The sequence below is a fragment of the Nonomuraea sp. NPDC059007 genome, assembly GCF_042740555.1.
GTDB lineage: Bacteria > Actinomycetota > Actinomycetes > Streptosporangiales > Streptosporangiaceae > Nonomuraea.
Genome location: NZ_JBHYJD010000070.1, coordinates 1 through 44,665, shown reverse-complemented (window position 1 = coordinate 44,665; position 44,665 = coordinate 1). Strand labels below are relative to the sequence as shown.

Annotated in this window: 42 protein-coding genes; 26 read left to right on the top strand and 16 right to left on the bottom strand. The window is 70.4% G+C overall.

Going from position 1 to position 44,665, the window contains the following annotated elements; translation table 11 throughout:
- Positions 1-100: 100 nt before the first annotated feature.
- Both ACFWY5_RS53160 and ACFWY5_RS53155 read right to left on the bottom strand, forming a co-directional pair.
- Positions 101-706, bottom strand: a complete 606-nt coding sequence (locus ACFWY5_RS53160) for a DNA-binding response regulator (protein WP_379639633.1) — start codon at positions 704-706, stop codon at positions 101-103.
- Entirely contained in the window at positions 703-1,803 is a 1,101-nt protein-coding gene (locus ACFWY5_RS53155) for a sensor histidine kinase (protein ID WP_379612180.1), read from the bottom strand. The genes ACFWY5_RS53160 and ACFWY5_RS53155 overlap by 4 nt, the downstream gene beginning before the upstream one ends.
- Positions 1,804-1,918: 115 nt before the next feature.
- On the opposite strand from ACFWY5_RS53155, the gene ACFWY5_RS53150 reads away from it, so the two are divergent.
- From ACFWY5_RS53150 to ACFWY5_RS53130, 5 genes are all read left to right on the top strand, one after another.
- A complete protein-coding gene (locus tag ACFWY5_RS53150; protein WP_379612179.1) occupies positions 1,919-2,983 on the top strand; it encodes an MBL fold metallo-hydrolase in 1,065 nt (354 codons plus the stop codon).
- A 180-nt stretch (positions 2,984-3,163) separates the two neighbouring features.
- On the top strand, positions 3,164-3,847 hold the full coding sequence (locus ACFWY5_RS53145; RefSeq protein WP_379639632.1) for an ABC transporter ATP-binding protein: 684 nt from the start codon (positions 3,164-3,166) through the stop codon (positions 3,845-3,847).
- A gap of 144 nt (positions 3,848-3,991) precedes the next feature.
- Entirely contained in the window at positions 3,992-5,278 is a 1,287-nt protein-coding gene (locus ACFWY5_RS53140; RefSeq protein WP_379639634.1) for an LLM class flavin-dependent oxidoreductase, read from the top strand.
- Positions 5,275-5,892 carry an NADPH-dependent FMN reductase gene (locus ACFWY5_RS53135; protein ID WP_379639631.1) on the top strand — a complete coding sequence of 206 codons (618 nt, stop codon included), beginning with the start codon at positions 5,275-5,277 and terminating at the stop codon, positions 5,890-5,892. Before ACFWY5_RS53140 ends, ACFWY5_RS53135 begins: the two co-directional genes overlap by 4 nt.
- A complete protein-coding gene (locus tag ACFWY5_RS53130; protein ID WP_379639630.1) occupies positions 5,889-6,395 on the top strand; it encodes a flavin reductase family protein in 507 nt (168 codons plus the stop codon). Before ACFWY5_RS53135 ends, ACFWY5_RS53130 begins: the two co-directional genes overlap by 4 nt.
- Positions 6,396-6,834: 439 nt before the next feature.
- On the opposite strand, the gene ACFWY5_RS53125 is transcribed toward ACFWY5_RS53130, so the two are convergent.
- Complete coding sequence (locus ACFWY5_RS53125) at positions 6,835-7,884, bottom strand: dihydrodipicolinate reductase (protein ID WP_379612174.1); 1,050 nt, start codon at positions 7,882-7,884, stop codon at positions 6,835-6,837.
- A gap of 183 nt (positions 7,885-8,067) precedes the next feature.
- Between ACFWY5_RS53125 and ACFWY5_RS53120 the strand changes: the two genes are divergently transcribed.
- The 7 genes from ACFWY5_RS53120 (at position 8,068) to ACFWY5_RS53090 (ending at position 18,339) form a co-directional block, all read left to right on the top strand.
- Entirely contained in the window at positions 8,068-8,940 is an 873-nt protein-coding gene (locus tag ACFWY5_RS53120; RefSeq protein WP_379639629.1) for an SDR family oxidoreductase, read from the top strand.
- Positions 8,941-9,087: 147 nt separating this feature from the next.
- Positions 9,088-10,188, top strand: a complete 1,101-nt coding sequence (locus ACFWY5_RS53115; protein ID WP_379639628.1) for a sensor histidine kinase — start codon at positions 9,088-9,090, stop codon at positions 10,186-10,188.
- Positions 10,189-10,313: 125 nt separating this feature from the next.
- Entirely contained in the window at positions 10,314-12,800 is a 2,487-nt protein-coding gene (gene lanKC, locus ACFWY5_RS53110) for a class III lanthionine synthetase LanKC (RefSeq protein ID WP_379612171.1), read from the top strand.
- Between the two features lie 5 nt (positions 12,801-12,805).
- The gene (locus tag ACFWY5_RS53105) at positions 12,806-12,937 is read left to right on the top strand and encodes a SapB/AmfS family lanthipeptide (RefSeq protein ID WP_184972567.1); all 132 of its coding nucleotides are present in this window, start codon (positions 12,806-12,808) and stop codon (positions 12,935-12,937) included.
- Between the two features lie 70 nt (positions 12,938-13,007).
- The gene (locus ACFWY5_RS53100; protein ID WP_379612170.1) at positions 13,008-14,666 is read left to right on the top strand and encodes an ABC transporter transmembrane domain-containing protein; all 1,659 of its coding nucleotides are present in this window, start codon (positions 13,008-13,010) and stop codon (positions 14,664-14,666) included.
- On the top strand, positions 14,663-16,366 hold the full coding sequence (locus ACFWY5_RS53095; RefSeq protein WP_379639627.1) for an ATP-binding cassette domain-containing protein: 1,704 nt from the start codon (positions 14,663-14,665) through the stop codon (positions 16,364-16,366). Before ACFWY5_RS53100 ends, ACFWY5_RS53095 begins: the two co-directional genes overlap by 4 nt.
- Positions 16,363-18,339, top strand: coding sequence for a prolyl oligopeptidase family protein (locus tag ACFWY5_RS53090; protein WP_379639626.1), 1,977 nt, complete (start codon positions 16,363-16,365; stop codon positions 18,337-18,339). The genes ACFWY5_RS53095 and ACFWY5_RS53090 overlap by 4 nt, the downstream gene beginning before the upstream one ends.
- Here the strand turns inward: ACFWY5_RS53090 and ACFWY5_RS53085 are convergent.
- A complete protein-coding gene (locus tag ACFWY5_RS53085; RefSeq protein ID WP_379612165.1) occupies positions 18,325-18,936 on the bottom strand; it encodes a DNA-binding response regulator in 612 nt (203 codons plus the stop codon). The two genes, ACFWY5_RS53090 and ACFWY5_RS53085, sit on opposite strands and share 15 nt — an antisense overlap.
- A 355-nt stretch (positions 18,937-19,291) precedes the next feature.
- Between ACFWY5_RS53085 and ACFWY5_RS53080 the strand changes: the two genes are divergently transcribed.
- Genes ACFWY5_RS53080 through ACFWY5_RS53055 form a run of 6 tightly spaced genes read left to right on the top strand, consistent with a single transcriptional unit; the run spans position 19,292 to position 26,093 of the window.
- Complete coding sequence (locus ACFWY5_RS53080) at positions 19,292-20,449, top strand: ROK family protein (protein WP_379612164.1); 1,158 nt, start codon at positions 19,292-19,294, stop codon at positions 20,447-20,449.
- An 8-nt stretch (positions 20,450-20,457) separates the two neighbouring features.
- Positions 20,458-21,936, top strand: coding sequence for a sugar ABC transporter ATP-binding protein (locus tag ACFWY5_RS53075; protein WP_379612162.1), 1,479 nt, complete (start codon positions 20,458-20,460; stop codon positions 21,934-21,936).
- Positions 21,933-22,922 carry an ABC transporter permease gene (locus ACFWY5_RS53070; protein WP_379612161.1) on the top strand — a complete coding sequence of 330 codons (990 nt, stop codon included), beginning with the start codon at positions 21,933-21,935 and terminating at the stop codon, positions 22,920-22,922. The genes ACFWY5_RS53075 and ACFWY5_RS53070 overlap by 4 nt, the downstream gene beginning before the upstream one ends.
- The gene (locus tag ACFWY5_RS53065; protein ID WP_379612160.1) at positions 22,919-23,974 is read left to right on the top strand and encodes an ABC transporter substrate-binding protein; all 1,056 of its coding nucleotides are present in this window, start codon (positions 22,919-22,921) and stop codon (positions 23,972-23,974) included. Before ACFWY5_RS53070 ends, ACFWY5_RS53065 begins: the two co-directional genes overlap by 4 nt.
- A 14-nt stretch (positions 23,975-23,988) precedes the next feature.
- On the top strand, positions 23,989-25,089 hold the full coding sequence (locus tag ACFWY5_RS53060; protein ID WP_379639625.1) for a Gfo/Idh/MocA family protein: 1,101 nt from the start codon (positions 23,989-23,991) through the stop codon (positions 25,087-25,089).
- Positions 25,086-26,093 carry a sugar phosphate isomerase/epimerase family protein gene (locus ACFWY5_RS53055; protein ID WP_379639624.1) on the top strand — a complete coding sequence of 336 codons (1,008 nt, stop codon included), beginning with the start codon at positions 25,086-25,088 and terminating at the stop codon, positions 26,091-26,093. Before ACFWY5_RS53060 ends, ACFWY5_RS53055 begins: the two co-directional genes overlap by 4 nt.
- 33 nt (positions 26,094-26,126) lie before the next feature.
- Here ACFWY5_RS53055 and ACFWY5_RS53050 read toward each other — a convergent pair whose 3' ends face one another.
- Positions 26,127-26,681: a TetR/AcrR family transcriptional regulator gene (locus tag ACFWY5_RS53050; RefSeq protein WP_379612157.1), complete on the bottom strand. Its 555-nt coding sequence runs from the start codon at positions 26,679-26,681 to the stop codon at positions 26,127-26,129.
- Positions 26,682-26,767: 86 nt separating this feature from the next.
- Between ACFWY5_RS53050 and ACFWY5_RS53045 the strand changes: the two genes are divergently transcribed.
- Entirely contained in the window at positions 26,768-27,184 is a 417-nt protein-coding gene (locus tag ACFWY5_RS53045) for an organic hydroperoxide resistance protein (RefSeq protein ID WP_379612155.1), read from the top strand.
- A gap of 3 nt (positions 27,185-27,187) precedes the next feature.
- On the opposite strand, the gene ACFWY5_RS53040 is transcribed toward ACFWY5_RS53045, so the two are convergent.
- The 4 genes from ACFWY5_RS53040 to ACFWY5_RS53025 all read right to left on the bottom strand — a co-directional run bounded on the left by ACFWY5_RS53040 (position 27,188) and on the right by ACFWY5_RS53025 (position 29,627).
- Positions 27,188-27,784 (bottom strand): NAD(P)-dependent oxidoreductase, encoded by a 597-nt coding sequence (locus ACFWY5_RS53040; protein ID WP_379639623.1) that lies wholly within the window; start codon positions 27,782-27,784, stop codon positions 27,188-27,190.
- A 101-nt stretch (positions 27,785-27,885) separates the two neighbouring features.
- Positions 27,886-28,971: a Zn-dependent alcohol dehydrogenase gene (locus ACFWY5_RS53035; protein ID WP_379612153.1), complete on the bottom strand. Its 1,086-nt coding sequence runs from the start codon at positions 28,969-28,971 to the stop codon at positions 27,886-27,888.
- A gap of 15 nt (positions 28,972-28,986) precedes the next feature.
- Entirely contained in the window at positions 28,987-29,178 is a 192-nt protein-coding gene (locus ACFWY5_RS53030) for a ferredoxin (protein ID WP_184972597.1), read from the bottom strand.
- The gene (locus tag ACFWY5_RS53025) at positions 29,175-29,627 is read right to left on the bottom strand and encodes a pyridoxamine 5'-phosphate oxidase family protein (RefSeq protein ID WP_379612152.1); all 453 of its coding nucleotides are present in this window, start codon (positions 29,625-29,627) and stop codon (positions 29,175-29,177) included. Before ACFWY5_RS53025 ends, ACFWY5_RS53030 begins: the two co-directional genes overlap by 4 nt.
- Positions 29,628-29,712: 85 nt before the next feature.
- Between ACFWY5_RS53025 and ACFWY5_RS53020 the strand changes: the two genes are divergently transcribed.
- A complete protein-coding gene (locus ACFWY5_RS53020) occupies positions 29,713-30,342 on the top strand; it encodes a class I SAM-dependent methyltransferase (protein ID WP_379612257.1) in 630 nt (209 codons plus the stop codon).
- Positions 30,343-30,455: 113 nt separating this feature from the next.
- Here ACFWY5_RS53020 and ACFWY5_RS53015 read toward each other — a convergent pair whose 3' ends face one another.
- From ACFWY5_RS53015 to ACFWY5_RS52995, 5 genes are all read right to left on the bottom strand, one after another.
- Positions 30,456-31,928: a rhodanese-like domain-containing protein gene (locus ACFWY5_RS53015; protein ID WP_379639622.1), complete on the bottom strand. Its 1,473-nt coding sequence runs from the start codon at positions 31,926-31,928 to the stop codon at positions 30,456-30,458.
- 37 nt (positions 31,929-31,965) lie between these two features.
- Positions 31,966-32,964 (bottom strand): DUF1702 family protein, encoded by a 999-nt coding sequence (locus ACFWY5_RS53010; protein WP_379612149.1) that lies wholly within the window; start codon positions 32,962-32,964, stop codon positions 31,966-31,968.
- Positions 32,965-33,111: 147 nt separating this feature from the next.
- The gene (locus ACFWY5_RS53005) at positions 33,112-34,131 is read right to left on the bottom strand and encodes a prenyltransferase (protein ID WP_379612148.1); all 1,020 of its coding nucleotides are present in this window, start codon (positions 34,129-34,131) and stop codon (positions 33,112-33,114) included.
- Positions 34,132-34,133: 2 nt separating this feature from the next.
- Positions 34,134-34,844, bottom strand: a complete 711-nt coding sequence (locus ACFWY5_RS53000; RefSeq protein ID WP_379612147.1) for a class I SAM-dependent methyltransferase — start codon at positions 34,842-34,844, stop codon at positions 34,134-34,136.
- Position 34,845: 1 nt separating this feature from the next.
- Positions 34,846-36,090, bottom strand: coding sequence for a glycosyltransferase family 4 protein (locus ACFWY5_RS52995; RefSeq protein ID WP_379639621.1), 1,245 nt, complete (start codon positions 36,088-36,090; stop codon positions 34,846-34,848).
- 248 nt (positions 36,091-36,338) lie between these two features.
- Between ACFWY5_RS52995 and ACFWY5_RS52990 the strand changes: the two genes are divergently transcribed.
- Complete coding sequence (locus tag ACFWY5_RS52990) at positions 36,339-37,364, top strand: GDP-mannose 4,6-dehydratase (RefSeq protein WP_379612145.1); 1,026 nt, start codon at positions 36,339-36,341, stop codon at positions 37,362-37,364.
- A gap of 543 nt (positions 37,365-37,907) precedes the next feature.
- Here the strand turns inward: ACFWY5_RS52990 and ACFWY5_RS52985 are convergent.
- Positions 37,908-38,747 carry a DUF559 domain-containing protein gene (locus ACFWY5_RS52985; protein WP_379639620.1) on the bottom strand — a complete coding sequence of 280 codons (840 nt, stop codon included), beginning with the start codon at positions 38,745-38,747 and terminating at the stop codon, positions 37,908-37,910.
- A gap of 625 nt (positions 38,748-39,372) precedes the next feature.
- Between ACFWY5_RS52985 and ACFWY5_RS52980 the strand changes: the two genes are divergently transcribed.
- Positions 39,373-39,993, top strand: coding sequence for a recombinase family protein (locus tag ACFWY5_RS52980; protein ID WP_379639619.1), 621 nt, complete (start codon positions 39,373-39,375; stop codon positions 39,991-39,993).
- A gap of 285 nt (positions 39,994-40,278) precedes the next feature.
- A complete protein-coding gene (locus ACFWY5_RS52975; RefSeq protein ID WP_379639618.1) occupies positions 40,279-40,818 on the top strand; it encodes a S1 RNA-binding domain-containing protein in 540 nt (179 codons plus the stop codon).
- A 588-nt stretch (positions 40,819-41,406) separates the two neighbouring features.
- On the opposite strand, the gene ACFWY5_RS52970 is transcribed toward ACFWY5_RS52975, so the two are convergent.
- Positions 41,407-42,123, bottom strand: a complete 717-nt coding sequence (locus tag ACFWY5_RS52970; protein ID WP_379639617.1) for a helix-turn-helix domain-containing protein — start codon at positions 42,121-42,123, stop codon at positions 41,407-41,409.
- Between the two features lie 217 nt (positions 42,124-42,340).
- Here ACFWY5_RS52970 and ACFWY5_RS52965 point away from each other — a divergent pair, with 217 nt between their 5' ends.
- The 3 genes from ACFWY5_RS52965 (at position 42,341) to ACFWY5_RS52955 (ending at position 44,584) form a co-directional block, all read left to right on the top strand.
- Positions 42,341-42,691, top strand: a complete 351-nt coding sequence (locus ACFWY5_RS52965) for a hypothetical protein (protein ID WP_379639616.1) — start codon at positions 42,341-42,343, stop codon at positions 42,689-42,691.
- A gap of 28 nt (positions 42,692-42,719) precedes the next feature.
- Positions 42,720-43,544 carry an oxidoreductase gene (locus tag ACFWY5_RS52960; RefSeq protein ID WP_379639615.1) on the top strand — a complete coding sequence of 275 codons (825 nt, stop codon included), beginning with the start codon at positions 42,720-42,722 and terminating at the stop codon, positions 43,542-43,544.
- A 146-nt stretch (positions 43,545-43,690) separates the two neighbouring features.
- Positions 43,691-44,584 carry an ATP-binding cassette domain-containing protein gene (locus tag ACFWY5_RS52955; RefSeq protein WP_379639614.1) on the top strand — a complete coding sequence of 298 codons (894 nt, stop codon included), beginning with the start codon at positions 43,691-43,693 and terminating at the stop codon, positions 44,582-44,584.
- The last annotated feature ends 81 nt before the right edge of the window (positions 44,585-44,665 follow it).

Here is a 44,665-nt window from a genome sequence, read left to right as displayed (position 1 = left end):
CACCCGCACATCCCGATCTTGCCTCTCCAGGCTCAGCAGCGCGCTCAGCCCCTGGCGTAACGGGAGTGCCTACTCAGAAAGGTAGGGCGGCGTGAGCCGGTTACAGCCACCCGTGCCGCTTGGCCAGCTGGTAGGCCTCGGCGCGGGTGGCGGTGCCGAGCTTGGCGACGGCGGCGGCCAGGTAGTTGCGGACGGTGCCGTTCGACAGGTGCGTACGGCGGGCGATCACCGCGACCGGCGTGTCCAGTTCGGCCAGGCGCAGCACGTCCAGTTCGCGCGGGGTGAGCGGGCACTCCGGGGCGGTCAGGGCGTCGGCCGCCAGCTCGGGGTCCACGTAGCGGGCGCCGCCGTGGACGCGCCTGATGACGTCGGCCAGCGCGCCGCCGGGTGCGCCCTTGGGCAGGAAGCCGCTGGCTCCGGCGTCGAGGGCGCGCTTGAGGAGGGGCGGCCTGCCGTACCCGGTGAGGATGATCACGCGGCAGGACGGCAGCACGGCGGCCAGCTCGGCACTGACCTCCAGCCCGCCGAGGGCGGGCATCTCCAGGTCGACCACGGCCACGTCGGGGCGGTGGGACAGCGCGGCCTGGACGGCGGCGCGGCCGTCGGCGGCCTGCGCGACCACCTCCAGGTCGGGCTCCAGCCCCAGCAGCGCGGCCAGCGCCGTGCGGATGAGCTCCTCGTCGTCGGCGAGCAGGACCTTGATCACCTGAGGGTCGCCTCCAGGGTGAACACGCCGCCTTCGAGGCGGGTGCGGAGTGTGCCGCCGGACTCGGCCAGCCGGTCGGCCAGGCCCCGCAGACCGGACGAATGGGGGTCGGCCGGGCGCTCGGCGGCGCCGTCGTTGGCCACGGTGACGCCGTCGGGGCCGACCTCGATGGTGCACCAGGTGGCCTTGCTGTGGCGCAGCACGTTCGTGCCGGCCTCGCGCACGACGGGCGCGAGGCGGGCCGCGACGTCCTGCGGGAGGTCCTGTGCGGGCAGGGTCGCGGTGCAGCGCACGCCCGAGGAGCGCAGCACCTGCTCGATCGCGGTGATCTGCGCGCGCAGATCGACCTCCCGATACCCGTGTACGGCCCGCCGCAGGTCGCTCAGCGCCGCGGCGGCCAGCCTGCGCAGGTCGGCGGCCTCCTCGGCGGCGCGGCCCGGATCGCGCTCGGCCAGCTCCGCCTTGAGCGCGATGACCGACAGGTCGTGTCCCAGAAGGTCGTGCACGTCGCGGGCGAAGCGCAGGCGTTCCTCGGCGGCGGCCAGCTTGACCTGGGCCTTCCTGCCGTCGTCGGCCTCGACGAGCAGCGTCCAGAGCCACAGGTGCAGGCCGCTGACGGCCACGAGGCAGAGCCCGACCGCGACCGTGATCGTGAAGTAGCCGATGTCGCCGTGCCACCAGGCCAGCAGCGCGGCGGCGGCGAGCGTCGCGGCGACGGTGGTGACGACGACCGGCCGGCGGCCGAGCACCGGCGCGGTCGCCAGGATCGAGGCGCCGATCCAGGCCCACGACTCCCACCGGCCCGCTTCCTGCGCGGCGGCGAGCGGCCCGACCAGCGGGACGGAGGCCAGAGCGGTCACGCCGAAGGCCTGGGCGAGCCGGTGCTGGATGTTCCTGGAGATGTCGGGCGTGACGGTCGCGTACAGCAGAGCGGCCTGCGCGGCGGCGAAGAGCAGCGTGCCCGTGGCGCCGAGCACCGCGCGGACCGGATCGGGCTCTCTGAACACCCCGATGCCCGGCAGTATCAGGCTGGACATCACCGCCATGCTGAGCGTCGCCAGGGTGGCGAGTCGCGCGCGGCGCAGGCGTACGTGCACGGGCGTGATTCTAGGCGCGGTTGGCATGCTTCAACGGTCGGGCCGGGTGCGCACAAAGGGCAGATGCGGAGCGCATGATGCCGCCATTAGAATATGATTCTGTAACAATGGGTGAATGGCTAAGTTTGTGGTGACACCCGCCAGCGAGGAACAGCGTGCCGCCTGGCAGAGCAGAGTGGCGATGCCGGAGGTCGAGCGGGTCCGGCCGGGATTGTGGTCGATCCCGGTGCCGATCCCGATCAATCCCTTGCGGTACGTGCTGGTCTACGCGTTGGAGCTGCCCGGCGGGGTGGTGATCGTCGACGCGGGCTGGAACACCGACGAGGCCTACCAGGCGCTCTGCGACGGGCTGTCGGTGGCGGGCTACTCGATCACCGACGTCAAGGGCGTGCTGGTCACCCACATCCACCCCGACCACTACGGCCTGGCCGGCCGCGTGCGCGAGAGCAGCGGCGCCTGGATCGCCCTGCACCCGGCCGACGCGAACCTCCTGCACGACCGCTACGACGACGGCGCCATCGACGCGCTGGTGGAGAAGGAACGCCGCCTCCTCGTACGCTCCGGCGTGCCCCGGCTGACGCTCGACGAGCTGGCCGGAGCCTCGATGATGATCAGGCACATGGTCTCCATGGCCAAGCCCGACCGCCTGGTGGAGGACGGCGAGGCGCTCGGCCTGCCCGGCTGGGACCTGCGGGCGATCTGGACGCCCGGACACTCGCCCGGTCACCTGTGCTTCGTCTCGCCCGAACGCCGGATCCTGTTCTCCGGCGATCACGTGCTGGCCAAGATCACCCCGATCGTCGCCGTGCACCCGCAGTCGGGGCCGAACCCGCTGGCCGACTACCTCGACTCGCTGGCCGCCGTGCGCAAGTGGGACGTGGACGAGGTGCTGCCCGCCCACGAGTACCGCTTCCTCGAACTGGCCGAGCGCGTGGACCACGTCATGCTCCACCACGAGGAGCGGCTGGCCGAGATCGAGGCCGTGGCCGCCGACGTGGCCTCGGGGATCTCCTGCTGGGACATCGCCACGCGGCTCACGTGGTCGCGCCCGTGGGAGACGATCCCGCCGTTCATGCGCCGCTCGGCCAACAACGAGACGCTGGCGCACCTGGTGTGGCTGGAGGCGCGCGGGCGGCTGCGCCGTATCGCGGGTGACGTGGATCTCTGGGTGCCCGCCTGATATTTCATGTATATCAAGTAGGAAATGTTGACTACGCGGAATCTCCCGCGTAGCGTCGTGGACATGAGCCCGGATTTGACCCGGCGCGCGCATGTCGACTTCTGCCGCGTCGTCAGCGCCCAGTGTCAGTGATCACGATCTTTCGCTCCCTGACCCTCGATCGCCTCGGGAGGGCGCTCGATGAAGATCCAGATCAACCATGTGACCAAGCACTTCGGCTCTCTCACCGTCCTGTCGGACATCACCTTTGACGTACGGCAGGGCGAGTTCCTGACCATCGCCGGCCCCAGCGGATGCGGCAAGTCGACCCTCCTCGACCTGATCAGCGGCCTGCTCAAGCCGAGCGCCGGCGAGATCCTCCTCGACGGCGCGCCGGTGACCGGAAGCGGGTTCGACCGCGGCGTCGTGCTCCAGCAGCACGCGCTGTTCCCCTGGCGCACCGCGCTGGGCAACGTGGAGTTCGGGCTGGAGGCCACGGCCGTGCCGCGCGGCGAGCGGGCCGGTCTGGCGCGTCACTACCTCGGCCTGGTCGGGCTCGGCGCCCTCGACGACCGCTACCCGCACGAACTGACCGCCGGCACCCGCCGACGCGTGGCCATCGCCAGAAGCCTCGCCTACGACCCCGGCGTGCTGCTCATGGACGAGCCGTTCGCGGCGCTCGACACCCGGACTCGTTCCTCGCTGCGCGAGGATCTGCTGTCGGTCTGGGAGAAGACCGGCAAGACCATCGTCTTCGCCACCCGGTCGCTGGACGAGGCCGCCTACCTGGGCCGGCGGGTCGCCATCCTGACCTCCTCGCCGGGCCGCGTCCTGTCCCTTCACGACACGGAGCCCCTCCGCGAGGGGGCGGGCTCCCTTGCCTAGGCCGTCGCCGGTCGCCCCCGGCCTCGCCACCTCTGCTCTCGACGACGACGGCCCCATCGCGCCCGGCGTCCCCGCTTCCGCCGCGCTCGGGGCGGCGGAAGCGGCGAACGCCGGCGCGAGCACCACGTGGAGGACCCCTTGAGCATGCATCTGAACGCCTTTCTCATGGGCGTCGGCCATCACGAGGCCGCCTGGCGGCACCCGCTGACCGACCCCGGCCGCATCACCGACATCCGCCACTACGAGGAACTGGCCAGGATCGCCGAACGCGGCAAGCTCGACTCGCTGTTCCTGGCCGACGGGCTGGCGTTGTGGGGCGACGTGCGGCACAACGCGCTCGGCGGGCTGGAGCCGCTGACCCTGCTGTCCGCGCTGGCCACGGTGACCGAGCACATCGGGTTGATCGCGACCGTGTCCACGACGTACAACGAGCCGTTCCACGTGGCGCGCAAGTTCGCCTCGCTCGACCACATCAGCGGCGGCCGGGCCGGTTGGAACATCGTGACCTCCGCGGGGGAGGCCGAGGCCAGGAACTTCGGCGTCGAGCGGCCCGCGCACAGCGTGCGGTACCACCGGGCGGAGGAGTTCCTGGAGGTGGCCGACGCCCTGTGGAGCAGCTGGGCCGAGGGCGCCGTGATCAATGACCGGGTCAACGGGATTTACGCCGATAAATCAAGTATTGGGCCGATTAATCACGCTGGAACGCACTTCACCGTCCAAGGGCCGCTGAACGTCCAGCCCTCGCCCCAGGGACGGCCGCTGCTGGTGCAGGCGGGCTCGTCGGAGGACGGCAAGGAGTTCGCCGCCAGGTTCGCCGAAGCCGTCTTCACCGCCCAGCAGACCTTGGAGGACGCCCAGGAGTTCTACGCGGACCTGAAGGGGCGGCTGCCCGCCTACGGGCGCACGCCGTACCAGCTGAAGATCCTTCCCGGCATCTCGCCCGTCATCGGCTCGACCGAGCGCGAGGCGCTGCAGCGGGAGAAGGAGCTCGAAGACCTCATCACTCCCGCCTACGGCCTGCGCCAGCTCTCCAACATCTTCGGCGCCGACCTGACCGGCCACCCCCTCGACGGACCGCTGCCGGAACTGCCGCCCAACCCCGACGGCCAGCAGAGCCGCATCAAGCTCGTGCGCGACCTCGCCGACCGGGAGGGGCTCACCCTGCGCGGCATCATCAGCCGCCTGGCCGGAGGACGCGGTCACCGGGTCGTCGTCGGCACCCCCGAGCAGATCGCCGACCAGCTCCAGGAGTGGTACCAGAACGGCGCCGCCGACGGCTTCAACATCATGCCCCCTTACCTGCCCGCCGGGCTGGCCGACTTCGTCGACCTGGTCGTGCCCGAGTTGCAGGTGCGCGGGTTGTTCCGTACCGAATACGACGGGCGCACGCTGCGCGAGCGCTACGGCCTGTCCCTGGCGGAGGTCTCATGAGCATCGTGACGGTCGTCGGCAACCCAAGGGCCGGTTCCAGGACGTACGGCGCGGCGGTGGCGGCCGCCACCGCGATCGCGGACCGGCTGCGCGGGCACACCGGATTCGGCGACGAGACTCCGGGTTTCCCCGGCGGTGCTTCGGAGTTCGGCGGTGCTTCGGGGTTTGGCGGTGGAGCTTCGGGGTTTGGCGGTGGGGGCGGGCACCAGGCTGAGGTGGTGGACCTTTCGGCGCTGGCGCCCGTGATCCTGGACCCGGGCCCGCACGCGGCGCTGGAGGTCGCGCTCGAACTCGTGGCCTCCGCCTCCGTCGTCGTCTTCGCCAGCCCGACCTACAAGGCCACCTACACCGGACTGCTCAAGGCGTTCGTCGACCGGTTCCCGCCGGACGCGCTGGCCGGCAAGACCGCGCTGCCCGTCCTCGTCATGGGCGACCCGCGGCACGCGCTGGCGGTCGAGACCCACTTCCGGCCGCTCCTGGTCGAACTGGGCGCGCACGTGCCCACCCCCGGGCTCGCCCTCCTGGAGTCCGAACTGCCCGGCGAGGACGTCATCGCGCGCTGGGCCGGCCGGGTGGGCCCGCAGATCGTGACGAGGGAAGAGGCGCTCAGATGACGGCCCACGCCTATGAGCACGGTTATGGCGTGGACGCCGACGGGTTCCGCACCGCGCTGGCCCAGCACGCGGCGGGCGTCGTGATCGTCACTGCCCGCCCGGAGGGCGTCCCTGTCGGCCTGACCGCGACGTCGTTCTCCTCCGTCAGCCTCGAACCGCCGCTGGTCTCCTTCTACGTCGACCGTTCCTCCACCACCTGGCCGTGGCTACGGCTGGCCGACCACTTCGCCGTCAACGTCCTGGCCGGCAACCAGCACGACCTGGCCACCCGCTTCGCCCGCCGCGGCATCGACCGCTTCGCCGGGCCGACCCGCTGGCACCCCGGGCCCTTCGAGACGCCGCTGCTGGACGACGTGGCCGCCCACCTGATCTGCGTGCCGCACACGACCGTGGACATCGGCGACCACACGCTGGTGGTGGGGTTGGTGGTGGAGTGTGCGGTCGGGGGCAACCGGCCCCTCCTGTACCACCGCGGCCGCTACGGCCGTTTCCTCCCGCACTGAGGGACTCCGCCCGAGGGCCGGGCGGGCTGAGGGGGCCGGACGAAGGCTGGCGGCCCGGCCCCCTCAGCACTTCACCACCTCAGGCCCGGGGCTGTCCGGGCTCGGAAGGCCTTTCGGACCCGGCCGCCCCGGGCCCCGGACAGCGCCGGGCCTGAGGAACCCCGAGCCGGGGGGCGAGAGGGCGGCGCAGACCTGGGTCTGGGAGGCACCCAGGTCTGGGCCGCCCGGGGATGGGTTGCCCAGGGATGGGTCGCACGGGGGGATGGGTCGCCCGGACCAGGCAACCTCGGGACCCGGGCGGCCCGATCCCGAACGGCCCGAGGCCTCGGGTGGGCCAGAGCGTCGGGGGGTTGAGCGGCTCATGGGACCAGGTGGGGCCGGAGGTCCGGGTGGGTCAGAGGTCCGGGGTGGGGTGGGGAGACGGGTGGGGGAGGGAAGGTCAGGCGAGGCGGGCGAGGCCGCGGGCGGTGGGGAGGGGGAGGTCGAGGAGGGTGCGGATGCCGGGCTCGGCGGACACCACGGCGGGGATGGAGTTGACGGCGTGGGAGGCGGCAGCGGCCAGGCCGTGGGAGACCTCCTCCACCGACACCGTCATCTGCGGCACCCCCTCGATGTGGATCGAGAACCCGGGATCGGGCCAGCGGCGTACCTTGGCGGCGTCGGCCTTGTAGACCACTTCGATGGTCATGAAGGGCCGCCCGCGTACCAGACCGCTGAAGACCCAGCGCGAGGCGCAGACGGTGCCCTCGCGCACCAGCCCGGCGGCGATCTCGAACTCCTCCGTCGCCAGCTCGAACTCGTCGCTCTCCTCCACCTCGTCCAGCTGGACCCCGAGCGCGTCGGCCACGAGCTGGGCGCTCTCGGCGAACAGCGAACGCTGGAAGGCCCGGTACGGCCGGACCGCCGCGATGTAGTCCTTGGCCGATCGCGTGAACCCGACCAGGTCGACGACGATCTGCCGGGACGGGTGACCGCGGAAGTCGGACGACTCGCGCACGTAGATGTGGTCGACCCTGGAGGAGAGGCCGCTCAGCGCCAGGGGCAGGAAGTCGCTCATGAAGCCCGGGTTCACGCCGGTGCCGTGGAGCGAGGTGCCGCCTTCGGCGCAGGCGCTCTCGATGCGCTGGACGACGCCGGGGCCGTAGGACTTGGGGTAGACGAAGCCGGTCGTGGTGATGACGTTCTTGCCGGAGGCCAGCAGGGCGCAGATCGTCTCCAGGTCGGCGGCCTGGTCGGCGCCGAAGTACGAGGCGGGCAGCGGCATGTGCAGGACGCAGTCGGCGTCGGTGGCCAGGATGCGTTCGATGTCGTCGGTGCAGGTGACGCCGGTGCGGGGGAGCGCGACCAGGTCTCCGGCATCCTTGCCGGTTTTGTCGGGGTCGTAGACGAGCACACCCGCCAGCTCTAACTCTGGTCTGCTGAGCACGCTGCGCAGCGCGTAGCGACCAACAGCGCCGGTGGCCCATTGGACCACGCGGATTGCGGGCATGGAGAGCCTCCAAGCCGGATTGGAGGGTGGGCGCAGAGCCCAGAACTCTAGCAGAAAAAGACCTGTCTGATCACTATCCGCGACGATCAGCCCTTCGTGATCACCAACACCTCTTCTCCGGAAGGAGGGGGCGGGTACTAGAATGTTGTTCTCTTTAACCGAGGTCGACGAGGTGGAGGTTCGATGCTTCGGTTCGATGACAGGGTCGCGATCATCACGGGGGCCGGACACGGTCTGGGCAGGTCACACGCGCTGCTGCTGGCGGAGCGGGGCGCGAAGGTGGTGGTCAACGACCTCGGCGGGGCACTGGACGGCACCGGGGCCTCGACCGGGCCCGCCGTGGACGTGGTCGAGCTCATCCAGAAGAACGGCGGGCAGGCCGTCGCCAGCACCGACAACGTGGCCACGCCGGAGGGCGCCCAGGCGATCGTGCGCACGGCGGTCGAGGCGTTCGGCGGCGTGGACGTCGTCATCAACAACGCGGGCATCCTGCGCGACAAGTCGTTCGGGAAGATGACGGTGGAGGAGTTCGACGGTGTGCTGGCCGTGCACGTACGCGGCTCCTACCTGGTCAGCCAGGCGGCGTACCCCCATATGAAGGAGGCCGGATACGGCCGGATCGTCAACACCTCCTCGCCCGCCGGGCTGTTCGGCAACTTCGGGCAGGCCAACTACTCCACCGCGAAGATGGGCCTGGTCGGCCTGACCAAGACGCTCGGGATCGAGGGCGCGCGCAACGGCATCAAGGCCAACGCCATCGCCCCGATCGCCTGGACCCGGATGACCGAGGCGCTGCTGCCGGCCGAGTTCGAGGCGAAGTTCACGCCGGAGCGGGTGAGCGCGCTGGTGGCCTACCTGGCGCACGACTCGTGTGAGGCGTCGGGCGAGGTGTTCAGCGTGGGCGGCGGCCGGGTGGCGCGCGTGTTCGTGGCCGAGGGGCCCGGCTGGAAGTCCGACGACCTCTCGCCGGAGGCGATCGCCGACAACTGGGCGGCGGTGATGACGGAGCAGCCGTACGTGCTGACGGCGGGCGACTCCATGAAGGCCATGCTCTGAGGAGCGAAGATCCGCAGCGGGCCTCCCCGGCGGGGGCCCGCTTTCCATGTCCCGGGGCGGAAGGATGTTCCGTTAGAAGCCGGTGATTCGAGGAAGAAATAATCGCGGCAGCTACGGTCACGACTCGCCTGCTTGCGAAGGGTACCCATGGAGCCTCCCTCCCGGCTGCGCTCGTTAGGGATCGCCGCCTTGTCGCCGCTGGTGCTGTGCGGCTTCGCGCTGGCGCCGGGGATCGTGGGGATGGTCGTCGTCGGCGTGCTCAGGGTGCTGCCGTCGGGCTCCGACATGCTGGCGGTGTGGCTGGGCTGCCTGGTGGCCGTGATCGGGCTGCACGCCTGGGCGGTGCTGGCGACGTTGCGCCGGCGCAGGACGCCCTGGCTGCCGCTGGCCGGGCAGGTGGCGCTGACGGTGGCTCCGCTTCTCTACTGGACGGGGTGGGCGCCGGTCACCGTACTGCTGACCGGGACGTTGCTGGTGGTGGCCGAGCGGAAACGGTCCTGGACGCTGGTGGTCGTGGCGCTGGGGTGCGGGCCGGTGATGCTGAGCGTGGTCGACCAGCCGTGGCTGCTCGCGGCGCCGGTGGTGGGGTTCGCCGAGTACGCGGTGGTCAGCCTGACCGTGCGGGCGCACTCGCTGCGGGCCGTGCTGACCGACCAGGTCTGCCGCGCGGTCGAGGACGAGCGGCACCGGCTCACCCGTGACCTGCACGACCTCGTGGGCCACCGGCTGACGCTGCTGATCCTGCGGATCGAGCTGGCGCAGCGGCAACTGGAGAAGAACAGCGAGCGGGGCCGCGAGGAGCTGGACGAGGCGCTGGAGCTCGTGCGCGGCGTGACCGAGGACGTGCGCTCGGTGGCGCACCTGGGCCGCAGCTACTCCCTGGAGACCGAGCTGAGCTCGGCCCGCTCGGTGCTGGAGTCGGCCGGGCTGAGCTGTCATGTCCACGTCGCCTGCGGCGGGCTCCCGCAGTCGGCCATCCAGGTGCTGACCTACGTCCTGCGCGAGGGCGTCACCAACATCCTGCGGCACACGACCGCCCGCGAATGCTCGATCCAGGTTCTGGAGGAGGGCGGCATGGTGCTGCTGTCGATACTCAACGACGGCGCCAAGAAGCCGCGTCACCAGCCGGGCCAGGGGCTGCGGAACCTGAGGGAGCGGGTCGTCGAGTACGGCGGCTGGTTCGAGGCCAGGGCCATGCACCACGGCCGATTTAGAATGTCGGTATATATTCCCGGGAATCCCAACTAATGCGTCTGTGAAATCATCACAAATGGCTGTGTGGTCTTCCTACTTGCTGATGATTCGTGTAACTAGACGAATAGCCCCGCCAGCTCGCATTCTCTAGAGGTGTTCCCACCAGGGAGGCGGGCTTGATGGAGCAGTACGAGATGTATTGTCTGGCGGATCCAGTCTTTTATGACGTGCTGGACGAGCGGAAGTCGCCGGACGCTCTTTTCCCCGTCGCCCGCCGCCCGGTGCCCGACGGCTGGACCCATCACCCCACCGACACCTGGATGTACTACGCGCCGGTCAACGAGGAGCCGTTGCCGGCCCAGGGATGGAAGATCCACGTCTCCGCCCGGGTGGACGACGCCGAGAAGGCGCTCTCCGCCATCTGGGACTACTGCGTGCCCCGCGGCGTGGCCTTCAAGTTTCTGCGCGGCCTGCCGGTGCTGGTGATGCTCGGCTCCAAAGCCGCCTCCCGCGCATCGAGCGGCAAGCTCGTCACCATCTACCCGCGTGACGAGGCGCAGCTCGAACTCGTGCTCAAGGAGCTCAACGAGCTGCTGCGCGGGGTGAAGGGCCCCTACATCCTGAGCGACCTGCGCTACGGCGACGGCCCCCTGTTCGTCCGGTACGGCGGCTTCGCCGAGCGCCACTGCCTGTCCGAGAGCGGCGAGCGTGTGCTGGCCGTCGAGGACGGCGAGGGGAACCTGGTGCCGGACGTGCGGAACGCGGTGTTCTCCGTGCCGCCCTGGACGAGCCTGCCCGACTTCCTTCAGCCGCACCTGGACGTCAGGAACGCGGTCAAGCTGGACGGCCTGCCGTACAAGGTGGAGAGTGTCCTGCACTTCTCCAACGGGGGCGGCGTCTACCTCGCCGCGGACCTGCGGACCGGCGCGCGCGTCGTGCTCAAGGAGGCCAGGCCGCACGCCGGGCTCGACGCGGCCGGCCGGGACGCGGTGGCGCGGCTCGGGCACGAGCGCGACATGCTGGCGCGGCTGGCCGGCCTGGACGCCTCGCCCGCGCTCATCGACCACTTCGAGCTGGGCGAGCACCACTTCCTCGTGCAGGAGTTCGTGGAGGCCACCACGCTGCAGCGCAGGCTGGTCCACAAGTATCCGCTGACCTCGGCGACCTGTACGGCCGCCGACCTGGAGGAATACACCGGCTGGGCCCTGGAGATCCTCGCCCGGGTGGACGTGGCGGTGCGCTCGCTGCACGAGCGCGGGGTCGTCTTCGGCGACCTGCACCCGGACAACATCCTGCTCACCGACGACGGCCGGGTCGTGCTGATCGACTACGAGGTCGCCACGCTCGTCGAGAACGGCGACCGCGCCGCCCTGGCCCACCCCGCCTTCGTCGCCCCGCAGGAACGACAGGGCGTCGAGGTCGACGAATACGCGCTGGCGTGCCTGCGGATGGCGTTGTTCGCGCCCCAGTGCACGATCATGCAGCCGCTCCACCACGGCAAGGTGCGTCACCTGGGCGCGATCGTGACGGAGACGTTCGGCGCCGACCTGGGCGAAGCGGTCGAGACGATCGCCGGCGACGCGACCTGGACGCCCCCGCCGCTCCCCGGCGACGACCCCTGGCCGCAGGTACGCGACGCGCTGGCCAAGGCCATCACCGCGAGCGCGACACCCGAGCGCGACGACCGGCTCTTCCCCGGCGACCCGGCGCAGTTCAAGCCGGGCGGCGGACTCGGACTTGCCCACGGCGCGGCCGGCGTGCTCTACGCGCTGGTCAAAGCCGGCTGCGAGCCGGTGCACGAGGACTGGCTGCGCCGGCGGGCGACCAAGCCGGCGCCGGGCTCCGGCCTCGGGTTGTACGACGGGCTGCACGGCATCGCGCACGTCCTCGACCTGCTGGGCCACCGCCAGGACGCGCTCGACGTGGCCGACATCGTGCTGCGGGAGAAGTGGGAAGGCCTGGAGGCGTCCCTCTTCTCCGGCCTGTCGGGCATCGGGCTGAACCTCTTCCACCTCGGCCTGGACGAACCGGCCAACCGCGCCGTGGAGCTGTGCGCCGGCCGCCTCGACGTCGAGGTGCCCGAGATCAGCGGCGGCACGAACCCGCACGCCGGGCTCATGAACGGCTTCTCCGGCCCCGCGCTGCTCTTCGTCCACGCCTACGAACGCACCGGCGACTCCGGCCTGCTCGACCTGGCCGAGACCGCGCTCCGCCTGGACCTGCGGCGGTGCCGTACCGCGGAGGACGGCTCGCTCCAGGTCAACCAGGGCTGGCGGCTGCTGCCCTACCTCGACGAGGGGTCGGCCGGCATCGCGATGGTCCTCGAACGTTACCTGCGCCACCGGCCCTCCTCCGAGCTCGCTCCCGAGCTGGAGAAGTTGCGGCTGGTCGCGCGATCAGGCTTCTTCGTGCAGTCGGGCCTGTTCACCGGCCGCGCCGGCATCCTCGCCGCCTTCGGGAAGGGCCCGCGCGATCTGCGCTGGCACGCCCTCCCGTACGGCGGGGGCCTGGCCTTCCCCGGTGATCAGCTGCTGCGGCTGTCCATGGATCTGGCTACAGGAAGTGCGGGTGTGTTACTCGCTCTGGCAACGGCGGTGCCGGAGCCGCGGGCTCACCTCCCCTTCCTGGAGTCACCTGCCCGACACGAGCACAGGAAGGAGGTGTAGACAACATGACTCTCCTCGACCTTCAGGGCCTGGAGGCACCGGCAAGCAGCGACGTCGCCAGCGGCGGCAGCACGCTCACTGTCCTTACGTGCCACTCCGGCAAGCCGAGCAACCTCAGCGTCGCTCTGTGCCACTAAGAAAGTAAATGGGTCCCGGGGCGTCTGCGAAGGACGTCCCGGGATTCCGGGTTTAGGGGAAAGGAACATCGTGCGGTCTGGTGATCGGCTCGTCTTGGACGCGGTACGGCGCAGCGGCCCCTGGCCCCTCGTGCTGGCGTTCACGGGGATCGCCGGAGCCGCGGCCGAGCTGGCCCTGCCGTACCTGATCGGACGGACCATCGACGGCCAGGACCGCACCACCTGGCTCACCGCCGCCGTCGGCGCGGTAGCCGTGATCATGATCTGCGAGTGCCTGACCGTCTGGACCCGCGGCGTGAGCGGAGCCGCCGCGGCGGCCCGGATGCGCGGGGCGCTCATGCGGCGCGTGCTGGGCGTGGGACCGGGGATGACCCGCCGCTTCGGCCAGGGAGACCTGGTCACCAGAGCGGGACTGAACGCCGAGGAGCTCGGCGGCGCGCCGGACGCGGCCGTCAGCGTGATCACGCTGCTGGTGCCGACCGTCGGCGGCCTCGTGGCCCTCACCCTCATCGACCCCCGGCTCACACTCACCCTGGCCGCCGGTCTCGTCGCCATCATGTTCGTGCTGCGCGCCTTCATGCGGGCCAGCGGCGAGATCGCCGCCGCCTACCAGGAGACGCAGGGCGAGATCGCCACCCGCCTGGTCGACGCGCTCGCCGGAGCCAGGACCATCGCCGCGGCCGGGACCGAGGAACGCGAGGTACGCCGGGTCCTGACGCCGCTGCCCACGCTGCGCGCGCACGGTCTGGCCCTGTGGCGGGCCACGGCGGGCGCCGGGGTCAGGGCCGGGATCATGGTGCCGGTGCTGGAGGTGGCGGTGCTCGCCGTGGGCGGGTATCTGCTGGCCACCCGGCAGATCACCGTCGGCGACCTCTACGCCGCCGCGCGGTACGCCGTTCTCGGCGCCGCGCTGAGCGGCGCGCTCGGCTTCGTGGCCAGGCTGGCCAGGGCGCGCGCGGCGGCCGGCCGCGTGGCAGAGGTCCTGGACGAGCGGGAGCCGGAGACGGGCGCGGCGACGCTGCCTCCCGGCGACGGGACCGTGGAGTTCCGCGCCGTGACCGCGGGCGGCCTGGAGGTCGGCGACCTCGTGCTGCCCGGCGGGTCGGTGACGGCCGTGGTCGGACGTTCTGGAGCGGGCAAGTCCGCGCTGGCCGCGCTGGCCGGGCGGCTCACCGACCCGGACCAGGGCACGGTGTCGCTGGACGGGGTGAACCTGCGCGAGCTGTCGCCCTCGGCCCTGCGGCAGGCGGTCGCGTACGCCTTCGAACGCCCGGTGCTGCTGGGGGAGACCGTGGAAGAGGCCATCGAGTTCGGCCGGGCCCCGGCCGGCGCCGCGGAAGGGGCGGCACGGGCCGCACGGGCCGACGGATTCCTGTCCCGGCTGCCCCAGGGCTTCCTGACGCCGCTGGAGCGCGCGCCCATGTCCGGCGGCGAACGCCAGCGGGTCGGCCTGGCCCGCGCCTTCGCCCAGGGCGGCCGCTTCCTCGTGCTGGACGACGCCACCTCCGGCCTCGACACGTTGACCGAACAGCAGGTGGGCGAGGCGCTGACCGGTGAGCTCGGCGGGCGTACCCGGCTGGTCGTCACCCATCGCGCCGCCACCGCGGCCCGCGCCGACCGGGTGATCTGGCTGGACGGCGGCCGGGTACGCGGCCACGCCCCCCACGCCAGCCTGTGGAAGGACCCCGGATACCGGGCCGTCTTCGAGCACGCCGGGGTCGTGTCATGAAGGCCGGCCGCGTGGTGTGGACGGCGTTGCGGGCCCGGCCCGCGGCGCTGGCCAGGATCGCGGGCTGGTCGGTGGTGGAGGTGGCGCCCGCCTTCCTCATCGGGCTGGCGATCGCCCGCGCCATCGACGACGGCTTCGCCGCCGGGCGCGTGGACGTCGGGCTGGCCTGGCTGGCGGCGCTCGGGGCGGCGTGGCTGCTGGCGGCGTTCGCGGCCCGGCAGGTCATTCTGGCCGTGGCCGCCGTGGCCGAGCCGTTCCGCGACGACCTGCTGACGCTGGCCGTACGCGGGGCGCTGTGCGAGGGGCCGCAGGACGCGCCGGCGAGCGCGGTCGCCCGGATCAACCTGCAGGTCGAGCTGGCCAGGGACGCCTTCGCGGCGGTGGTCACCGTCGTGCGCGGGTTCGCGTTCACGGCGGCGGGCGCGGTGCTCGGGCTGGTCGCGCTGCATCCGGCGCTGGCCGTGCTGGTGGTGCCGCCGTTCGTGCTGGGGGCGGTGCTGTTCACGATCTCCCTGCCCGCCCTGTACCGCCGCCAGCGCGCCTACCTCGAAGCCGACGAGCGCACCGCCCAGACCCTCGTCTCGGTGACCGGCGGCCTGCGCGACGTCACCGCCTGCGGCGCGGAGGAACGCGTCCAGGCCCTCGTCGGCCGCCGCATAGCAGCCCAGGCCCGCTCGGCCGGGCGCCTGGCCGGGATGACCGCGCTGCGCACCGCCGCCCTGGGCGTCGGCGCGTGGACTCCGGTCGTCCTGATCCTGGTCGGCGGGCCGTGGGTGGCGGGCGGCACGCTCGGCGCCGGCGTGATCGTGGGCGCGCTCGCCTACGTCACCCAGTCGCTGGCCCCGGCGCTCGGCGGCCTCGTCGAAGGCGTCGGCGTCAGCGGCGTACGCCTGTTCGCCTCCCTCGACCGCATCCTCCACACGACTTCCCCTTCCCCTTCCCTTTCCCGCGAACGCACCGCCTCCCCCTCTGTGGACGACCCGCCCGCGCTCGCCTTCACGGGCGTGGGTTTCTCGTACGGCGAGCACGCCGCCCCCGTCGTCCACGACCTCGACCTGGAGATCCGGGACGGCGAGCACCTGGCGATCGTCGGCCCGAGCGGCGCGGGCAAGTCCACGCTGGCCGCCCTGGCCGCAGGACTGCTGAGCCCCGGCGCCGGCACGGTCACCGTGGCCGGAGTACCCGCCCACCTGGCCGACCCGGGTACCAGGGTTCTGATCCCCCAGGAGGCCTACGCCTTCCGTGGCTCGCTGCGCGAGAACCTGGCCTACCTGTCCGACGCCCCGCCGGAGCGCATCCTGGCCGCCGCCCGCGAGGTGGGCGCGGGCGAACTGATCGAGCGCCTGGGCGGCCTGGACGCCGCCCTGGACCCCGGCGGCCTGTCCGCGGGGGAGCGGCAGCTCATCGCCCTGGTCAGAGCCCATCTGGCCGAGGCCCGCCTGGTGATACTCGACGAGGCCACCTGCCATCTCGACCCGGCCGCCGAGGAGCGGGCCGAGCAGGCGTTCGTACGGCGGGGCGGCACGCTGATCGTCGTGGCCCACCGGCTCACCTCGGCCCGCAGGGCGGGGCGGGTTGTCCTGCTCGACGGCTCCCGGGCGAGCATGGGCACCCACGAGGAGCTCGTCGCGGCGGCACCGCTCTACGCCGATCTGGTCGGTCACTGGGAGACCACCCGCGAGGAGGCCCAGCTTTCATGAAATATCCGGACGCATCCCGGCTGCCGCTGGTCGACGAGCTCCACGGCCACCGGATCCCCGACCCCTACCGGTGGCTCGAAGACCCGTCCGACCCCGCCACCGTCACCTGGCTCGACGCACAGGAGGCTCTCTGGCGCGAGCACGCCGCCGCCCTCCCGTGGCGCGAGCGCATGCGGACCCGGCTGGGCGAGCTGAGCCGTACCGGCATCGCGACCCCGCCCGTATGGCGCGGCGAGCACCGCTTCGTGGAGCGCCGCGCGGCCGACCAGGAGCACCCCGTCCTCTACCGCGACGACGCGGTCCTGCTCGACCCGATGCGCCTGGACCCCACCGGCCTGACCACCCTGGACGAATGGCAGCCGGGACCGGACGGCACCCTGCTGGCCTACCAGTTGTCGCGGCGCGGCGAGGAACGGGCCGAGTTGCGCGTCATGGACGTCAGGACCGGCGCGGACGTGGACGGCCCGATCGGCGACTGCCGGTACTCGCCGGTCGCCTGGCTGCCCGACGGCGCGGCGTTCTACTACGTCCGCGCCCGCACCGGCGTCTACCTGCACCGGATCGGCTCCCGGGAGCCCGACGAAGAGGTCTTCACCGCCGGCGACGCCGGTTCCTACGGGCTGACGCTCAGCGCGGACGGCCGCTGGCTCACGCTGTCGGCCGCACCCGGCCCGAGCACCCCGAACGAGCTGTGGCTGGCCGACCTGGCCAGTGGCGAGCGGCGGCGGGTGCAGCCCGGCGGATCGGCCAGGAGCGTGGCGGCGGTCGGCGCGGACGGGCGGCTGTACATCCTGACCGACCGCGACGCGCCGCGCCGGCGGTTGTGCGTGGCCGACCCGGAGCGTCCCGACGCGTGGAAGGACCTGGTGGCCGAGGACCCGGAGTCGGTGCTGGCCGCGTTCACGATCCTGGAGGGCAACCGGCTGCTGGTCTCCCGCGTACGGCACGCGGTCGCCGAGGTCGTCGTGCACGAGCTGGACACGGGGCGGCCGGCCGTACCGGTGAGGCTGCCTGGTGCGGGGACGGTCGGGCCGCTCACCGCGCGCCCCGAGGGCGGGCACGAGGCGTGGTTCCTCTACACCGACGCCGTCACGCCCGCGGGCGTGTGGCGCTACGACGCGAAGGACGGCTCGCTCACCGCGTGGGAGGCGAGCCTGCCGGTGCCGGGCGTGGTGAGCAGGCAGGTGACCTTCACCTCGCGCGACGGCACCGAGGTGCGCATGACCGTGGTCGCCATGCCGGGCGACGGCCGCCCGCGCCCGGCGATCCTGACTGGTTACGGTGGTTTCGGGATGTCGCTGACGCCCGGCTACGCCGCCGACTCGGTGGCCTGGATCGAGGCGGGCGGCGTGCTGGCGGTCGCCGGCATCAGGGGCGGCGGCGAGGAGGGCGAGGCCTGGCACCGCGCGGGCATGCGCGAGCACAAGCAGAACGTCTTCGACGACTTCGCCGCCGCGGCGGAGAAACTGGTCGCCGACGGCTGGACCACCCCCGCCCAGCTGGGCATCTGGGGCGAGTCGAACGGCGGCCTGCTCATCGGCGGCATGCTGACGCAGTACCCAGGACTGTTCACCGCCGCGGTCTGCTCGGCGCCGATCCTCGACATGACGCGTTATGAGCGCTCGGGCCTCGGCGCGTCCTGGAAGCAGGAGTACGGCACCGCCGACCGCCCGGAGGAGCTGGCCTGGCTGCTGTCCTACTCCCCGTACCACCGGGTGGCCGAGGGCACGGCCTACCCGGCGACCCTGTTCACAGTCTTCGGCGAGGATACTCGCGTCGATCCCGCGCACGCGCGCAAGATGTGCGCGGCGATGCAGCGGGCGGACGCGGGGGGCCGGCCGCTGCTGCTGCGCCACGAGGGCGACGTCGGCCACGGCGCGAGGGCCGTCAGCCGTTCGGTGGCGCTGGCGGCGGACGCGCTGGCCTTCCTCGCCGAGCACACCGGTCTTCCGCTGCCGTCAGATCCAGCCTGATTCGCGGGCGATGCGGATGGCGTCGATGCTGCTGCGCGCGCTCAGCTTGGAGCGCGTGCGGCTGAGGTAGTTGCGCACGGTGCCCTCCGCGAGGAAGAGCGAACCGGCGATCTCCGAGACGGACGAGCCGTCGGCCGCGGCGGTCAGCACGTCGAGTTCGCGGGAGGTCAGCGGCGTCTCCGGGGTGGTCATGGCGGCGATGGCCAGGGAGGAGTCCACGACGCTCCCGCCGGCCGCCACCTTTCTGATGGCGTCGGCCAGTTGCGCGGGCGGCGCGTCCTTGGCCAGGAACCCGCGTACCCGCGCGTCTAAAGCCCGTTTCAGCATGGCGGGCGTGCCGACGGCGGTGAGGATCAGCACCGCGCAGCCGGGCAGGGCCTCGTGCAGCTCGCGTGCCGCCTCCAGCCCGTCCGCTCCCGGCATCACCAGGTCGATCACGGCCACATCAGGTTTGGTGGCCCGCGCGGCTTCGAGGATGTGGTCACCTCGGTCCACTTCGGCGACGACCTCGATGTCCTCCTCGTAGGCGAGGAGGGCGACGATCGCCCCGCGGACGAGCTCCATGTCCTCAGCGAGCAAAGTACGGATCACCGGCATCCTTTCGGAACACAGCGTGATGTACGACTACATCCTGACTAATGGCTTAGGGGTTGAAAAGCCAGAACGTTGCAGAGGTATAGCTTAACTATTAGGTGTTTGTTTGTTTTTTCGGCTTACTGACGCTTTTAAGGGTGTATTTCGGTGAGGTCGGAACCCGCCTGGTGAACCGACGGTCCTTACGTGTGCATCGCCATTTACTATGCGTGCTCTCCGCATCTGTGAAACCAGATTCTCATTCTCTTTTGCGCCTTTGGGCCCTGGCGGAGACTTTGTTCGACCATCGGCGGAAGTCCGCCAGGTTTGTTGGATCAGGGTCTTGCTTCTGACCGACGAGTGCTCCTATGGTCGGCGCATGAGCTCACCTCCCGGCTCTCCGGGCGACGTGCTGACCCTGATCAGCGCCGGGTCGGCCACGACCCGCTCCGACCTCGCGCGGGTCACCGGCCTGGCCAGATCCACCATCTCCCAGCGGGTCGACGCGCTCATCGAGCGCGGCCTGGTCGAGGAGAGCGACAGCGGCGAGTCCACCGGCGGCCGCCCGCCGCGCCAGCTGCGCCTGTACACCGACGAACACAGCGTCGCCGGAGTCGACCTCGGCGCCACCCACTGCCGGGTCGCGCTCATGGACCTCACCGGCGCCGTGCTGGCCGAGTCCGAGGAGCCGCTGCACATCGCCGAAGGTCCGGAAGCCGTGCTGCCGCAGGTCGACCGGCTGGTGGATCAGCTGCTCGCCGAGGTGGGCCGGCCGCGCGCCGGGCTCAGGTCGCTGGGCATCGGGGTGCCGGGGCCGGTCGAGTTCGCCACCGGCCGGCCGAACAACCCGCCGATCATGCCCGGCTGGAACGACTACCCCATCCCCGACTACTTCCGCGGCCCCACGGTCCTGGTCGACAACGACGTCAACGTGATGGCGCTGGGCGAGCACCGCAACGCCTTCGCCGCCACCGGCCACCTGCTGTTCGTGAAGGTCGGCACCGGCATCGGCTGCGGCATCGTGACCGAGGGCGCCCTGCACCGCGGGGCCAGCGGCTCGGCCGGCGACATCGGCCACATCAGGGTCAGCGGCCACGAGGAGGCGGGCTGCCGCTGCGGCAACAGCGCCTGCCTGGAGGCGGTCGCCGGCGGCGCCGCGCTGGCCCGCAGGCTCACCGAACTCGGCTTCCCCGCCGAGTCCGGCGCCGACGTGGTGCGGCTCGTGCAGAGCGGCAACACCCAGGCGCTGCGGCTGGTCAGGGAGGCCGGGCGGCTCATCGGCGAGGTCCTCGCCGGTCTGGTCAACTTCTTCAACCCCGAGGTCATCGTCATCGGCGGCGCCCTGTCACGCGTGCACGAGCACCTGCTGGCCGGGATCCGCGAGACCGTCTACCGCCGGTCGCTGCCGCTGGCCACCCACCATCTGACGATCGTGCCGAGCCGTACGGGGGTGAACGCGGCCGCGCTGGGCGCGGGCATCCTCGCGATCGAGCACTACCTCTCACCCGAGAACATCAACCGGATCATCAACGCCTGAGAGGGCCCATGCTGGTCATCAGGGGAGTCGTCAAGCAGTTCCCCGGCGTGCGCGCGCTCGACGGGGTCGATCTCGACGTGCGGGCGGGCGAGGTGCACTGCCTGCTCGGCCAGAACGGCGCGGGCAAGTCCACACTGATCAAAGTGCTGGCCGGCGTGCACCAGCCCGACCAGGGCACGATCGAGTTCGGCGGCGGGCAGGTACGCCCGAGCAGCCCCATCGACGCCATCAGGCTCGGCATCGCCACCATCTACCAGGAGCTCGACCTCGTCGACGGGCTCAGCGTGGCGGAGAACATCCTGCTCGGCCACGAGAAGTCGTCCCTGGGCTTCGTCCACCGCTCCGCCACCAACCGGGCCGCCACCGCGGTGCTCGCCCGGCTCGGCCACCCGGAGATCCGCCCGTCCACCGAGGTCGGGCGCCTGTCCCCGGCCGCCAAGCAGGTCGTCTCCATGGCCAGGGCGCTCTCCCACGACGCCCGCCTGATCATCATGGACGAGCCCTCCGCGGCCCTCGCCCACGACGAGGTCGCCAACCTCTTCCGCATCATCCGCGAGCTGACCGCCCAGGGCGTCGCCGTCGTCTACATCTCCCACCGCCTGGAGGAGATCCGCGAGATCGGCGACCGCGTCACCGTCCTGAAGGACGGCCGCACGGTCGCCGTCGGCCTGCCCGCCCACGAGACCCCCACCTCGCAGATCGTCTCCCTGATGACCGGCCGCAACGTCGAGTACGTCTTCCCGCCGCGCGGCTCCGGCCGCGGCCGCGAGGTGCTGCGCGTGGAGGACCTCAGCTCGCCGGGCGCGTTCGCCGGCGTCTCCTTCTCCGTGCACGCGGGCGAGATCGTCGGCCTGGCCGGCCTCGTCGGTTCCGGCCGCTCGGAGATCCTGGAGGCGGTGTACGGCTCCCGCCCCAGCTCAGGCCGGGTCCTGCTGGAAGGCAGGCAGATCAGGAGCGCGGTAGCGGCCGTCAGGCAGGGCATGGGCCTGGCCCCGGAAGAGCGCAAGGCCCAGGCGCTCCTGCTCGACCAGAGCGTCACCGCCAACATCACCCTCGGCACGCTGCCCGGCTTCTCCAGATTCGGCTGGCTCGACCGCGCCCGGGAAAGAGCCGAGGCCAGACGCCTGGTGGACGCCCTCGACATCCGCCCCCACGACCCGGAACGCCCGATCAAGACGCTGTCCGGCGGCAACCAGCAGAAGGCCGTGCTGGCCCGCTGGCTGCTCGACGAGCGCAAGCTGCTCCTGCTCGACGAGCCCACCCGCGGCGTGGACGTCGGCGCCCGCGCCGAGCTGTACGCGGTCATCCGCAAGCTGGCCGAGCAGGGGATCGGCGTGCTGCTGGTCTCCAGCGAGGTGCCCGAGGTGCTCGGCCTGGCCGACCGGGTGCTGGTGCTGCGCGAGGGCCGGGTCATTCACGAGAGCGCGGCCGAAGGTCTCGACGAGCACCGGGTACTCGACATGATCATGGAAGGGAGTGCGGCGTGAAGGTGGACACCCGCGGCGTCGCCGTACGCGAGGCCTGGTGGGGGCGGGTCGGCGAGGCCCGCCACCTCGGGCTGGTGGCGGCGCTGGTGCTGCTCGCGATCGTCGGCCTGATCACCAAGCCCGACAACTTCGCCACCGCGTCGAACCTGGTCAGCATCCTGTCGCTGGCCGCCACCATCGGCGTCATCACGGTCGGCATGACGTTCGTGATCATCGGCGGCGGCATCGACCTGTCCGTGGGCGCGATCATGGCGCTCGCCTCGGTGTGGGCGACCACGCTTGCCACGCAGTCGTACGGGCCGTTCGTCATGGCGGTCTGCGCGATCCTGGTCGGCACCGGGGCCGGGCTGGTCAACGGGTTACTGATCTCCTATGGGCGGCTGGTGCCGTTCATCGCCACGCTGGCCATGCTGGTGGCCGCGCGCGGCCTGGCCCAGCGCATGTCCGACCGCAAGACCCAGCTCATCCAGAGCGGCAACACCGCCATCGTGGAGCTGTCGACCACGCGGGTGCTCGGCATCCCGCTGCTGGTCTACATCTTCGCGCTGGTCGTGGTGCTCGGCTGGGTCCTGCTCAACCGCACCACGTTCGGCCGCCGCACCTACGCGGTCGGCGGCAACCCCGAGGCGGCCAGGCTCGCCGGGATCAACGTACGCAGGCACACGATGCTGCTGTACGCGCTGTCCGGCCTGTGCTGCGGCATCGCCGCGATCCTGATCATGGCCCGCACCACCACCGGGTCGTCCACCCACGGCGACCTGTACGAGCTCGACGCCATCGCCGCCGTGATCATCGGCGGCACCCTGCTGACCGGCGGCCGGGGCACCATCGTCGGTTCGATCCTCGGCCTGCTCATCTTCACGGTCATCACGAACCTGTTCATCCTCAACGGCCTCAACACCAGCGACCAGCTGATCGCCAAGGGCCTGATCATCGTCGTCGCCGTCCTTCTCCAGCGGCGCAACCTCAAGGAGAGAGCACCATGACCGAAAACGTCGCGCGCCGGGGATTCCTCATCGGCGGCCTGGGCGGTGCCGCATTACTGGCCACGGGCTGCACCTCGAACGAGCCGGCGGCGGCGCCCACCAGCGCGGCCCCGGCACCCGCCCCCGCCGCGAGCGGCAACGACCAGCCGGGGGAGAAGGTCGTCATCGGCTTCTCCGCGCCGGCCGCCGACCACGGCTGGATCGCGGCCATCGCCAAGAACGCCGAGGCGACCGCGAAGCAGTACACCGACATCGAGTTCAAGCCGGTCGAGCCGACCAACGACATCAACGCCCAGATCTCCGCGGTCGAGTCGCTGATCGCGGCCAAGGTCGCCGCGCTGGTGATCCTGCCCAACGACGGCCAGCAGCTCAACCAGGTCGCGCTGCAGGCCACCGCGGCGGGCATTCCCGTCGTCAACCTCGACCGCGTCTTCCCCGACAAGCTCGCCTACCGCACCTGGGTCGGCGGCGACAACTACGGCATGGGCGTGGCGGCCGGCCACCACGTCGGCAAGAAGCTCAAGGACAAGGGCGTCGCCAACCCGGTGATCGTGGAGATCCAGGGCATCGCGACGCTCCCGCTCACCCAGGACCGCAGCAAGGGCTTCGCCGACGCGCTCAAGACGTACGGCTTCAGCGTCACCGCCAAGCAGGACGCCAAGTTCACCGTGGAGACCGGCAACCAGGTCGCCGCCAGCCTCCTTCAGGCGCACAAGAAGATCGACGCGCTGTGGAACCACGACGACGACCAGGGCGTCGGCGTGCTCGCCGCGATCAAGGAGGCGGGACGCAGCGAGTTCTTCATGGTCGGCGGCGCCGGTTCGCTCAACGCCATGAAGGAGATCCAGTCGGGCAGCTCGGTCTTGGAGGCCACGGTCACCTACAGCCCCACGATGGCCTCCTCGGCCATCAAGCTCGCGCGACTGATCGCCCAGGGTAAGGGCATGAGCGATCTCGTGGAGAACCAAGTGCCCCAGTCGATCACCCTCGCGTCGGAGACCATCACCAAGGAGAACGTCGAGAAGTACCTGCCATTGGGGTTTGAATCTTGATTAACGGCGTAGGCATGATCGGTTATGCCTTCATGGGACGCGTCCACTCCCAGGCGTGGCGGAACGTCTCCGCCTTCTTCGAGCTGCCCGCGAAACCCGAGATGCGGGTGATCTGCGGGCGCTCGAAGGAGGCGACCGAGGCGGCGGCCGCCCAGATGGGCTGGGCGGAGGCGGTGACCGACTGGCGCGAGGTGGTCGCCCGCGACGACATCGACATCATCGACATCTGCACGCCCGGCGACTCGCACGCCGAGATCGCCATCGCCGCGCTGGCCGCGGGCAAGCACGTCATCTGTGAGAAGCCGCTGGCCAACACGGTGGAGGAGGCCACGCGGATGGCCGAGGCCGCCGCGCGCGGGCCGGGTAGGAGCATGGTCGCCTTCAACTACCGGCGGGTGCCCGCCGTCGCCCTGGCCAGGCAACTGGTCGCCGAGGGCCGGCTGGGCGAGATCAGGCACGTACGGGCGCAGTACCTGCAGGACTGGATCGTGGATCCGGACTTCCCGCTGGTGTGGCGGTTGCGGAAGGACAAGGCGGGCTCGGGTGCGCTCGGCGACATCGGGGCGCACATCATCGACACCGCCGAGTTCGTCACCGGCCAGCGCGTCGTGGGCGTCACCGGGCTGACCGAGACCTTCGTCAAGGAACGGCCGCTCGAGGGCGGCAGCCGTACGGACAAGGGCACGGAAATGGGCACGGTCACCGTGGACGACGCGGCGCTGTTCGTCGGCCGAATGTCGGGCGGCGCGCTGGCCTCGTTCGAGGCCACGCGCTTCGCCACCGGGCGCAAGAACGCGCTGCGCATCGAGCTGAACGGCGCGCTGGGCAGCCTGTTCTTCGACTTCGAGGCGATGAACGAGCTGTGGGTCAGCGACGGCGGCGCGGGCTTCACCCGGATCCTCGTCACCGAGCCCGGCCATCCCTACGCCGGGGCGTGGTGGCCGCCGGGGCACGGGCTCGGCTACGAGCACACGTTCACCCACGAGATCAAGGACTTCCTGGAGGCGATCGCCGCCGGCGCCGACCCCTCGCCCTCGTTCGCCGACGGGCTGCGGGTGCAGCGGGTGCTGGAGGCGGTCGAGCAGAGCAACGGCGCGTACAAGGAGATCCCATGACCAGACCGGTCACACTCTTCACCGGACAGTGGGCCGACCTGCCCTTCGAGGAGGTGTGCGGGCTGGCGGCGGAGTGGGGCTACGACGGGCTGGAGATCGCCTGCTCCGGCGATCACTTCGACGTGGCCGCCGCCCTGGAGGACTCCGGGTACGTCACCCGCAAGCTCGAACAGCTCGACAAGCACGGCCTGAAGGTGTGGACGATCTCCAACCACCTCGTCGGCCAGGCCATCTGCGACCACCCCATCGACGAGCGGCACCAGGCCATCCTGCCCGCCCGCATCTGGGGCAGCGGCGATCCGGAGTCGGTGCGCCAGGCCGCGGCCGAGGACATGAAGAACACCGCCAGGGCCGCCGCCGCGCTCGGCGTGGACACCGTGGTGGGGTTCACCGGTTCGTCGATCTGGCACACCGTGGCGATGTTCCCGCCGGTGCCCGCCTCGATGGTGGAGGCCGGGTACCGGGACTTCGCCGACCGCTGGAACCCGATCCTGGACGTCTTCGACGAGGTGGGCGTCCGCTTCGCGCACGAGGTGCACCCGTCGGAGATCGCCTACGACTACGTGACGACCCAGAAGACGCTGGAAGCGATCGGCCACCGCCCCGCCTTCGGCCTGAACTGGGACCCCTCGCACATGGTCTGGCAGGACATCGACCCGGTGAACTTCATCCTCGACTTCGCCGACCGCATCTACCACGTGGACTGCAAGGACACCCGGATGCGCGTGGGCGACGGCCGCCGGGGCCGCCTGTCCTCGCACCTGCCGTGGGCGGACCTGCGGCGCGGCTGGGACTTCGTCTCGACCGGGCGCGGTGACGTGCCGTGGGAGGACTGCTTCAGGGCCCTGAACTCCATCGGCTACACGGGCCCGATCTCGATCGAGTGGGAGGACGCGGGCATGGACCGCCTCGACGGCGCCCGCGAGGCCCTGGGCTTCATCCGCACCCTGAACTCCATCACCCCGCCCGCCACGGCCTTCGACGCCGCCTTCTCCACCACGTGAGACCCCGGCCGGCCTTCTCGCGAGGCCGGCCTCTCACTCGCCTGAAGAGCCCAGGACGCGCTCCGCGGTCTCCCGGATCGAGGCGCGTACCACGGCCGGGTCGTCGAGGTCGAAGCCCACGGCCACGCCGTCGCGCACGATCATGAGGATGTCGGCGGTGGTGTCCGGCGTGGGGTGCCGGGCCTCCTTGAGCAGGCCGAGCATCAGGTCGCGGAACCACTCCCGGTAGGCGGCGACGGCCCTGCGCACCGGGTGCGAGCGGTCGGGATACTCCGCCGCGGCGTTGATGAACGGGCAGCCCCGGTAACCGGGCAGGCTGCCGAACTCGCCCATCCGCTCGAACATGGCCAGCAACCGCTCCCGCCCGGACCCGTCAGGCAGTTCGTCGGCCAGCGCCCGCTGCCGTTGACCCTGGTCCTCCACATAGGCGGTGACCAGGTCGTCCTTGGCCGGGAAGTGGTGGTAGAAGGTCGCCTTGGCCACTCCCGCCTCGGCGATGATCCGGTCGATGCCCACCGCGCGTACGCCTTCGGCATAGAACAACCGCGTCGCGGTATCCAGGATGCGCTGGCGGGCAGGACTCGTCATGCCTTGACATTACCAGACAGGTCTGTCTAGTGTCAGTCCTAGCTAGACAGACCTGTCTGTCTCCAACTGCTGTGAGGAGCACCCTGATGAGCAAGGCCCTGTACACCGCGGTCGGCACCGCCTCCGGCCGCGACGGCCGCGGTGTCACCACGGACGGCAAGCTCGACGTCAAACTGTCCCCGCCCGCCGAGCTCGGTGGCGCCGGCGCGGGCACCAACCCTGAGCAGCTGTTCGCGGTCGGGTACGCCGCGTGTTTCGCCAGCGCCATGCAACTCGTCGGCAAGAAGCAGAACCTCGACGTCACCGACGTGGCCGTGACCGCCGAGGTGGGCCTGGTGTCCAACGGCGCCGGCGGCTTCGGCCTCGAAGTCACGCTGCGGGTGGAGCTGCCCGACGAGATCTCCGCCGAGGCCGGCCACGCCCTGCTGGAGGCCACCCACCAGGTCTGCCCCTACTCCAACGCCACCCGCGGCAACATCCCCGTCAACCTGGTGGTCGAGTAGCCCTCACTTCGGGCCGCAGACGCCCAGCGCCTTCCCGATCAGCCCCGCGTCCTCGGCCGTGTCGAGCAGCGCCATCGCGTAGTCGGCGCGCGACAGCCGCATCGTGCCGCCCGTCGCGTTGGCCGCGAAGTCCACGTGCACCCGCCCGGCCGCCGGCTTGTCGTTGAGCATGGTCCCGCGCACCACGCTCCAGTCGAGGTCGCTGGCCTGCAGCATGCCCTCCGCGCGGGCCAGGTCGGCGTAGGCGGCGCGGAGGAACAACCAGGCCAGGGCGACCGGCAGCCGCGGCCTGGTCGCCGGGACCGACCGGCTGCTGGTCATGACCAGCCGGCGCGGGCCGCTCTCGCGCATCGCGGTGATCAGGGTGAGCGCGATCGTGCTCCCGCCGACCGCGGCGATCACCGCGTCCTGCCCCTGGATCGCCGTGCGGACCGCGTCCAGGTCGCGGGCGTCGCCCCGGTGCACGGCGCTCAGTCCTTCGTGTTCTTTCAGCGCCTCGGGGGTGCGGGCGAAGGCGGTGATCTCGTGGCCCCGCCGTACGCCTTGGGTGAGCACATGCTTTCCGGTACGGCCGGCCGCACCGACAACCAAGATCCTCATAATATGGCTACCTCCTATATTGCAATTTGCACTATAGGAGGATGCGCGTCAAGCGGCATGCGAAAGGGCCGGGGTATCGGCCCCGGCCCTTCCTTCCGTCGCTAGTCCATCACCACGATCTGGCGCAGCACCTCGCCGCCCTTCAGCGCGGCCACGGCGTCGTTGAGGTCGGCCAGCTTGATCCTGGCGCTGATCATCGACTCCAGGTCGAGCTGGCCGGCCTTGTACAGGGCGGCGAAGTAGGGGAAGTCGTGCCGCACGTCGGCCTCGCCGTACATGCTGGACAGCAGGTTCTTGCCCTCGAACAGCAGGCTGAACGCGGAGATCTGCACCATGTCGTCCATGGCGCCGGCGCCCACGACGATCACGTCGCCGCCCGCGCGGGTCGTCTGCCACGCGCTGGTGATGGTCGCGGACTTGCCGACGACCTCGAAGCCGTAGTCGAAGCCGTTGCCGCCGGTCAGCTCGGCCACGGCGCCCGGCAGGTCGTCGGGGGTGACCGCGTGCGTGGCGCCGACCTTCCTGGCCAGTTCGTGCTTCGACGTCAGCGGGTCGACGGCCAGGATCACGCGGGCGCCGGAGACTCGCGCGCCCTGGATCACCGACAGTCCCACGCCGCCGCAGCCGATCACCGCGACCGTGGAGCCCGGACGCACCTTGGCCGTGTTGAGCGCCGCGCCGACGCCCGTGGTGATGCCGCACCCGATCAGCGCGGCCGCCTCCCACGGCACCTCCGGGTCGATCTTGATCGCGCCCTGCCACGGCACCACGCACTCCTCGGCCCAGGTGCCGCAGCCCGCCATGCCGAAGACGGTGGAGTCGCCGCCGATGCGGAAGTTGCCCTTGGAGAAGGACTCGATCACATACTTCATGCACAGGTACGGCTGGCCGCCCAGGCACAGAGCACACTCCTGGCACGAAGGGCGCCAGTTGATGATCACGTGGTCGCCCGGCTGGAGCGAGGTGACGTGCTCGCCCACCTCGACCACCTCGCCCGCGCCCTCATGGCCCGGGATGAGCGGCACCGGCTGGGGCAGCACGCCGGACATGGCCGACAGGTCGGAATGGCAGACACCGGTCGCCCGGATCCGGACGCGTACGTCCGCCGGCCCGACCGGGGCCAGCGTGACGTCATCGCGGAGGTCGAGCTTGTCGTCGCCTACAGCGTGCAGAATGGCGGCGCGCATGGGGGGTTCCTCCTGTTACTCCTCTAGGGAGAGGGCGGCTTTCGGGCAGGAACGTACGGCGTGCCGTACCCGGTCCTGCATGTCGGCTGGCGGCTCGGGGAGAAGGACGTGCAGGTTGTCCTCCTCGTCCACGTCGAACACTTCAGGGGCGAGCCCCATGCATACGGCGTTCGCCTCGCATACCAGGTAGTCGACCTTGATCTTCATGTGAGCCTCCTGTGATCCCATGAGACCACCCTGGTGCGCTCGACCACGTATGCGATGCGTTTTCTTCCGGTCAGTTCCACGTACGGGCGCAGGTCCGCGTCGGGCACTCCGGGCGTCATCCGGCGGGCGATCTCCATGCCGATCTCCAGCACGCGCTCGTGCTCGGCGACCTGCTTGGCCACGCCGTACAGGAGGACTCCGCGCAGTTCCGCGTAGTCGTCACCGGTCTCGATCAGGCAGCTGACCCTGGGGTCGCGGGCGAGGTTGACGGCCTTCTGGGCTTTGCCGTAGGTCCAGAAGGCGATCCGGCCCTCGTCGAGGCCGTAGAACATGGTCACCAGGTGCGGGGTGCCATCGGGGTTGATGGTCGCCAGCTGGAGCTTGCGCGAGCCCTCGATGAGGGCTGTGACGTCCGCTTCCGGCATCGCGATGCGCGCGCGCTGATTCACGTTGCCCAGTAGAACAGGTTCCAGAATCGCCGACAAGAGGGCAATGGAATGTTGTTCGGTTCCACTAGGGTGCTTCTCCATGACGATGCCGCCTGACTTGCGTTACGCAGCCGAGCATGCCAAGGGATTCATGCCGGCCGGCGAAGGGCTCGCCCTCTTCCACGCCGCCCTGAAGTACGGAGGGCAGGGCCCCATCTGCGAGATCGGCACCTACTGCGGCAAGTCCGCGATCTACCTCGGCGCGGCGGCCCGCCAGACCGGCAGCGTCGTGATCACCGTCGACCACCACCGCGGGTCGGAGGAGATCCAGCCCGGCTGGGCCCACCACGACCCGACGCTGGTCGACCCGCGCTTCGGCAAGATGGACTCGCTGCCCGCCTTCCGCACCGCCATCGCCGCGGCCGGGCTGGAGGACGAGGTGATCGCGGTGGTCGGGCAGTCGGGGAGGGTGGCCGGGTTGTGGAACACGCCGCTGGCCCTGCTGTTCATCGACGGAGGACACTCCGAGGAGCCGGTGACCGCTGACTATGAGGGGTGGGCGCCGCATGTGATGGAGGGCGGGGCGCTGGTGTTCCACGACATCTACCCCGACCCTGCTGAGGGTGGGCAGGCGCCGTACCGGGTTTATCGGCGGGCGCTGTCGTCCGGGGCGTTCAAGGAGGTGGGGGGTGAGGGCTCGCTACGGGTACTGGAGCGAGTCGGCCCCGGCATCTAGGCGTGCTTTTCTGCGGACCGTCGGCGGCTGGGCTTTGTGGCTCGGTTGGGCGGTTTCATGCGGCTTTGAGCGGCCATGTATGGGCACATAGGGCTTTAGGCGGACATAGGGCTTTAGGCGGACATAGGGATGCCTTGGTCGGCGGCACGGGCGAACGCGTCGTCGATGACCACGACCTCGCGTCCCGCCCTCGCCAGAAGGGACGCGGCGGCGGTGGCACGGTAGCCGCTGCCGCAGTGCACCCAGATCTCGCCCGGCGGGATCTCGGCCAGCCTTGCGGTGAGCTGGGGGAGCGGAATGTTGATCGAACCCGCCACATGCCCGTCCCGCCATTCCCCGGCCAACCGCACATCCACCACCACCGGCCTCCCATCCGCTGCTCCACCCGCGCTCCTTGCGTCGCCCATGCCGTCCGCTGGCGTGTCTGCGCCGCTTCCGTTGTGGGCTGTTCCGGGCACGTTGTCGCCCGAGGTGGCCAGGGCCTCGGACAGGTCGGTGAAGGTGGCTCGGCGGAGGGAGCCTAGGCGGGTGGTTGAGGTGGTCAAGGTTTCTGGGGTGCCTATGGCCACGGCGGCCGGGTGGTCGAGGCCGATGCGGACCAGTTCGCGCTGGGCCTCGGCGACCGCGTCGCGGGTGGCGCCGATCAGGGTGATGGGGGCGCCGCGGGTGGTCAGCCAGCCGAGCCAGGTGGCCATGCTGCCGTCCAGGCCCAGGCTGACGGTGCCGATCAGGTGTGAGGCCGCATACGCGGTGCGGGAGCGCAGGTCCACGACCCACTCGCCGGCGTCGATGCGCCGGGCCAGTTCCTTGGGGGTGGCGGGTTCGGGCAGGCGCAGGTCCACGGGGGCGGGGCCGGTGGCGTTGATCGCGCCCATGTGGGCGTAGTAGGCGGGGTAGGCGTCCAGGCCGGACAGGACTTCGGTGACGAAGGTGTTCTCGGCCAGTCGCAGGGCCGGGTTGGCCAGTTTCTCCTGGCCCACGGTTGAGGCGTCGCCGCCGGCCGTACCGACTGCGCAGAAGCTGCCGAACCCGTGGGTCGGCCAGATGCGCGCGCCGTCGGGCAGGGCGTCGGCGAGTCTGCGCGCGGAGGCGTGCTGGTGGCGGGCGAGGGTCTCGGTGTGCTCGTGGCCGAGCAGGTCGGGGCGGCCGGTGGTGCCGAACAGCAGCGAGCCGCCGGTGAAGACGCCCTCGGGGGTGCCGTCGTGGTCGAGGACGTACGACAGGTGGTGGAAGGTGTGGCCGGGGGTGTGCAACGCCCTGAGGCGCAGTGTGGGCGAGATGTCCAGCGTGTCGCCGTCGCTCAGCGCCCGGTGCGGGAAGTCCGCCGCGTCGGCCAGCGCGTAGACCGCGCCGGTCAGCCGGGACAGTTCCAGGCCGCCGGAGACGTAGTCGTTGTGGAGGTGGGTCTCGGCGACGGTGGTGATCCGGACGCCCAATTTGCCGGCCAGGGCCAGGATCCGGTCCACGTCCCGCTGGGGATCCACCACCGCGGCCGATTTCCCGTCGGTGACCAGGTAACTGCGGTCGCCTAGGGTGGACGTCTCGATCACGTGCACGTCGAACATCTGCTCAACCTCCTCACCCATCGCAACGGCTACCCTCCGGGGGTATATTCCGCGACGGTCAGTCGGTGCGGTGGCGCCGGGCCCACGCGCGGCGGGTCTGGGCGCGCCAGGTCAGGAAGTCGTCGTGCGTGTGCGGGTCGTGGCCGAGGGAGGCCAGCGCGGCGTCGGTCCAGGCGGCCGCCTCCTCGGCCGGGGCGCCGGTCAGGATCGGGGCGGCCTCGGCGGCGTGGCCGGGGAGGGTGCCGGCGGTGAGCCAGGCGGCGCAGGCGAAGGCGGCGCCCTGCGCCACGTGCTGGCGGAAGCCGTCGGCGCCGGCGTAGACGGCGAGCCGGTCGAGTTCGTCGAGGTCCGCGCCGCCGGTGTACACGGCCGCGAAGGCCACGCCGCTCCACAGATCCGCCCGGCGGGATGCCGGGTACGCGTGGATGTGCGCCGTGAGGTCGTCGGGCTCGGCGCAGTCGTGGTACCAGAGGAGCCGCCCGAGGCCCTGGTCGAAGATCGCACAGTGTGCGCGTACGGCCAGCTCAGGCATGGCCCGCTCGCCCACCATGAGGTCGGCCTTGGACATGCTGCGCTGGAAGCCGTAGCCGTCGATGGCCAGCCAGCGCAGCAGCGGATGGGCCCGCCGCATGCCCCACGTGGGCGGCAGGCGCAGCAACGCGTGTGCGCGGCCCGCGCCCAGGTGGGCGGCATGCGGGTGGAGCTGGGCGGGGCCGGCAAGTAGCTCGTTCAGGCGCCGGCCCCGAGTCATGGTGATCAGGTCGAGCATGGTCGCGGCCGCCGCCGCGCCCTCCCAGGCGAACGGCTGCCGCTCCTGCGGTATCCGCCCGACCTTGTGGATCTCCCGGGCGATGACCGCGTTGTAGCCGTACACATAGGTTTCCTCGGCCGCCGTGAGCACTCCCGGAGCCGCTCCCGCCCTGAGCCGGAACCGTCGCCGCCCCAAGTCAGACTCGACCGGATCTTTCTCCAGGAACCTCCACAGGCCACGCGCTGGGGCCAGTGTCTGTTCAATCGTGACCTGATCCAAGAACGATGTTGTGCCCGTGTCGCCCACGCTTCCCCCGAAGACGCCTCGTACGGCCACTCACGAAGCTAGTGAGCCCATTGCGGCATTCCCCGCCGCCGCTCCGCCTCTCGGGGCAAAGAACCGGCAAAACCGATTGCGCTCATCGGCGGCTTCGCCGTACGCGAGAAAGGTGGTCTAACCCGAGGAAATCGTGCAGTCGCAGGTGTGTGAGGCGGGGGTGCGGATGTCGCGGAAGATGCCGGAACCGCCGCTGAGGCCGGACAGAGCGTCGGCGGCGAGGATGGTGGCGGCGGCGGTGTAGCCGCTGCGCTCGTGGGGGAAGTGCTTGCGGTTGACGAACTGCCAGCCGGTCCAGTACGAGCCGTCGTCGTGGCGCAGGTGCTGCATGTCGGTGAAGAGGCGGACGGCGCGCTCGCGCCGGCCCAGGGCGTCGAGGGCGAGCACGAGCTCGCAGGTTTCCGCGCCCGTCACCCACGGCTGGTCGGAGACGCAGCGGATGCCGAGGCCCGGCACCACGAACGTCGGCCATTCGCGGTCGATCAGGTCAAAGGCCGCGCGGCCGCGGACGGCGCCGCCGAGGACCGGGTAGTACCAGTCCATAGAGAAGCGGCTTTTGTCGGTGAACGCCTCCGGGTGGAAGGCGAGCACGTGGGCGAGGCGGTCGGCGGCCAGCTCCCAATGAGGTTGCGGGTCGCCGAGGTGATCGGCGAGCAGAACGCCGCAGCGCAGCCCCTGGTGGATCGAGGAACAGCCGGTCAGCAGCGCGTAGGTGGAGGCGCGGCCCTGGGCGTCACGCTCCCAGACGATCTCGCCGCGCGCGGTCTGCAGGTCCACCACGTAGTCGAGTGCGCGCTTGACCATCGGCCAGAGGGGACTGGGGTCCTTGCCGGTGACCAGGTAGTTGTGCCAGGCGCCGACGGCCGCGTACGCCGCGTGGTTGGACTCGCCGCCGCGCTCGACCGCCACGCCGTCCTGGATCTTCATCGCCCAGGAGCCGTCGGGGCGCTGGTGGCGCATCAGCCAGTCGTAGCCGCGGTCCACGGGCTCCGACAGGCCGGCGACGGCCATCGCCATCAGGCATTCGACGTGGTTCCACGCGTCGACGTGTCCTTCCGGCCAGGGCACGCCGCCGTCGTCCTGCTGGATGGCGGCGATGCTCTGGGCGGTCTGGACGGTCTGCTCCCAGCTGATCACGCTCAGGGCTTCCGCACGTAGAGGACGACGCTCTTGCCGATCAGCGGGTTGAGCAGGGCCTCGGCGACGCGGGTGGCGGCCGGGCGCTTCATGATGTCCCATACGAGCAGCTCGTGGTAGGCCTTCGCGAGGGGGTGCTCGTCGTTGTTGACGCCGACGGCGCACTTGATCCACCAGTACGGCGCGTGCAGCCCGTGGGCATGGTGATGGGGCCCGATCTCGAACCCGGTGGACTTCAGCTTTGCGCTCAGCTCGGCCAGGGTGTAGATGCGGACATGTCCGCCGGGCGCCGTGTGGTAGTCCTCGTCCAGCGCCCAGCAGATCCGCTCGGGCAGGAAGCTCGGCACCGTGATGGCCGCCGTGCCGCCCGGCTTGAGCACCCGGAAGATCTCCGCCATCGCGCTCATGTCGTCCGGGATGTGCTCCAGCACCTCGGCCGCGATCACCCGGTCGAAGCTGCCCTCCTCGAACGGCATGTCGAGCGCGGTGCCCTGCACGGTCTCACCGCCGGCGCCGATCGGCACCTCGCCGGCCTTGTCCATCGCCACGAACATGGCGGCCACGTTGTCAAGCTCGGCCTGGTCCATGTCGAAGGCGACCACGTCGGCGCCCCTGCGCAGCACCTCGAAGGCGTGCCGGCCGCCGCCGCAGCCGAGATCGAGAACCCGCACTCCGGGGCCGACGGGCAGCTTGGCGAAGTCGACGGTCAGCAAGTCAGCGTGCTCCTCTGTTCTGGATGGCCTCTCGGTAGGCCTCGACGGTCCGCTTGGCGACGACGTGCCAGGTGTAGCGCTCCATGACGCGGTCGTAACCGCGTTTGCCCACCGCCTCACGCTCTTCGGGGGAGTCGTGCAGGCGGCGCAGCACCGCGGCCAGCTCCTCCGGGTCACCGGGCGCCACCTGGATGGCCGCGTCGCCCACGACCTCGGGCAACGCTCCGGTACGGCTGGCCACCAGCGGCGTTGCGCAGGCCATGTGCTCCACGGCGGGCAGCGAGAAGCCCTCGTAGAGCGAGGGGACGACCGAGATCTCCGAGGTGGCGATCAGCTCGCCCAGCTCGTCGTCGGAGATGCCGTGCACGAACGTGACGCGGTCCTGGAGGCTGAGCTCCTGCACGAGTTGCTCGGTGGGGCCGCCGGGCGTGGGCTTGCTGACGACGGTCAGGGTGACGTCGCGTTCGGTCGCCAGCTTGGCCACGGCTCTGAGCAGGGTGGACACACCCTTCATGGGCGAGTCGGCGCTGGCTACGGCGACGATCGAGCCCTTTTTCCGGGGTTTTTCGGGCCTCGGGTGGAAATATCGGGTGTCGACGCCGAGGGGGATCAGGCGCATGTTGGCCTGCGGGACGTTGAAGTCGCGGTGGATGTCGGCCAGGCTCGACTCGCTCACCGTCAGGATCGGGCTCAGCCGCGGTGCGACCTTGGCCTGCATCTTCACGAACCCGTACCAGCGGCGCATGCTCAGCTTCTTGCCGCCCTTGGCCGCCTCCAGCTCGATGCGGCGATCCACGCTGATCGGGTGGTGGATGGTGCCGACGACCGGGAAAAGCTTCTGGATGCCGAGCAGGCCGTACCCGAGCGTCTGGTTGTCCTGGACGACGTCGAAGTCGCCGACGCGCTTCTTCAGCTCGCGGTAGGCGCGCAACGTGAAGGTCAGCGGCTCGGGGAAGCCCGCGGTCCACATGGTCCCGACTTCGAGCCAGTCGATCCAGTCGCGGTATTCGTGCAGTTTGGGGGTCCGGAACGGGTCTTGGTCGCGGTAAAGGTCGAGGCTCGGGACCTTGTTGAGGATCACACCCTCATCGAGCTCGGGGTACGGCTGGCCGGAGAAGACCTCGACATGGTGTCCGAGGGCGACGAGTTCGCGGCTCAGGTGCCGAAGGTAGACACCTTGACCGCCACAGGTCGGCTTGCTGCGGTAGGACAACAGCGCGATCCGCAGCGTGTCATTCACGGACACCCCTTTCTCCGCCGGTAGACACCTGAGACGGGCGTGTACCGTGAAAGATGACCTTAGTTGGAAAAGGCTACCATTCGGTAGGTCATCTGGAATTGTTCCTACCCCGGCTCGCAGCCCTCGCGAACTGCGACGTTGGCGTGACCGAACGTAGTTCGGTGGAACCTGTTCTAGCTGGCTTGGTGCTGTTCGAGACGCGTAGCTGTACATTCCCGTCCCAACGGACGTGGTTGCGATAGTTGGAGGACCCGTTGGCCAGGCGCGCTCTGATCACCGGCATCACCGGCCAAGACGGTTCCTATCTGGCGGAGCACCTGCTCGCCCAGGGGTACGAGGTCTGGGGTCTGGCCCGAGGGCAGGCCAACCCGCGGGTGTCGCGCATGCGTAAGCTCCTCGCGGACGTTCAGGTGGTGCGGGGCGATCTGCTCGACCAGGGGTCGCTGATCTCGGCGGTGGAACGCGTTCAGCCCGACGAGGTCTACAACCTGGGCGCCATCTCCTTCGTGCCCATGTCCTGGGAGCAGGCCGAGCTGACCGCCGAGGTCACCGGTATGGGCGTGCTGCGCATGCTGGAGGCCATCCGCGTGTGTTCCGGTGTTTCCCGAGGTTCAAGCACCCGCTCCGGGCAGATGCGCTTTTATCAGGCTTCATCCTCCGAAATGTTCGGCCAGGTCACCGAGACGCCCCAGAACGAGCGCACCGGCTTCCACCCCCGCTCGCCGTACGGCGTGGCCAAGGCCTACGGGCACTTCCTCACCCAGAACTACCGCGAGTCCTACGGCATGTACGCCGTCTCCGGCATCCTGTTCAACCACGAATCCCCGCGCCGGGGCGCCGAGTTCGTCACCAGGAAGGTCACCCTGGGGGTGGCCCGCATCAAACTCGGCCTGGCCTCCGAGCTGCGGCTGGGCAACCTGGAGGCCCGCCGCGACTGGGGCTTCGCCGGCGACTACGTCCGCGCCATGCACCTCATGCTCCAGGCCGCCGCCCCCGAGGACTACGTGATCGGCACCGGCCGGATGAAGTCGGTACGCGAACTGGTCGAGGCCGCCTTCACCGCCGCCGGCCTGGACTGGGAGCAGTACGTCGTCCGCGACCAGACCCTCCACCGCCCCGCCGAGGTGGACCTGCTGTGCGCCGACCCCAAGAAGGCCCGGGTACAGCTCGGCTGGGAACCCACCGTCTCCTTCGACGACCTGGTCGCCATGATGGTCGAATCCGACATCCGCCTCCTGTCCAACGGCGGCGACCCCGACCAGGACTCCTCCTGGCCGTAGAACGGTCTTTCACTTTGGCGCGCATGTCGCGTGTGGGGTTCCAGGCGTTGCTCCAGTCGAGTTGAAGCTCAGCCCCTGAAGGTCCTTCCTCCGATCGGCCGCCCTCTTGAGGCCCACCCGTTGCCCAGCTAAGTGGTTGGGCAGGTGGAGCCCGCGCCCTGGTTCAGCGGTGCCCCGCTTCGCTTCGCGCGTGCTTCCAGTCGGACCGGCGCCCGACCACGCGCCGGTCCTCGCTGCGCTCGGGGTTTGATCGGGCGCCTCCGGCGCAGGGGCTGGCGCGCCCGTATGGGTGCTTGAGCAGGTGGGAAAGCAGGGCGGCAGGAAGTGGGGGAGCGGGGCTGGATAGTGGGGTGCCAGAGAGGCTAGGGGCCACCTTGGCGCCCGGGAAAAGCGGTGCCACGGCGTGCTGGGGCCGTGACGTCAGGGTGTGCGGCGGAGATGGCGGCTGGGGGCGTTGCGGTCTGAGGCGGAAGCGGAGGCTGGGCGGCAAGCCAGGGCGGGGTGCCGGGGAGGGTGGTGCCGTGGCGTGTTGGGGCCGTGGTGTCAGGGTTTTCGGCGGAGGTGGGGGCGGGGGCCGTTGGGGTGGCGGCGGGCCTTGCGGATGTGGGACAGGATGCGGGTGGTCTCGTCTGGGTGGGGGCGCCAGCCGCGTTCGATGAGGGAGTTGGCCACCTGCTCCAGGAGGTCGCCCATGCGGGCGGGGACCACGTCGCGGCGGACGGGGATGATGTGCCAGCCCATGGATTCCAGGCTTGTTCGGCGGGTTGTGTCTCTGGCGCGGTCCTCGGGGGATGAGTGGTGGTCGCGGCCGTCGTACTCGACTGCCAGGTGGTAGGCGGGCCAGCCGAGGTCCAGGTAGGCGTGGCGGGTATCGGGGAGGATCACGTGTATCTGGGTGGTGGGGCGGGGGAGGCCGGCTTCCAGGAAGGTCACTCGGAGGCGGCTTTCCCTGGGGGAGGCGGCGCCGCTGTCGGCCATGCTCAGGGTTTGCATGAGGTGAGTGAAGGCGGTCGCCTGGGTGCGGAGGTCGGCGATCCTCACGCCTCGCCTCAGGAACTGGTCGACGATGGCGATGCCGTCGATTCTGGGGAGGGTTCGGGCGCAGTCCAGGGCGGTGCGTTCGAGGGTGGTCAGGCGGATTCCCTTGTGTGTGGTGGTGTCGGCCGGCGGGAGCGACAGCTCGTACGCCTGGCAGCCGGGGATGTCCATGTGGATCGGGATGGCCAGCTCTACCGGCCAGCCCTCCTCGCGTGTGCCGTCGGGCATGGCGTGCAGGCCCCAGACGTGCGCGGCCGTACGGCGGACGGCCACGGCGCTCGGGACCAGCTGCGTGAGCAGGCGGGTGCGGTCGAGGAGGGAGCCCGTGGTGAGGGTGTCGGTCACGGGTTCAGGGTGGCTTGTGGGGGCCGGGTTGGGTGGGGGCGAACGGGGTTCTGTGGATGGGGAGCGGGTTTCCACAGCCCCGCACGCCTACAAGCCCACAACCAGATCCGGCCGTTCCGGCACGGCTCGCCTCATGCAGTCAGACCCGGCCACCGTGCCCGACCACTCCGCCGCTGAGGGAACCGCTGCACAGCCCGGAGGGCGGCACGGCAATCCGGGAGGCTTCGCCGCTCGGACGCCGCTCGGACGCTACGGCGGCTTCGCCGCTCGGGCGTTGCGCGCGGAGCGGGTGGGCACGAGTGCTCGTCGGCGACTCGGGTTGCCGGGTGGAGTGCGTGCCGGGCCGCGGCTGAGAGCATCTCGGCCGGCAGCCTCGGATCGTCCAGCGCGACGCCTAACTACATGTAGGGCCGCGCACGAACGACCGCATCGAACTCAAGTACGGCCGCGCCGTACCCATGATCCACCACAGGCCTTAACTACCGGCTGGTCCGCACGACCGCGTTCCACATCCTGGAAGTGGAACAGGTCCCGTTGCGCGAGCACTCGAAATCGGACGCCGACAGACATCCCCCATGGCGTTCCGAAACTGCCGTACGGAGACGAACTCCGGTACGGTGGGCGGATGGCAAACCCCGGACGCCCCCAGAGTGGGCTGGAACTGGGCTATGCCCGCGTATCCACCACAAAGCAGTCATTGGACAGGCAGCTCGACGCGCTCGCTTCCGTCGGCATCCCTGAAGCCCAGATCTACGTCGACACGAAGTCCGGCACCACCGTCGACCGCGACGGCCTGAACCGGCTGCTGGCCTACGCCCGGCCCGGCGACGTGATCGTCGTGCACACTCTCGACCGGATCGGTCGCAACCTTCGCGAAGTCCTCAATCTTGTCCATGATCTGTCTGAACGCGGCATCGGAGTACGGTCGCTGGCAGACCCGCTGCCGATCAACACCGCCGACGAGGGCATGGCGAGGATCGCCTTCCTTCTGCTGGCGCTGTTCGCCGAGATGGAGCGCACCTTCACCGCTGAACGCGCCGCCCACGCCCGCAGCGTCGCCGAAGCCCATGACCGGCGCATCGGCCGCCCCATCGCTCACCCCGAGGACAAGATCGAGTACGCGCGTCTCCTCAAAGCCCAGGGCGACTCCCTCGGCGTTATCGCCGCCAAGACCGGCATTCCCAAGACCTCGCTACACCGCTACCTCACCACCGATCAGCCGACCGGAACGGGCCCATCCGCATGACCGGGCCCGACGATGTCCCCGCCCTGCGAGCCGAGTGGCTGCTCCAAGACCCTGAGCTCTGGCCGTTGCTCGCGTTCGAGGGCGGCACCGACGAACGCGGTCTGCCTTCCGATGGGACCTGGGAGGATCGGCGGCAGATCCTCGATCTCCGGAAGCTGTCCGACGTCACCGACGAGCAAGTTGAGCAGCTCATCGCCGAACGCCGCCGCTATTACACCGAGGCGCTCGAACTGCTGGACGATGCCGCCCCGCCCATCCCTGCCGACGACCCGAACGGGCGCCCTGATGGCCGAGCAACCGCATCGCGACCCCGAACCGGACCTCCTGCGGACTCTGCGCCGCGGCCAGATCGTCACGGGAACCGTCATCGAGATCGCCGGCTTCGGCGTCACGTTCGTCGACATCGGCGGCTTCACCGCGATGATCAATATCCCCGAGCTGTCGTGGCGGCCGATCGACCATCCGAGCGACGTCGTCGCTGTGGGCCAGGAGATCACCACCGAGATTCTCGACATCGATCTCTCGCGCCGCCGCGTCTCGCTGTCCCTCAAAGCCCTTGAGAACGATCCGCTTCGCGATCTGCGGCGAAGCGTCGGCCGCATCGTCACCGGCCCCGTCACCAAGGTCGTGCCTTTCGGTGTGTTTGTACGCGTGGAGGACACCGACCGCGGGTTCGAGGGCTTGCTTCCAAGCGCCGAGCTCGGAGTCGAACCGCCGGCAGTGGGCGAAACGGTGACCGTGCAGATCAAGCAGGTCGATGTGATGCGGCGGCGCATCGAGCTCTCGCGTTCCTCCGGCTCCGCCGACGAACAGACGGGTACGTGACGGATAGCCGGCTTCAACGGTGTTTTGACCACGATCTGTTGATCGAAAAGCTCTCACCCGCAAATGGCCCACCTCAGCCTCATCGACTTCGCCACCACCGAAGCCGTCGCCATCACCTACATCACCAGCGGTCACCGCCTCGTCGACCAGCTCTGCCTCGCCGCTGCGGAGCGGTGTGGCCAGGTCGGCGCCGCATCTGCTCGCCGAGCACCTCGGTCAGCCCGGCGTCGGTGCGCTCACAGGAGTCGTCGCTGACGGCGAAGGCGTCGCGGCGGGGATCGCACGCTGGTCGAGCAGGCCGCTGACGAAGCCGGCGAGCACGAAACCGCGGCAGGCGTGCGCGAGGGTGACCGAGGCGGGACTTTGGGCAGGGTGGCGCGGCGGTGATGTCGGCGGCGAGCGCCGTCAGGCAGGCGGCCAGGGGGCTCGGCGGTGAGCGCCGTCAGGCAGGCGGTCAGGGGCTCGGTGGTGAGCGCCGTCAGGTGGGCGGTCAGGGGCTCGGCGGGGGCGGGCGGGTCGGTCAGCGGTCGGCGGTGAGGTGGCGGAGGGCGTGCGCGAAAAGGAGTTCGCGGCGCATCCGAGATGCGGTCAGCGCGTGGCTGCCCCGGTGCCGGAGGAGAAGGCTTGCCGGTAGTGTTCGGCCGCCTGGGCCATGTCCGAGCTGAGGAGCTGGAAGAACCGGCTCGCGGTCCGGAGCCGGATGCTGGCCGGGCTATGAGCGCCGAGGACGTCGGCGCCCTCCTCGATGGTGTCGGCCCACAGCGCCAGCGACCGGGTGCCCACCAGCCACGCCCGGTACCAGACGTCGTCGTCGATGAAGTACCGCTCACGCCGGTTGTCACGTTCGCGCTTGAGGAGCCCCAGTTGCTCGAGCGCGCCGACGGCCTTGGAGATCGACGCGGGGCTGACCCGCAGCCGCTCGATCAGCTCGGCGACGGTCATGTTGCCGCTGTCGCTGGTGAGCAGGCAGACCAGCACCTTGGCGGCCATCGGCGGCCACCCTCCTGACATCAGCCCGGTGAGTTTCTGCTCGTATTCGCGCACCGTCTGAGGGTCACGACTGCCGGCGTCCACGATGGCCGACGTGCTCAGCGGCGGGGTCGGCCGGCGGCGGGCGCGCCATCCGGTCGCTTGCTGCGCCCGGGCCGCGTGGTAGCCGTGCGGGCCACCGTTGCGAGCGATCTCGCGGCCGATGGTCGACCTCGGCCGCGACAGGCGACGGGCGATCTCGGCATAGGCGAGCCCTTCAGCCAGTCCGTCGGCGATCTTGCGGCGGTCCTCGTACGTCAGGTGACCTCCCGGCACGTGCTCCTCCCAGGTTGTCGCACGTGCCCAAGTATGTCGCCAGGAGCGGCCTGAATGCGACACCCGCTGGGCAGTTGTTGCATTTGCCGACAAGGTCGTTGCGCCAATCAATACGCTATGACCTGCAGAGACAGCGCGTTTGACTTGCAGGTTTCTCGAACACATCCGTAGCTTTCCTCATGCGTGAACGATGGCCGTTCGCGCGGAGAGAACCGACATGACCCAGCCGAATCCCGCGCCCGCGCTGCCGACGGAGCGCGTCACGGAGCACCCCTTCGGACTCACGCGACTTCGCGAAGGCCGTCCGCTGAGCATCACCCCGTTCACGATCCGCACCGCTCTGGAGGACGTCGAGCTGATCAAGGCGGGCGAAACGGTGACCGTCTCGATCTCGGCGGCCAACCTCGACCCGCTCCACCGGGACGGCGGGCACGTCCCCTTCGGCCACGGCATCCACCAGTGCCTCGGCCGGCAGCCGGCCCGTGCGGAACTACAGATCCCCGCCCTGGTCAGCCGGCGCCTGGCCGTCTACGGCGTCCACGAACTTCCGGTCGCCCGGGACGCGTAGCTTTCCGAATGTCTAGGAGGCCTCTGACATGGCTGCCCAAGTATGCCTCGTAACCGGCGCCTCATCCGGCATCGGCCACGCCACCGCGCTCGAGTTCCTGCGCGCGGGACACATCGTGTACGGCGCGGCGCGGCGCTCGCACCTGATGGGGGCGATCCGTGAAGCGGGAGGTCACGCGCTTCAGATGGACGTGACCAAGGAAGAAGACCGCCAGCGGGCCGTCCGCACCATCCTGGACGAACACCGGCGGATCGACGTCCTGGTGAACAACGCGGGAGCCGTCGTGCACGGCGCGGCCGAGGACACACCGCTGGAGATGGCGCGAGACGCGTTCGAGGTCAATGTGTTCGCGCCGGCCCGGCTGGTCCAGCTCGTCCTGCCGCACATGCGCCGGCGGCGATCGGGCACGATCGTCAACGTGTCCTCGATCGGGGGCGAGCTCGCCCTGCCGCTCGGCGCCTGGTACTACGCCTCCAAGCACGCCCTGGAGGCCTTCTCCGACACGCTCCGCATGGAGACCCGGCAGTTCGGCATCGAGGTCGTCGTCATCCAGCCGGGCATCATCAAGACCGACTTCGAGTCCGGGACCGCGCGGCAGTTGCGGGAGATCTCCGGAGACGGGCCCTACCGGCAGATGGCCGAGGCCATGGCGGGCGCTGCCGAGGCGCAGGTGGGCCACCAGAGCGACCAGGCCTCAGCCCCCGGCGTCGTCGCGACCGCGATCCTGCGGGCCGTCGAGTCGGACCGGCCGGAGACCCGCTACGTCGTGGGCTGGCAGGCCGAAGCCCTCCTGAACCTCAAGAAGTCCCTTTCCGACCGCGAGTTCGACGCGCGGGTCACCGGCTTCGCATGAGCACGGAGTGGCACCGAAACGCACGACATCCGGCATTCCCCGACGCCTACTGGAGACCCTGCCGCGCGTCGGCACCTTCACCCGGCGAGGAGATCCAGGGTCGCCTCCTCGCCGGCCCAACGAGACCCGCAATTCGGAGAAACCCCATGACCCCTGCGATCGCCATTTCCGGGCTCGTCAAGGCCTACGGGCCGGTACGCGCCCTCAACGGGCTCGACCTCACCGTGAGCGCCGGACAGGTGCACGGCTTCCTCGGCCCGAACGGCGCGGGCAAGAGCACCACCATCCGCATCCTGCTGGGCCTGATACGGGCCACCTCCGGCAACGTCAGGCTGCTGGGCGCCGACCCCTGGGCCGACGCCGTCGCGCTGCACCGCCGCCTGGCGTACGTGCCGGGCGATGTGGAGCTGTGGCCCAACCTCACCGGAGGCGAGGCCATCGACGTGCTCGGCCGCCTGCGTGGCGGGCTCGACGACCAGCGCAGGAACGAGCTGATCGAGCGGTTCGAGCTCGATCCGAAGAAGAAGGCACGGACCTACTCCAAGGGCAACCGCCAGAAGGTCGCCCTCGTCGCCGCCCTCTCCGCCGATGTGGAGCTGCTGATCCTCGACGAGCCCACGAGCGGGCTTGACCCGCTGATGGAGGCGGTGTTCCAGCAGGTCGTCGCCGAAGCCAAGGCCGCGGGCCGCACCATCCTGCTGTCCAGCCACATCCTCGCCCAGGTCGAAACCCTCGCCGACCGGATCACCATCATCCGAGAAGGGAAGGTCGTGGAGTCGGGGACGCTGGCGCAGATGCGGCACCTGACCCGGACGGCGATCGTCGCCGAGACCACCACCCCGGTCAGCGGCCTCGACCAGCTGCCCGGTGTCCACAACGCGAAGATCGAGGGCGGCAGCGTGCGGTTCAGCGTGGACACCGAACACCTCGACGTCGCCGTAAGGCTCCTCGCCGGTTTCGGCATCCACTCGCTGGTCAGCCACCCGCCGACGCTCGAAGAGCTCATGCTCCGGCACTACGGGACCAAGGAGGCTGCCTAATGCTTCTGTCAAGCTGCGGTGCGGATCTGGTGCCCGGGGTCGTAGGGCTTGCGGGTGCGCAAGATGGCGTGCAGGACGTTG

What these genes read in the sequence shown, in the direction of transcription:
- ACFWY5_RS53150 (WP_379612179.1), top strand. Translation starts at nt 1,919, where the DNA reads ATGGCTAAGTTTGTGGTGACACCCGCCAGCGAGGAACAGCGTGCCGCC.
- ACFWY5_RS53145 (WP_379639632.1), top strand. Translation starts at nt 3,164, where the DNA reads ATGAAGATCCAGATCAACCATGTGACCAAGCACTTCGGCTCTCTCACC.
- ACFWY5_RS53140 (WP_379639634.1), top strand. Translation starts at nt 3,992, where the DNA reads ATGCATCTGAACGCCTTTCTCATGGGCGTCGGCCATCACGAGGCCGCC.
- ACFWY5_RS53135 (WP_379639631.1), top strand. Translation starts at nt 5,275, where the DNA reads ATGAGCATCGTGACGGTCGTCGGCAACCCAAGGGCCGGTTCCAGGACG.
- ACFWY5_RS53130 (WP_379639630.1), top strand. Translation starts at nt 5,889, where the DNA reads ATGACGGCCCACGCCTATGAGCACGGTTATGGCGTGGACGCCGACGGG.
- ACFWY5_RS53125 (WP_379612174.1), bottom strand. Translation starts at nt 7,884, where the DNA reads ATGCCCGCAATCCGCGTGGTCCAATGGGCCACCGGCGCTGTTGGTCGC.
- ACFWY5_RS53120 (WP_379639629.1), top strand. Translation starts at nt 8,068, where the DNA reads ATGCTTCGGTTCGATGACAGGGTCGCGATCATCACGGGGGCCGGACAC.
- ACFWY5_RS53115 (WP_379639628.1), top strand. Translation starts at nt 9,088, where the DNA reads ATGGAGCCTCCCTCCCGGCTGCGCTCGTTAGGGATCGCCGCCTTGTCG.
- lanKC (WP_379612171.1), top strand. Translation starts at nt 10,314, where the DNA reads ATGGAGCAGTACGAGATGTATTGTCTGGCGGATCCAGTCTTTTATGAC.
- ACFWY5_RS53105 (WP_184972567.1), top strand. Translation starts at nt 12,806, where the DNA reads ATGACTCTCCTCGACCTTCAGGGCCTGGAGGCACCGGCAAGCAGCGAC.
- ACFWY5_RS53095 (WP_379639627.1), top strand. Translation starts at nt 14,663, where the DNA reads ATGAAGGCCGGCCGCGTGGTGTGGACGGCGTTGCGGGCCCGGCCCGCG.
- ACFWY5_RS53090 (WP_379639626.1), top strand. Translation starts at nt 16,363, where the DNA reads ATGAAATATCCGGACGCATCCCGGCTGCCGCTGGTCGACGAGCTCCAC.
- ACFWY5_RS53085 (WP_379612165.1), bottom strand. Translation starts at nt 18,936, where the DNA reads ATGCCGGTGATCCGTACTTTGCTCGCTGAGGACATGGAGCTCGTCCGC.
- ACFWY5_RS53080 (WP_379612164.1), top strand. Translation starts at nt 19,292, where the DNA reads ATGAGCTCACCTCCCGGCTCTCCGGGCGACGTGCTGACCCTGATCAGC.
- ACFWY5_RS53075 (WP_379612162.1), top strand. Translation starts at nt 20,458, where the DNA reads ATGCTGGTCATCAGGGGAGTCGTCAAGCAGTTCCCCGGCGTGCGCGCG.
- ACFWY5_RS53065 (WP_379612160.1), top strand. Translation starts at nt 22,919, where the DNA reads ATGACCGAAAACGTCGCGCGCCGGGGATTCCTCATCGGCGGCCTGGGC.
- ACFWY5_RS53060 (WP_379639625.1), top strand. Translation starts at nt 23,989, where the DNA reads ATGATCGGTTATGCCTTCATGGGACGCGTCCACTCCCAGGCGTGGCGG.
- ACFWY5_RS53055 (WP_379639624.1), top strand. Translation starts at nt 25,086, where the DNA reads ATGACCAGACCGGTCACACTCTTCACCGGACAGTGGGCCGACCTGCCC.
- ACFWY5_RS53050 (WP_379612157.1), bottom strand. Translation starts at nt 26,681, where the DNA reads ATGACGAGTCCTGCCCGCCAGCGCATCCTGGATACCGCGACGCGGTTG.
- ACFWY5_RS53045 (WP_379612155.1), top strand. Translation starts at nt 26,768, where the DNA reads ATGAGCAAGGCCCTGTACACCGCGGTCGGCACCGCCTCCGGCCGCGAC.
- ACFWY5_RS53040 (WP_379639623.1), bottom strand. Translation starts at nt 27,784, where the DNA reads ATGAGGATCTTGGTTGTCGGTGCGGCCGGCCGTACCGGAAAGCATGTG.
- ACFWY5_RS53035 (WP_379612153.1), bottom strand. Translation starts at nt 28,971, where the DNA reads ATGCGCGCCGCCATTCTGCACGCTGTAGGCGACGACAAGCTCGACCTC.
- ACFWY5_RS53030 (WP_184972597.1), bottom strand. Translation starts at nt 29,178, where the DNA reads ATGAAGATCAAGGTCGACTACCTGGTATGCGAGGCGAACGCCGTATGC.
- ACFWY5_RS53020 (WP_379612257.1), top strand. Translation starts at nt 29,713, where the DNA reads ATGCCGCCTGACTTGCGTTACGCAGCCGAGCATGCCAAGGGATTCATG.
- ACFWY5_RS53015 (WP_379639622.1), bottom strand. Translation starts at nt 31,928, where the DNA reads ATGGGTGAGGAGGTTGAGCAGATGTTCGACGTGCACGTGATCGAGACG.
- ACFWY5_RS52980 (WP_379639619.1), top strand. Translation starts at nt 39,373, where the DNA reads ATGGCAAACCCCGGACGCCCCCAGAGTGGGCTGGAACTGGGCTATGCC.
- ACFWY5_RS52975 (WP_379639618.1), top strand. Translation starts at nt 40,279, where the DNA reads ATGGCCGAGCAACCGCATCGCGACCCCGAACCGGACCTCCTGCGGACT.
- ACFWY5_RS52965 (WP_379639616.1), top strand. Translation starts at nt 42,341, where the DNA reads ATGACCCAGCCGAATCCCGCGCCCGCGCTGCCGACGGAGCGCGTCACG.
- ACFWY5_RS52960 (WP_379639615.1), top strand. Translation starts at nt 42,720, where the DNA reads ATGGCTGCCCAAGTATGCCTCGTAACCGGCGCCTCATCCGGCATCGGC.
- ACFWY5_RS52955 (WP_379639614.1), top strand. Translation starts at nt 43,691, where the DNA reads ATGACCCCTGCGATCGCCATTTCCGGGCTCGTCAAGGCCTACGGGCCG.